Genomic DNA, 57,152 nt, shown 5'->3' on the forward strand with positions numbered 1-57,152 from the left:
TCAACTTCATGAGTGTGAGGCCCAGCCCCTTGCCCTGCAGGTCGGAGCGCACGAAGGCGGCATATTCGGCCAGGTCGTTGTCGGGGTCCGAATGGAGCCTCACCGCGCCGAGCATTTCCTCGCTGTCGGCGGCAAGCGCCACCAGCACCATCGAGCGCGCATAGTCGATCTGGCAGAGCTTGGCGACGAAGGCGTGGCTGAACTCCTTGATCGGCGAGAAGAACCGCTGGCGGATATCGTTGGGATGGACGCGCTCGAGGAACGTGCGGAACATGTCCTCGTCCTCCGGCCGGACCGGGCGCACCTTGAAATGGAAGCCCTGCTCGGTCTCCACCAGCCGCTCCCATTCCTTCGGATAGGGACGGATGGCGAAGCGGGGATGGCCACCGGCAACCAGACCCTTGGCGCGCGGCGCACCGACGGCGATCCGCGCATCCAGCGCCAGCACACCGGATTGATCGGCGAGCAGCGGGTTGATGTCGATCTCCGCGATCTCCGGCAGGTCGGCGGCCAGTTGCGACAGGCGCACCAGCACTTCCGCCACCTTGGCGCCGTCAACCGGCGGCACGTCGCGATAGCCCGCCATCTGCTTGGCGATGCGGGTGCGGGCGATCATGTCGCGGGCAATCCGCATGTCGAGCGGCGGCAGCGCCAGCGCGCGATCCTTGATCAGCTCGACGGCCTTGCCGCCACGGCCGAACAGCATGACCGAGCCGAAGGTCGGATCATCGGCAAGACCCGCGATCAGCTCGATCGCACCGGGCCGGAGGATGGTCGGCTGGATCATGACCCCGTCGATCCGCGCATTCGGGCTGAGCTTCGGGATGCGGGTCAGCATGTCCCGCGTCACCTCTTCCACCTGCGCCTTGCTGGTGAGCCCGAGCCGGACGCCACCGACATCGGACTTGTGGGTGATGTCGGGCGACAGGATCTTCACCGCCACGCCCTTGCCGATGGCGAGGAACGCCTCGGCGGCCGCACCGGCCTCTTCCGGCGTCGTCGCGGCGGCGATCGGCACGGTCGGAATGCCATAGGCGCGCAAGATGCGATCGACCAGGATCGGGTCGAGCCAGCGGCGCTTGGCCTTCACTTCGGCGCTGATCGCGGCGCGCAGCTCCGCGAGATCGTCCGGGGAAACGATATCCGCCGTCTCCGGCGTCTCCATCAGCGCATCCTGGCCGCGCCGGTATTCCACCATATGCATGAAGCCGCGGGTCGCTTCCGCCTCTGTCGGGTAGCTCGGCAGGCCGGCCTTGGCGAAGATGCCGGTCGCTTCCTCCTGGTCGCCCAGCCAGACCGACAGGACCGGCTTGACCCGGTCGCCCCGCTTGCGCCGCTTGGTCACGACCTCGACGACGGCCTCTGCTGCTTCTCGGCTCGGCAGCAGGGCCGTCGGACAGTTCATCACCAGAACCGCATCGATATGGGGATCGTCGAGGGCGGCCTCCATGGCCGACGCATAGCGAGCCGCATCGGCGTCGCCGATGATGTCGATCGGATTGGCCCTGGACCAGGTCGCCGGCATGGTCTTGTCGAGCAGCGAGACGGTGTCGGCCGAGAGCGTCGCAAGCTTGCCGGAGAGATCCATCAGGCTGTCGACGGCGAGCACGCCGAGGCCGCCGCCATTGGTCACGATCCCGAGCCGGTCGCCATGGAACAGGTTGAAGCGCGACAGCGTCTCGGCCGCGGCGATCAGTTCGTCGAGATCGCGGGCCCGCACCAGGCCCGCACGGCGGAAGGCCGCAGCATAGACATCATCGGCGCCGGCGAGCGCACCGGTATGGGATCGCGCGGCGGTGGCGGCGGCGGCATGGCGGCCGGATTTCAGCACCACCACCGGCTTGGAGCGGGCGGCGGCCCTGACCGAGGCCATGAACTTGCGCACATCGGTAACCGCCTCGACATAGAGCAGGATCGCACGCGTGCGGTAATCCGCGGCGAAATAGTCGACGCAGTCGCCGAGATCGACATCGAGCTGGTCGCCAAGCGTCACCACGCCGGAAAAGCCGATCTGCCGGCGCTCAGCCCATTCCAGCAGGGTCGCGGCAATGGCGCCCGACTGGGAGATGAAGGCGAGCGGTCCAGGCCGGGCCCCACGGGAGGCAAAGCTCGCATCCACCTTGCCATGCGGCGCGATCACCCCGAAGCAGTTGGGACCGACGATGCGCATGCCATGGGCGCGCGCGATGGCATTCATCTTCGCGCCGGTCTTGGCGGCGGTTGAGCGCTCCAGCGCCGAGATGACAACGGCGGCGGGAAAGCCCCGCTCGGCGGCTTCGGCGACCAGGCCAGGGATGGTTGCGGCCGGCGTCGCCAGGACCACCAGATCCGGCGTCTCCGGGAGGGCCGCCAGCGAGGGATAGGACTTCAGCCCGGCCAGGACGTCGTGCTTGGGATTGACCGGATAGAGCCGGCCGTCAAATCCGGCGCGCTGCATGTTGGCCAGCAGCGCCTGTCCCATGGACCGCGTTCGGTCCGTCGCGCCGACAATGGCGACGGAGCCGGGCGTGAAATAGCGATCGAGACGATAGAGGCTCAAGGCGCGCACTCCGGCTTTGGCGACGCAGATGCGGATCGATATTGCACTGCAACAAGACAGGCATGTTGCAGGCGATCATCCAGCCCGCCTTGCGCCGGATCAAGGCGCACGGTTTGGCGGCCGCCGCGAGGAGGCCTTACGCCGCACCGGCCTCATGCTTGTCCAGAAAATCGCCGATCGACAGCGTGCGGAAATCCGGCAGCGCACGGCGCAGCCGCTCGTGATCCCAGTCCCACCAGGCCAGTTGCAGCAGCCGCTCGGCCGTCGCCTCGTCGAACCGGCGGCGGATCGGACGCGCCGGATTGCCGCCAACGATCGTGTAGGGCTCGACATCCTTGGTGACGATGGCGCCAGCGGCAACCACCGCCCCCGTTCCGACCGTCCGGCCGGCGAGGATCACGGCGCCATGGCCGACCCAGATGTCGTGGCCAAGCGTCACCCAGTTGGAGCGCCGCCAGTCGAAGAAGCCCGCCTCGTCCGGCTCGCCATCGAAATAACGGGATGCGCGATAGAGAAAGTGGCTCTGGCTTGCCCGTTCCATCGGATGGTTGCCGGGATTGATCCGGACATGGGAGGCGATCGAGCAGAACTTGCCGATGGTCGCCATGTCGATCTGGCCATCCTGCACGATGTAGGAATAGTCGCCCATCGTGGTCTCGGAAATGACCGTCCTTGCGCCGACTTCGGTATAGGCGCCGAACCGGCTGTCGCGGATGATCGCTGCCGGATGGATGGACGGTTCGAGACCGAGATTGCTCATGAAAAGACCTGCTGCCTGGCTTCGCTGCGGAATGAGATGCCCTAGTCTTGGGCATATGACGAATTCACGACAGGCAGACGACAATCCACAGTAAAGGCGCGCGTCCTGGCCGCAGGTTGCACTGTCGTGATTGTCACAAAAGTGTAGCAGCCATCGCCTAGAGCCGAGACGAGAACAGGCAGCCCTTCCCGGCGCCTGATCCCGTGCGTGGTGAGGCCCGATGCTGACCATTGATCGCGTTACTCGACGGTTCGGCGCCAAGGCGGCGGTCGAGGACGTGTCTCTCGAAGTGGCCCCCGGCGCCTTCGTGGGCGTAATCGGGCGCTCTGGCGCCGGCAAGTCGACGCTTCTGCGCATGATCAACCGGCTGCAGGAACCCTCCGAGGGCCGCATCCTGTTCGAAGGCCGCAACGTGACGACGCTCACCGGCGCGGACCTCCGCGACTGGCGTCAGTCCTGCGCCATGATCTTCCAGCAGTTCAACCTCGTCGGCCGGCTCGACGTGATGACCAATGTGCTGATGGGCCGCCTGAACCATGTCGGCACCGCACGCGCCCTGTTCAAACTCTGGTCGATCGACGACCGGGCCATCGCGCTCTCCGCTCTGGAACAGTTCGACATCGCAACCCTTGCTGCCCAGCGGGCCGAAAGCCTCTCCGGCGGCCAGCAGCAGCGCGTGGCAATTGCCCGCGCCCTGGTGCAGGAGCCCAAGATCATCCTCGCCGACGAGCCGATCGCCTCGCTCGACCCGCGCAACACCCGCATCGTCATGGATGCGCTGCAGCGCATCAACAAGCATTACGGCATCACGATCATCTGCAATCTGCACTCGCTCGACATTGCCCGCACCTATTGCGACCGGCTGGTGGGAATGGCGCAGGGCCGCATCGTGTTCGACGGTGCGCCGGAAGCTCTGACCGACGATGCCGCCCGCGACCTCTACGGCATCGAGGCTGGTGACGTGCTGGACGGCCACACACCCGTGCCGGCGCCGGCCGCGCAGATGCCAAGCCCCGCCTTCGCCTGACCCAAGTCCTGCATGAGGCCGGCTGGGACCGGCCTTCGCCTTTTCAACCGGAGATGAAACCCATGTTCGATCGCCGCCAGATTGTCACCGGCCTCGCCGGCCTGCCCTTCGCCGCCTCCGTAGCGGGTGCCCAGGGCGCCTGGCAGAGCCGCTATCCGGAGTTGGTCTTCGCTGTGATCCCGGCCGAGAACGCGTCCGGCACTGTGGAACGCTACACGCCCTTCATCGAATATCTCGGCCGCGAACTCGGCGTGAAGGTCACGCTGCGCGTCGCCAATGACTATGCGGCCGTCATCGAAGGCCAGCGGGCCGGCAACATCCATATCGGCTTCTACGGCCCCTCGTCCTATGTCCGCGCCCACAGTGTGACCCAGGGCGGCGTCGAGCCCTTCGTGGTGGAAGTGCTGCAGGACGGCTCGGTCGGTTATTATTCGGTCGCCTATGTCCGCGCCAACAACCCGGCGACCCGGATCGAGGACCTGCGCGGCAAGAACCTCTGCCTCGTCGATCCCAACTCGACCTCGGGCAACAATGTCCCGCGCTTCGCGATGTCCAAGCTCGGCATTGGAACGCCCGATCAGTTCTTCGGCCGCGTCGTCTATGCCGGCAGCCACGAGAACGCGGTGACCGCCGTGCTTCAGGGCACCTGCGATGTCGCCTTCAACTGGTGGAACTCCGAGACGGATTCCAACCTGGCCCGGATGGCTTCGAAGAACATGGTGAAGTCCGAAGACTTCAAGATGATCTTCAAGTCCGACCTGATCGCCGGTTCGCCGGTTGCCTATCTGACCTCGCTCCCCGCCGACCTGAAGGCTGCCATCACCAAGGCCTTCGTCGAGGCGCCTGTGAAGGCCAAGGCGGCCTTCGACCGCTGGTCCGACGGCAAGAACCAGGGCTTCAGGCCGACGACCCATGCCGACTACAAGGCGATCGTCGACCTCCAGGCCTTCGTCGACCAGCTCCGCCGCCAGCGTTCCTGATCGAGACGGGCGGCATCGGCTTCCCGACGCCGCCCCATCCGGAGGCCATTGGCCATGCTTCGCCGTCTGTTCCTGACATTGGTCTGCCTGTTCGCGGCCGGCACCATGGCCACAGCCCAGGACTGGCGCCAGCGCTATCCAGAGCTCGTCTTCTCGGTCACGCCTTCGGAAAATGCCGGGGGCGTGACCGACCGTTTCGAACCGTTCCTCGCCTATCTCTCGCGCGAGCTCGGCGTCCGCGTGACCCTGCGCATCGCCAATGATTATGCAGCCGTTATCGAGGCTCTGCGCACCGGCCAGGTCCAGTTCGCGCATTTCGGCCCGGCCGCCTATGCCCGCGCTCTCGTCGTCACCAATGGCGGCGTCGAGCCGCTGGTGACGCTCGCCAATTCAGCCGGCGCCGTCGGCTATTTCTCGGTCCTCTATGTCCGCGCCGGCGATCCCGCCCAGTCCATCACCGACCTGCGTGGCCGCAACATCTGCCTCGTCGATCCCAATTCGGCCTCCGGCAACAACGTGCCGCGCTTCACGATGAACAAGCTCGGCATTGACCCCGAACAGTTCTTCGGCCGCGTGGTCTATGCCGGCAGCCACGAGAATGCGGTGATGGGCCTGATCCAGGGCACATGCGACGGTGCCTTCAACTGGTGGAACACCGAGCGGGAATCCAACCTGTTGCGCATGGCCGCCAAGAACATGGTCAAGGCCGAGGATGTCCGCATCATTCTGAAATCGACCCTGATTCCGGGCTCGCCGGTCGCTGTCATGAGCAGCCTGCCCGTGGAGCTTCGCGAACGGATCCGACAGGCCTTCCTCGATGCCGCCGCCAAGGATCCGGCAGCCTTCCAGCGGATCAGCGACGGTCAGGCCACCAGCTATGTCCGCGCCAATGCCGAAGATTACCAGGTGATGCAGGAACTCCTGCAATTCGTCGACCAGATGCGGCGTCGCAGGAGCTGATCCGTCCATGAATGCTGCAACCACCCGCCTGCCCGAAGCACAGCTTGCGCCGCTGATGGCGGCCTATGAGCAGGCGATGGCAGCCAAGCGTCGGCAGGTCTGGATCGGCTTCGCCATTCTGGTCGCCGTCACCCTGCTCGCAGGTTTTGTCGCCGAGGTACGGCCCGGCACCTTCTTCACCAACCTCTACCGCTTCACCGACTACCTCGGCCGCATCTTCACCCTCGACAACGGCCCGGCCTCCGGCCGCTTCGTGCTGGTCGACGTGGTCGAATGGATGTGGGGCTTCGACAAGTGGATGAAGCTCCTCGCCGAGACCCTGCTGATCGCCTATGTCGGCACGATCATGGGGGCGGTCGGCGGCTTCTGCCTGGCTTTCGTCGCCGCGCGCAACCTCGCCCCCACCTCATGGATGCGGTTTGCCGCCAAGCGCGTTCTCGAATTCTGCCGCACCGTGCCGGAGATCGTCTTCGCGCTGATCTTCGTGGTCGCCTTTGGCCTTGGACCCGTGCCGGGCGTGCTGGCTATTGCCATCCATACATTCGGTGCGCTCGGCAAGCAGTTCGCGGAAGTTGCCGAGAATATCGACATGAAGCCGATCGACGGCCTGACCGCCACCGGCGCGACCTGGATCGAGCGCATGCGCTTTGCCGCCCTGCCCCAGGTCACCTCCAACTTCGTCAGCTATGCGCTGCTGCGCTTCGAGATCAATGTGCGCGGTGCCGCCGTCATGGGCTTCGTCGGCGCGGGCGGCATTGGCCAGGACCTCGTGGAGGCGATCCGCAAGTTCTACTATGCCGACGTCTCCGCCATTCTCGTCCTGATCATCGCAACCGTCATGGTCATCGACCTTGCCACCGAGCGTGTGCGCCACGCCCTGATCGGACTGGAGCACCGTCAATGACCACCGCGACCGATCCCAACCATCCCGTGGTCGCCGATGCCCTGGCTGGCCGCGCTGAGATGATCATGCGCTATCCCGCGATCTTCGCGCCCTCCTCCGCGGGCCGCCTGAAGGCCGTGGCCGTCACCCTGGCATTGCTTGGCCTGTTCATCTTCGGCATGATCGAACTCGGCTTTTCGCTGACCAGGATGATCACCGGCCTTGGCCAGCTCGGCGTCACCATCGCGCACATGATGCCGCCCTCCACCGGGACTTGGACGAAGTTCTTCATCTACCTTCATGCCCTGGCCGAGACCGTCGCCATCGCATTTCTCGGCGTGATGGTGGCGGCAATCCTGGCGCTGCCCTTCGGCTTCCTCGCCGCCAAGAACGTCATCCCCAACTGGATCGTCCATGTGCTGGCGCGCCGCTTCCTCGACACGGTCAGGGGCGTGGATGAACTGATCTGGGCGCTGATCTGGGTCGGCGTGGTGGGGCTTGGACCCTTTGCCGGCGTGCTGGCGCTGGTGACCGCCAATTTCGGCGCCTTTGGTAAGCTCTTTTCCGAGGCCATCGAGACGGCCGACCGCAGGGCCGGCGAAGGCATCCTGTCGACAGGGGGAAACAACCTCCACGTTGCGCGCTTCGCGCTCCTGCCGCAGATCCTGCCGGTCATCGGCAGTCAGGTCCTCTACTATTTCGAGAGCAACACCAGGTCTGCCACCATCATCGGCATTGTCGGCGCCGGCGGCATCGGCCTGCATCTCGCCGAGCAGATCCGCGTGCTGGAATTCCAGCACGTCTCGGCCCTGATCCTGATGATCCTCGTCACCGTCGCCGCCATCGACCAGGTGTCGAGCCGCCTGCGGTTTGCGCTGATCGGCGAGGCCGGACAGGCCCGCTGATCAGCTACACGCCATTGGGAGGCCCCACCCCAACCCTCCCCGCAAGCGGGGAGGGGGCCAAATGCGCTCACGGCATGATCACGCCGAATTCCCGGTGAAATCGCTAGCTTCGCTGGCGGGCTGAGCCCCCTCCCCGTTGCGGGGAGGGTTGGGGTGGGGTTCCTGCCAATCTCACAAGGTCGCTTTCAGCGCTTCTGCCCTATCCCCCGACCGTGATCCGCACGCGATCCGCGGAGAAATGCGAGCGCGCCCACTGGATCGGCAGGCCATCGGGATCGACATTGACGCTCTCGATCACCAGAACCGGCCGGCCCGCAGCGATTTCCAGCTGCTCGGCATCGCGCTCATCGGCGATGGCTGCCCCGACATGGGTGCGGGCACGGCGATAATCCGGCACACCGCAAGCCGCCAGCGCGGCCGAGATCGATCCCGTTGCCGCATAGACCTCGGGCACACGAGCGAAGCGCGGAAGTGGAAAAGCCGTCACCGCCCATGAGATCGGCACGCCATCGGCAAAATGGCCGCTTTCGACCAGCACGACCGGATCCTCCGGCGACAATCCCAGCGCCTCCGCGATCTCCTCACTGGCGCCGGTCTCGCGAAAGCCCAGCAGCTTGCCGGCGGGATCTCGCGCTTGGCCCACCACGATCTCGGAGAACCGTGTGCGGACGCCGATCGGATAGGTCAGCGGCTTGGCTTCGACATAGGTGCCGGAGCCCTGCGTCACGCGGACCAGTCCCTTGTCGACCAGCGATTTCACCGCCTGCCTGACGGTGTGGCGATTGACGCCGAAGCGCTCGGTCAATTGCGCTTCCGTCGGCAGTTTCGCGCCCGCCGGCAATCCACCGCCGGCGATCTCGGCCTCCAGCGTCTCCGCGATCTGCCGCCAGACGGTGACCCCGCCCCCTCGTGCCAGCATGGCTGCCCCGTCATTCCCGTGTCACGCGCTTCAGGCTTGATCCCGAAGGCGTGTTGTCATAAAAGTATAGTCATCTAGACGAATAAACAAGCCATGATGACCAGCACGCCAGAATCACCCAGTCTTCAAAGCGCTCGCAAGGCCGCCATGGCGATCATGGCCCGCGCCACGACCGTCGAACTGGCTGCCATGGACGACATTGCGCCCATGTCCGAGCTTCGCACGTTGCGCGCCCCGGAAATAGGTCTCGTCATGGTGCGCGGACGCATCGGCGGCGACGGCGCCCCCTTCAATCTGGGCGAAACAACCGTCAGCCGCGCGGCCGTCGCGCTCACCTCCGGCGAAGTCGGCTTCGGCCATGTGCTGGGGCGCGACACCGAGAAGGCCCGGCTCGCGGCCATCGCCGATGCGCTCTGGCAGAACGCGGCGCATCGCCCGGCCGTGGAGGCGCTGCTCGCACCGATCCGCGCGCGGATCGCCGCCGAGACGACCATGTCCGCCGAGCGCACCGCCGCCACCCGCGTCGACTTCTTTACCCTGGTCCGCGGAGAAGACTGATGGCCATCGCAACCGCCTTCGCCGATCCCGTTCACGAATCGCAGGCCGCCTTTCGCGCGGTGATGAATGCGCTGGCACGCCCAGGCACGATCCAGCCGGTTGCCGGCCTCGCCGAGGCACCCACGCCCCTGTCTCCCGTGGCAGCCGCCGTGGCCCTCGCGCTCGCGGATTACGAAACGCCGGTCTTTCTCGACGCGCCCCTCGCCGCCTCTGCCGAGATCGCGGCCTATCTGACCTTCCACACGGGTGCCCGCACGACGCCCGAGCCCAGTCTCGCGGCCTTCGCGTTGATCGCCGATCCGGCGCGTCTGACCTCGCTGGAGGGCTTCGCGCTCGGCACCGACATCTACCCGGACCGGTCGACGACCTTGATCCTGCAGGTCGAAGGCTTCGGCTCGGGCAAGGCCCTCATCCTCCAGGGCCCCGGCATCAAGGGCGAGAGCAGCCTCTCGGTCAGCGGCCTGCCCGCGGGCATTGTCGCCATGCTGGCTGACAACCGCGCGCTGTTTCCGCGCGGGGTGGATCTGGTGCTGGCCGGCCCCGACGGGGTCGCGGCCCTGCCCCGCACCACCCGCGTCAGGGAGGCTTGAGCCATGTATGTTGCGGTCAAGGGCGGCGAACGCGCCATCGACAATGCCCATGCGCTGATGGCTCATGCCCGGCGCGGCGATCCCTCCGTCCCCGAACTCACAGCCGCACAGATCCGCGAGCAGCTCCAGCTCTCGGTCGACCGCGTGATGACCGAGGGCTCGCTCTACGATCGCGATCTGGCGGCGCTGGCCATCAAGCAGGCGCGCGGCGACCTGGTGGAAGCGGCCTTCCTTGTGAGGGCCTTCCGCACCACCCTGCCCCGTTTCGGCGCGAGCGAACCGCTCGACACGGCCGAGATGGACGTGCGCCGGCGCATTTCGGCGGCCTTCAAGGACCTGCCCGGCGGCCAGGTGCTCGGCCCTACCTTCGACTATACCCACCGCCTCATCGATTTCCTGCTGGAGGCGGGCGCACCAATTCCGGAACCCGCCACCGCTCCGGCAACGCAGGACAATTTCCCGCGCGTTACCGATCTTCTGGGACAGGACGACCTGATCGAGCGCAACCCGCTGCCCGACGCGGATGCACCGGTCGGTGACCTTACCCGCGCGCCCCTCAATCTGCCGGCCGATCGCGATCTGCGGCTTCAGAATCTGGCACGCTCGGACGAAGGCTTCCTGCTGGCGCTCGGCTATTCGACCCAGCGTGGCTTCGGTCGCTCGCACCCGTTCGCCGGCGAGATCCGGCTGGGCGAGGTCGAGATCGAGTTCGTCGCCGAAGATGTCGGCTTCGCCGTGCCGCTTGGCACGATCACCGTCACCGAATGCCAGATGGTCAACCAGTTCAAGGGCTCGGCCACCGAGGCGCCCCGCTTCACCCGCGGCTACGGCCTCGCCTTCGGCCATTGCGAGCGCAAGACCATGGCCATGGCGCTGGTCGACCGGTCGCTCCGCGCCCGCGAACTCGGCGAGGAGATCAAGGCCCCGGCTCAGGACGAGGAATTCGTGCTGATGCATTCCGACAATGTGCAGGCGACCGGCTTCGTCGAGCACCTGAAACTGCCGCACTATGTCGACTTCCAGTCCGAGCTCGAGCTGATCCGCAAGATCCGCCGCGACGTCGAGGCGCGGCAGGCGGAACCTCTGAAGGACGCCGCCGAATGACCCAGCAGTACAATTTCGCCTATCTGGACGAGCAGACCAAGCGGATGATCCGCCGCGCCATCCTGAAGGCCATCGCGATCCCCGGCTATCAGGTCCCCTTCGCCTCGCGGGAAATGCCCATGCCCTATGGCTGGGGGACCGGCGGTGTGCAGGTGACGGCCGCGATCCTCGGCCAACACGACGTGCTCAAGGTGATCGACCAGGGCGCCGACGACACGACCAATGCGGTGTCGATCCGCAAGTTCTTCGAGAAGACCTCGGGCGTCGCGACCACCACCCATACCGCCGATGCGACCGTCATCCAGACGCGCCATCGTATCCCCGAGCGCACGCTGACCGAGGATCAGGTTCTGGTCTATCAGGTGCCGATCCCCGAGCCGCTGCGCTTCCTCGAGCCGCGCGAGACCGAGACGCGGGTGATGCACGCGCTCGAAGATTACGGGCTCATGCATGTGAAGCTCTACGAGGACATCGCCACCCACGGCCATATCGCCACCGCCTATGCCTATCCGGTGAAGGTTGAGGGCCGCTATGTGATGGACCCCTCGCCGACGCCGAAATTCGACAATCCCAAGATGGACGACTGCGCCGCGCTGCAATTGTTCGGCGCCGGCCGCGAGAAGCGCATCTATGCCGTGCCGCCGCATTCAAGCGTCGTCTCGCTCGACTTCGAGGATCATCCCTTCGAAGCCTCCAAGGCCGATCACGCCTGCGATCTCTGCGGCGCGACCCACACCTATCTCGACGAGGTGATCACGGATGATCGCGGCGGGCGGATGTTCGTCTGCTCCGACACCGACCATTGCGAGGAGCGCCGCGCCGAGGGCCATGCGGGGCCGCTTCTGGCGACCGCCCCGAAGGTGATAGCGGGAGAGGCGGCATGACCGAGACCCCGCTCCTCACCGCCGAGAATCTCTCCAAGTTCTACGGATCGCGCGTCGGCTGCCGCGACATCGGCTTCGAGATCCATGCTGGCGAAGTGCTGGCGGTGGTCGGCGAGTCCGGTTCCGGCAAGTCGACACTGCTGAAGCTCCTGTCAGGCCAGTTGGAACCCTCGGCCGGCCGCGTGCTCTATGCCATGCGCGACGGCGTCACCCGGGACATCCTCACGCTTTCCGAAGCCGAGCGGCGTTTCCTGTTCCGCACCGACTGGGGCTTCGTCCACCAGCATGCCGAACTCGGTCTGCGCATGGGCGTGTCCGCTGGCGCCAATGTCGGCGAGCGGCTGATGGCGGTCGGCTGGCGCCACTATGGGAAGATCCGCCACGAGGCCGAGACCTGGCTGGAGCGCGTGGAGATCGATGCGGAACGCATCGACGACAAGCCCACCGCCTATTCCGGCGGCATGCGCCAGCGTCTGCAGATCGCCCGTAACCTCGTCACCTCGCCGCGTCTTGTCTTCATGGACGAACCGACCGGCGGCCTCGATGTCTCGGTGCAGGCCCGCCTGCTCGACCTCATGCGCGGTCTGGTTGCCGATCTGGGACTTGCTGCCATCGTCGTGACCCATGATCTCGCGGTCGCGCGCCTCCTGTCGCATCGCATCCTCGTCATGAAGGACGGCCGGGCCATCGAGACCGGCCTCACCGACCAGGTGCTGGACGATCCCAGAGAGCCCTATACCCAGCTCCTCGTCTCCTCGATCCTGACGCCGTGAGGACCCGATGACCGCCATCCTCAAGCTCCACGACGTCGGCAAGACCTTCACCATGCACCTGCAGGGCGGGCTCACCATTCCCGTCGTCTCCGGCGTCTCGCTGGAGGTCGCGGCCGGCGAATGCGTCGTGCTCGGCGGCCCCTCGGGCGCCGGCAAGTCGTCGATCCTCAAGATGATCTATGGCAATTACCGCACCGACCGGGGTTCTATCCGGGTCGTCGCCGAGACCGACGAGACCGTCGACATTGCCAGCGCCGCCCCGCGCAAGGTGCTGGCGCTGAGGCGCACCACCATCGGCTATGTCTCGCAGTTCCTGCGGGTGATCCCGCGCGTCCCGGCGCTGGCTGTTGTGGCGGAAGCCGCCACCGCCTTCGGCATCGAACCATCCGAAGCCGAGCGCCGCGCGCGCCACCTGCTGACCACGCTCAATGTGCCGGAGCGTCTGTGGTCGCTGCCGCCCGCGACCTTCTCCGGCGGCGAACAGCAGCGCGTGAACATCGCCCGCGGCTTCATCGCCGACCATCCGATCCTGCTGCTCGACGAACCCACCGCCTCGCTGGACGCAAAGAACCGCGCGGCTGTCGTCGATCTCATCGAAACCAAGAAGCGGAACGGCACGGCCATTGTCGGCATCTTCCACGACGACGACGTTCGCGAACGTGTCGCGTCCCGCGTGGTAGACGTCACGGCCTTCGCTGCCCGCGCCGCATGAGGAATGACCCGTCCATGAGCACCAATCCCCCCGCCACCGACGACAAGGGCTCCATCGCGCTGTTCTCCCGCCGCGTCGTGCTGGCAAACCGCGAGGTGGCGGCAACCGTCGTCGTCGAGGATGGCCTGATCGTTGAGATCGACGAAGAGAGCCAGCGCCCGGACGCCATCGACCTCGGCGACGACCTGCTCATCCCCGGCCTGGTTGAACTGCACACCGATCATCTCGAACCGCATTATGCGCCGCGCCCGAAGGTCTATTGGGATCCGCTGTCGGCTGTTTTCGCCTATGACGCCCAGATCGCTGCCTCCGGCATTACCACTGTGTTCGACAGCCTGCGCGTCGGCCGCGACGATGACCGCTTCTCGGTCTCCAATGCGCTTCTGGATCTCTCCGAGGCCATCGAGACCGCCAAGGGCACCGGCCTTCTGCGCGCCGATCACCATACCCATCTGCGCTGCGAGATCCCCTCGACAGGCGTGGTCGAGGAAGCCGCCGACTATCTCGCCCGCTTCGACGTCCGCCTGATGTCGCTGATGGACCACACGCCGGGACAGCGGCAGTTCCGCGACGAGGAGAAGCTCAGGACCTATTACCGCGGCAAGACCGGCCTGTCGGAAAACGATCTCGACAAGCTGTTCGACAACCGTCGCGCCCGCGCCGCCTCCATTGGCGAGCCCAACAAGCGCGGCCTTGTCGCCCTTGCCCACGGCCGCAATATCGCGCTCGCCAGCCACGACGACACGCTGGAGGACCACGTTACCGAGTCGCTCGCCGACCGCGTGTCGATTGCCGAATTCCCCACCACGGTGGAGGCGGCCACCGCGTCGCACGCCGCCGGCATTTCCGTGCTCATGGGCGCCCCCAACGTCGTGCGCGGCGGCTCCCATTCCGGCAATGTCTCGGCGGTGGAACTGGCGGAAGCCGGTGTGCTCGACATCCTCTCGTCCGACTATGTGCCGATCAGCCTGATTCAGGGCGCCTTCGGGATTGCCCATGTCCCCGCCATGGGTGGCCTCGCCGGCGCGATCCAGACGGTCACGCTGAAACCCGCCCGCGCCACCGGCATGACGGATCGTGGCGAGATCGCTGTCGGCAAGCGCGGCGATCTCGTGCGCGTGGCCATGGTCGGCCAGCAGCCGATCGTCCGGCAGGTCTGGCGCACTGGCGCACGGATCTCCTGACGATGGGCGGCGCGGGACCAAGCGAGGGACCTTTGCAGGCGCCGCGCCGGGTCGGACCCGGTCGGCTGGTGCTGGTCGTCGGCCCGAGCGGCGCTGGCAAGGACACGCTCATCGACCGCGCTCGCGACGAACTCGCAGGCGACGCCTCGATCCTGTTTCCCAACCGGCTGGTCACCCGCCCGCCTTCGTCCGCGGAAGCCAATACCGAGATCGACGCCTCGACCTTCCGGATTATCGCGGAAGCCGGCGGCTTCGCCCTGTCCTGGACGGCACACGGCCTCCACTACGGCATTCCCTCGGCCATCGACCATGCGCTCTACGAAGGCCGGACCGTCGTCTGCAACGTCTCCCGCAGCATCGTCGAGGCCGCGCGCGGCCGCTACGACACAGTGACGGTGGTTGAGGTCACAGCACCGCCGGAGGTTCTCGCCGAGCGGGTCGCCGGGCGTGGCCGCGATACCGACGGCGATGTTTCCCTGCGTATCGCCCGCGCCGTTGAGCTGCCCTGTGCACCCGACGTCACCATCGTCAATGACGGTCCGGTGGAGCCGGCGGCGCGACGGTTCATGGCGGTCCTGACCGGTCGGGGCTGAGGCCGAGCGCATCCTTTCGGCATGACCGATACATCGTCATGGCAGGCCCTGTGCCTGCCATCGACGTCCTTGCATGTCCGAGATGATCAAGACGTGCATGCCCGCCACAAGGGCGGACATGACGCGGAAAGACCTGAGCACAGAATGGGCCTGACCTCAGGCGACAAGTGGCCCCAACGAAAAAGGCCCGGGTCGCGCCGGGCCTTTCCGCATTCAGATGCCTCGCCTCACCGCGCGCGGAGGAATTCCGGCACGCGCAGCAACACCATCTCGTTGTCGTCGGCCTTGTTCGGATCGCGGCTCGACGAGAAGGGCAGGTTGTTGTCGTTGCCGACGATGATGTGATCGGCATCCACCACATCGACATTCTCGATGGTGAAGAACGGGAACTGGAAGTTGCCGCCCGACAGCGGAACGCGCGAACGGTTGTTCGGATCGCGGATCTTCAGGAGATCGATGAAGCCGATCTTGCGCACGGCGCCGCCGGCATTCGCATCGGTCATCTCGATCTTCCAGATGCGCTTGATGCGCGGCAAGGCATGGAAGCAGGTCTCGGCCCGCTGTCCGGCCGGGCAGGCCCGCTCGGCCACACCCTCATTGTCGTCGCGCTCGATGATCAGGCCGGTCGTGGCGTCGATCATGTTGAAATCGCCGATCGACAGGCCGTTCTCGTCGAGGACGTACTTCCAGTGGCGGCCGGTATAACGGCCGGCCTGCACATCGAATTCAAGGATGCGCAGGTACTGCTTGCCATCGACCATCTCCAGGCCGGTGCCGGCCGCGTCGACCAGGGCACCTTCCAGCAGCGGATAGAGGAAGCGACCATCGGGCGAAGCCGCCATGCCCTCGAAACCCTTCGAACGGCGCACGCGGAACTGCACCGGCGTCGACGGCAGGGCCGGCGTGGTGACCGCCGGATGGTCGGGCGAGCGCACGACCTGGCCATCGACCATGGTCTCGAACACGGCTTCCACCTTGCCGGTCATGTCGACCCGGATGAGGAAGGGCCCAAGTTCGTCGCCGATCCAGATCTTGCCGCCGATGATCTGGAAGCTCTCGGTGTCGAAATCGGAGCCGGTCAGGTAGCGCCGTTCGGTGCCCTCGTTGGCGATGCGGAACGGCACCTTCTTGTCGGGATCCGACAGGAAGATGGTCTCGAGACGCTCGAACGTGCCCTTGTCGAAATCGATCCGGTAGCGGTTGAGATAGAGCATCGAATCCGGCGAATTGGCCTTGGAACCGAAGCCATTGTCGGTCAGCACCCAATAGGTGCCGTCCGCCATGCGGCGAATGCCGGAATGGCCCTGCACCGGCTGGCCACGGAACGGCGTGGACAGACCGGTCGGGCGACCGGCTGAACGGCCCATCACGGTGCCCACCTGGTCGACGCGGCCCATGGGGGCCAGGAACTTGCCGGAGGTCTGCAGATCGGCAGGCGCATCCGCTGGCGGCGTCAGCATTGTATTGGCCGGCAGCAGCGCATGACCGGCCAATGTCGCCGGGAATTCCTGTTGGGCGAAGGCGGGAGTGGCCGCAAGCAAAGCGGCGGCAAAGATCAACGGGCGCATCGGGAGCTCCGAAATGAAACAACCGGAGTTCCTTGCGGCTTGGACATGACACATGGGTCACGGCTGGGCGACAATCCGGTTAAGCCATCGCGCGCGATGTCGCAGGCTCGCCGCACCGTCGCGCATGAAACGATCTCGACAGGATCGCCCGACCGGTCGACAAAGCATCATGAGTCTCACCGGGATGAAGCTGTGACCGAATCGCTTTCCGTCGACGTCTGCGTCATCGGCGCCGGATCGGGCGGCCTTACCGTCGCTGCCTTCTGCGCCATGCTCGGCGCGCCCGTCGTCCTCATCGAAAAGGGCGAGATGGGCGGCGATTGCCTGAATGTCGGCTGCGTACCGTCGAAGGCCCTGATCGCGGCGGCCCGGCGCGCCGAGGACATCCGCACAGCGCGCGCCTTCGGCATAGGACCAACAGTTCCGCAGATCGATTTCGCCGCCGTCCAGGCCCATGTCCGCGAGACCGTTGCCACCATCGCGCCAACCGATTCGGTTGCGCGATTCACGGCGCTGGGCGTCCGGGTGATCCGGGGAGCGGCTCGCTTTACCGGGCCGAAGACGGTCGAGGTCGGCGGAACGACGGTCACCGCCCGCCGCTTCGTCATCGCCACCGGCTCCAGTCCGGCAGTCCCAGCCATCGACGGCCTCGATACCGTGCCCTTCCTCACCAACGAGACGATTTTCGGCCTGGCCGAATGTCCGGCTCATCTCGCAGTCCTCGGCGGTGGAGCGGTGGGCCTCGAACTCGCCCAGGCGTTCCGCAGGCTTGGCGCCGCGGTGACCGTGTTCGAGCGCGACCGCATCCTGGCGAAGGAGGATGCGGAAATGACCGATGTGATCAGGCGGCGGCTGATTGCCGATGGCGTCACGATCCACGAGGGCAGCGAGGTCAGCCGCGTCGAGCATGACGGCGCCGATATAAGGGTTCATGCCATCAAGGCTGGCGAGGAGGGCGCGATCGGCGTGAGCCATGTGCTGGTGGCGCTCGGACGCAAGGCGAATGTCGACAATCTCGGCCTGGAGGCGGCCGGCATCGCCTTCACTCCGCGTGGCGTCACCGTCGACAAGGCCCTGCGCACCACCAACAAGCGTGTCTATGCCATTGGCGACGTCACTGGCGAGGCAGGCTTCACCCATGTGGCCGGCTGGCAGGGTTCACTGGTGGCCCAGAACATCCTGTTCCGCCGGCCCATCCGCACCGACCGCACGGCCGTGCCCCGCGTCACCTATACCGACCCCGAACTGGCCCATATCGGACTGTCGGAAGCGGAAGCGCGCGCAACCGATCCCAAGGCCCGTGTGCTGCGCTGGCCCTTTGCCGAGAACGACCGCGCTGTCGCGACGCGCCGGCGAGACGGTCATGTGAAACTGGTTGTCGGCCACAAGGGCGCCATCCTCGGCTGCTCCATTGCCGGTCCTGAGGCTGGCGATCTGATCGCGCCCTATGCGGTTGCAATCGCCAAGGGCATGACGGTGAGCGACCTCTCGGGCATCATCCTGCCCTATCCGACCCTTTCCGAGGCTGGTAAACGCGCCGCCGGTACCTATTTCGTGTCCAGCCTGTCCAACCCCTGGATCGGCCGCATTGTCCGCTTCCTCAGGCGTTTCGGCTGAGGCGAGTGCAACCCCGAGCCGTACGGACCTGATGTCGAAGAAGACGCCGCCCGATCAGACCAGGGGTGCCGCCCCAGCCGGCCAGGACGGCGCGTTCGGCACGGGCGTGATCGATCCGCAAGCGCTGGACGAGGCGGCGCCGAAGCCCTCGCGCGGCATCGGCCTCTCCGGCAAGCTCCTGATCCTCACCGTTCTCTTCGTGATGCTGGCGGAAGTCTTCATCTACGTGCCCTCGATCGCCAATTTTCGGCGGAGCTGGCTCGACGACCGTCTGGCGGCCGGCCGCACCGCTGCCCTGGTTCTGGAGGCAGCCCCCAGCGGCATGGTGCCTGAAGCGCTGGTGCGCGAACTGCTCGACAGCGCGGGCGCGCAGGCCGTGGCGCTGAAGACCGGACCGGCCCGCCGCCTGCTGGCCGTCTCCGACCAGCCACCCATGGTCGATGCCACCGTCGACATGCGCGATCAGACCGCCATGGAGGCGATCTCGGAGGCCTTCGCCACCCTGATGGCGCGCGAGGGCCGGACGATCCGGGTCATGGGCAATGCGCGGCGCGCCGGCGATTTCGTCGAGATCGTCATGGACGAGACACCGCTGAAGAAGGCCATGCTTGCCTTCTCGCGCAACATCCTGGTCCTGTCGCTTTTCATTTCCGGCCTGACTGCGGCGCTCGTCTATGTGACGCTCAACCTGATCTTCGTGCGCCCCATGCGGCGGCTGACCGAGACGATGATCGCCTTCCGCGAGAATCCGGAGGACCTGTCGCGCGCCATCGTGCCGACCGGCCGCAAGGACGAGGTGGGCGTTGCCGAGTTCGAGCTGCAGACCATGCAGCACTCCCTGCACGACATGCTCGCGCAGAAATCGCGGCTGGCCGCCCTCGGCCTCGCGGTGTCCAAGATCAACCATGACCTGCGCAATCTGCTGGCCTCCGTGCAGCTGTTCTCGGACCGCCTCGCCAATATTCCGGACCCGACCGTCCAGCGCTTCGCCCCGAAAATGATCCAGGCGCTCGACCGTGCCATCGCCTTCTGCCAGGCGACGCTCTCCTACGGCCGAGCGCAGGAAGCGCCGCCGCAACGCCTCTCGGTGCCGCTGACCGACCTGGTAGACGACGTCCGCGAGACGATGGGCCTTGGGCCGGAGGCACCGATCGGCTTCGTCAACGCGGTCGCAGGTGACATCTTGGTCGATGCCGACCCTGACCACCTGTTCCGCGTGCTGCTCAATCTTGCCCGCAATGCCCAGCAGGCGCTGGAGACCCGCGCACCCAACGATCCCACCCGCGACCAGATCCGAATCACTGGTCGCCGCGAGGGCTCGGTCGCGGTGATCGAGGTCTCGGATACCGGTCCAGGCCTGCCGGAAAAGGCAAGGGCTCACCTGTTCGATGCGTTCCAGGGTTCGACCCGGCCGGGCGGCACGGGTCTTGGCCTCGCCATAGCCTCCGAACTTGTCCGCGCCCATGGCGGCGCCATCACGCTGGCCGACGGCACGCTCGGCGCGACGTTCCGAATCTCGATACCGGACCGTCCGATCGACCTTGCTGATGCCCGCAAGCGCCAGAAGAAGCGCGCCTGAGGTCGCTGACGCAGGGGCCGAGGGGCCGCGCCGCGCCGTCTGTCGGAATGGATGATTTGTCCCCGCAGATGCTCTTGCAATCCTCGGCGAAACAGCTTAATTGACCGCCTCCCGCCCGACGGCCTCACCGGTTTGTCGAGCGCGGCGCGCGCCCGTAGCTCAGCTGGATAGAGCATCAGACTACGAATCTGAGGGTCAGAGGTTCGAATCCTTTCGGGCGCGCCATTCTTCTCGATGCCATAGCCCATCGCGAGACTAGGCGGAGGATGCCCGCGAGCGCCCACTGCCCATGGTGGCAGGGCGCGTTGGCGCAGCCTCAAACCATCTGTTCTGACGACACTGCCGCGAAACTTGACCTCCGGCTCTGCGCCAACAGGTGAAGCCCAGCGCTTTGGGGCACGGCCTCAAACGCGAGCCGGAAACCCATATCCTGCCCTGCGTCAGCCCTGACGCCGCAGGAACCGCGTGATCGTCACCTGCTGCCAGATCCCGGCCAGGTGGAACGGATCGGCCCGATTGAACGCCTCGACATGGGCCCTGTCCGGCGCCTCCACGAGGAACAGGCTGCCGACCATCGCCTCGCCGTCGTCGCTCATCAGCGGCCCCGACATGACGATCGTCACGCCATGGGCCGACGTGTCGGAAAGGAACGCCTTGTGTGCGTCATAGTTGGCGAGCCGCACAGGCAGCGCACCAGCACGGTCGAGAGCATGGATGGCGAAGAGTGCGCTCATGGCTGGGGTCCTTTCGGCACGCCGGGCAGCGCCGCGACGTCAATGGAGAAACCGGCGAGGAAGCGATCGATTGCCCGTTCGATCACCGGCATGACATCATCCGGCGTCGGCAGATGATAGACGTGGCGGCGGATACCGAGATAGACGATGCCGCCATGGAGGTTCCACAGGTCCTCGACCTCGGGCCGGATCGGACCACGGGCATAGTGGCAGATCTCCTCCATCAACGGCGCCAGCAGCACATCGCGAACATGTTCGAGATAGCGGCGGTTGAGCGCCTCGCCTGCAAGGCCGGCGGCCATGAAGATGCGCATCCACTCATAGGTGAAGATCGCAAGCGTGTATTCGCCGTAGAAGGCAATCATCCGCTCGCGCAAGGGACGCGACCGATCCTTAAGCAGGCCCGGCCAATGCGGTGCCATCCGATCGAGGTAGACGCGGGCAAAAACGGCCTCAAGGAGGTCCGTCTTGCTGCGAAAGTACTGATAGAGCAGCGCTTGCGTGATGCCCGCTCGCTTGGCCAGATCGCGTGTCGTTCCGGCCAGACCAACCTCTGCGAAATAGCCGACGGCGGCCTCGACGATCTGCATGCGCCGTTCCTCCGGCGGGAGCCGTCGTCGTTTCATGCCCGCATCGGGACCATCCGTCATTTCCCGGTGCACTCCCTGCCGGACCGATCGGCCAAAAGCTCTTGACTTCCGGTCCCGGCCTCGTTGATCATTTGATCAATTAAAGAATACGGATCGCGTCGTTGCAAGCCAACGGCAGACGGTCCTGACGGGGAGACGTACCATGAAGTGGCCGGCGATGGGCTATGCCCGCGTCGATAGCCTCGACGGGCTCTGGCGCGCGCTCGACGCCGCCGGTCCCGAGGCCCAGATCCTGGCCGGTGGCCAGAGCCTTCTGGCGACGCTGTCGTTCCGGCTCTCGGAGCCGTCGGGTCTCATCGACATCACCCGGATCGCATCGCTGAAGGGCATAGGCGTGACGGAGGCTGCATTGCGCATCGGCGCGCTGACGCGCCATGCCGACCTTGCCCGCGATCCGCTTGTCGCCCGGCATGCCCCCCTGCTGGCGCAGGCCGCCCCGCTGATCGCCCATCCTGCCATCCGCAACCGCGGCACGATCGGCGGCAGCCTGGCACTGGCCGATCCCGCGGCCGAGCTGCCTGCCTGTGTCGTAGCGCTCGGTGCAACAATCGTGCTGGCCTCGCGTTCCGGCGAACGGCGAGTCGCGGCCAGCGACTTTTTCAAGGGCCTTTTCACGACAGATCTCGAACCCGGCGAGATCGTCGTGGCGGTCGAGGTGCCGGTGGCCACGGCCGCGAGCCGTCAGACCATCGTCGAGGTGACCCGCCGGTCCGGCGACTATGCCATGGCCGGTCTCGCCGCCGTCTTGTCGATCCAGGCCGATGGTGGCGTCGCGGATTGCCGCCTCGTCTTCTTTGGCGTCGGCTCTGGCGCCGAGATCGCACAGGCCGCATCCGCCGCACTGATCGGGCAACAGCTCAGCGATGCCTCCATTGCGGCTGCGAAGGCTGCGCTTGCCGACGACCTCGACCCACCGAGCGACCTGCATGGCGGTCCAGAGCTGAAGCGGCACCTCGCCGGCGTGCTCCTGGCTCGCGCCCTCCGCCCCTTCCTTGCCCGTTCGGAGCAGGCCGCATGAACCGCCGCATCGACGTGAGCTTGACGGTGAACGGCGAGAAGGTCTCGCGCAGCGTCGACACGCGAACCCATCTGATAGACTTCCTGCGCAGCGAACTTGGGCTGACCGGTGCCCACACCGCATGCGAGCACGGCGTCTGCGGGGCCTGCACGGTGCGCGTTGACGGCGATGCGGTGCGGGGCTGCCTGGTCATGGCCGCCAGTCTCGATGGCGCGGTGGTCGAGACCATCGAGGGCCTGTCGGACACAGGCGAAATCCGCGACCTCCAGGCGGCCTTCGTTGCCCGCAACGCCTCTCAGTGCGGCTATTGCACGCCCGGCATGCTGGTGAGCGCAGCCGACATCCTCAAACACGCCCCGAACGCTTCGCGCGACGACATCCGTGAGCACATATCGGGCAATTACTGCCGCTGCACCGGCTATCAGGCCATCGTCGACGCGATCGATGACGTGCTGAAAGCCCGACGCGAGAGCGAGGCTGCCTGATGAACGAGATCGTCACGCCCCGCTCTCTGGGTCTGTCCCGCGAGGATCTGCCCAATTCCTATATTGGCCGCGCCGTGCCGCGCCCCAACGCCCGCAAGCTGGTCGAGGGCCGCGCGACCTATACCGACGACGTCAGCCTGCCCCGGCTGGTTCACGCGGCCTTCCTGCGCTCGCCCCATGCGCATGCCCGGATCGTCTCGATCGACACGAGCGCTGCACTGGACGTGCCAGGCGTCGTGCGCGTCTTCACCGGTGCCGAACTCGCGAAGGTCTGCGATCCCTGGGTCGCCGTGCTCGCGCATCTCAAGGGGATGAAATCGGCGCCGCAATATCCGCTGCCGCTCGAACGCGCCACCTGGCAAGGCGAGGCCGTTGTTGCCGTCGTCGCCGATACGCGCGCTGCCGCCGAGGACGGCGTGGCGGCCCTCGCCGTCTTGTTCGATCCCCTCCCCGCACAGGTGGACATGGAGACGGCGCTCCGTCCGGATGCCGTCATCATCCATCCCGAACTCGGCGACAACCTCGTCTTCACGCGCACGGCCGAAACCGGCGACGTCGCGGCCGCTTTCGCCTCCGCTCACAAGATCGTGGAAGCCACGTTCCACACCGGACGCCATACCGGCGTCACGCTGGAGCCTCGCTCCATCATTGCCGACTACAACCGCGCCGATGGGACATTGACCGTCCATCATTCGACGCAGGCGCCGCATATGATGCAAAACGTCTTCGCGACGCAGTTGCGCATGCCGGAGGGCGACGTCCGCGTCATCTGCAAGGATGTCGGCGGCTCCTACGGCATCAAGGTGCACGTCTATCCCGACGAGATGGCGGTGGCCTGCATGTCGCGGATCATGGGACGGCCGGTGAAGTTCATCGCCGACCGGTTCGAGGCCTTCGGCAGCGACATCCATGCGCGCGACCACCGCATCACGGGGCGGCTCGCCGTCGACGCAGAGGGCCGGTTCCTGGCCTTCGACATCGACGACCTCACCGGCATCGGCCCCTATTCGGTCTATCCCCGCACCAGCGCGGTCGAGGGCAACCAGGTCGTCAACCTGTGCGGCGGCCCTTATGCCTTCGGTGCTTACCGCTGCACCACGACCGTCGTCCTGCAGAACAAGTCGCCGACCTGCCAATATCGCGCTGTCGGCCATCCGATCGCGACAGCGGTAACGGAGGGCCTGGTCGACCTCGCGGCAGAAGCCCTCGGCCTGGATCCGGTCGCCATCCGCCGCAAGAACCTGATCCGTGACGACGCCTATCCCTGCACCTCGCCAGCCGGCATGCGGTTCGAGGGCCTGTCGCACCACGCCTCCCTCGACAAGCTCCTGGACATGGTCCCGTTGGAGCGCATCCGCGCCGACCAGGCCGAGCAACGCAGGAAGGGCGTCTATCGCGGCCTCGGCTTCGCGAGCTTCATCGAGCTGACCAACCCCTCGCCCTTCATGTACGGCATCGGCGGCGCCAAGATTTCCGCGCAGGACGGCTGCACGGTCCGGATGGACCCGGACGGCTCGGTCGTTGCCTTGTCGGGGGTCACCGAGCAGGGGCAGGGCACGGAAGCCATCCTCGCGCAGATCGTCGCCCACGGTGTCGGCGTTCCCGTCGCAAAGGTGAAGGTCGTCACAGGCGACACCCAGACCACGCCCTATGGGGGCGGAACCTGGGCCTGTCGCGGCGCCGGTATCGGCGGTGAAGCGGCCCTCCAGTCGGCCATCGCGCTGAAGGAGCAGATCCTCCAGGTCGCCGGCGCCATGCTGCAGGCTCAGCCATCCAGCCTCGACATCATCATGGGCGAGGTCGTCGACCGGGCCACGGGGCAGTCGCGCATGCCGCTCTCCGAGCTCGGCCGCATCGTCTACTACCGGGGCGATACGCTGCCCAAGGACCTCGCGCGCGAACTCGTCCAGACGCGCCACTACATCACCAAGGAATATCCCTTCGCCTTCACCAACGGCATCCAGGCCAGTTGGCTGGAAGTCGATATCGAGACCGGCATCGTCAAACTGCTCGAGCATTGGTGCGTGGAGGATTGTGGCCGCGTCATCAATCCGATGCTTGTGGACGAGCAGGTGCGGGGCGGCATCGTCCAGGGCATTGGCGGCGCGCTCTACGAGCACTGCATCTACAATAAAGATGGCCAGCTCCTGACCACAACGCTTGCCGACTATCTCGTGCCCATGGCGGCCGAGATGCCCGACATGCATGTCGGGCACGTCGAGACCCCGACCCAGGAATCGCTGCTGGGCGCCAAGGGCGCGGGCGAGGCGGGAACGGCTGGTGCACCGGCCGCCATCATGAACGCCATCAACGACGCCCTCGGCCCTCTGAGCGCCAAGGTCTTCGCCCAGCCCTTCACCCCCGAGAGGATCCTCAAGGCACTCGGCACGATTGCATGACGCCGGCAGATGGGTGCTAGCCTGTCTGCCTGCAGAAAAGGCCGGAGAAACCGGCCGACAAGAACAATGGAAACGCCGGCCCTCACGGGCCCGACCCCAAGAGAGGAACGCCCCATGGCAGACACCACGAAACTGACCAAGAGCAGCCGTCGAACCTTCCTGGCCGGTGCCGCCGGCGCCGCCGCCCTGCCCGTCTTTTCGATCCGCGCTTCGGCCCAGCAGACGCTGAACATCACCATTGCCGCAAGCCACCCGGTCCAGAATTTCTGGGTCTCCATGATGAAGAACGTGTTCCAGCCGGAGGTCGACCGCCTGCTGCGCGACGGGGGCAACCAGGTGAAGATCAACTGGCGCGAGGCCTATGGCGGCACGCTTTACAAGTTCCAGGACACGATGGAGGCGGTTCGCGACAACATCACCGACATCGGTTACGTCGGCTCGCTCTGGGAGGGCTCGACCATGCCCTTGCAGAATGTCAGCTACTTCACGCCGTTCGCCACCGGTGACCACGGCCTGATCGCGCGAACCTTCGACACGCTGAACGAGACCGTTCCGGCCATCAAGGCCAACTGGAACGGCCTGAACATGGTGCCGCTGTCGTCGTTCATCACCGACACCTACCATATCTGGTCGAATTTCCCGGTCCGCACGCTCGACGATCTCCGCAACAAGAAGATCTCCGCGCCGGGAACTTCGGCCAACTGGCTGTCGGGCACAGGGGCAACGCCGGTCGATGGCGCGCTGACCACCTATTACACCGACATCCAGACGGGCGTGTCGGAAGGTGCGTTGTCGTTCTTCGTCGGCATCCTGCCGACCCGCGTCTATGAGGTCGCCAAATATGTGACCAAGTGCGATGTCGGCGCGATGTATGTCGGTGGTATCGCCGCCAACAAGCAGCGTTTCGACCGCTGGCCTGCAGCAGTCCAGAAGGTGATGAACGAAGCGGGCAAGATCACCACCCAGAAGCACATCGAGGACGTCTCCTCGCGCATCGACGCGGCCGAGAAGGAGATGGTGTCGAAGGGGTCGATCATCACGACGCTGTCGGATACCGAGCGCAAGCGCTGGATCTCCGGTCTGCCCAACATCGCCAAGACCTGGGCCGATACGTCGGGGCCTGCGTCGCGCGACGTGCTGAAGGCCTATTTCGCGGCGATCCGCGCTGCCGGCAAGACGCCGGGACGTGACTGGGACCGCGAAGCCTCGGCCTGATCGGGCCTGAAATCCTGGGCGCTGGACCTGCTCCAGCGCCCATTTCCGCTTTCAAGACCACTGGATACTCGGAGAGACGCCGGCATGGCCGACGACATTGACATGGCGGCACTGGAGCGAACGGCACCGCCGGCGCCCTTCGATCCGATAAGGCTTCTGCTGGATGCGCTCGCCGCCATCGGCACGATCTGGACCTTTGGACTGATGCTGCTCATCTGCGCCGATGTCATCGGACGCTCGTTCCTCAGCATGCCGATCACCGGCGTCTCCGAGATCGCAGCCCATTCCATCGTCGGCATCGTCTTTCTGCAGATCGGCGCCACCATCTATTCCAAGCGCATGACGCGCGCCGACTTTCTGATCGAGGGCTTGCTGTACCGAAGCCCTGGCATCGGCCGGTTCATCGAGGCGGTGTTCTTGCTGATCGGTGCGGCCGTCATGGCCTTCGTTGCCTGGGCCGCATGGCCGGGCATGTGGACCTCGTTGGCCACACGCGAATTCTTCGGCGTCCAAGGCCTGTTCACCGTGCCGACCTGGCCGTTCCGCGGGCTGATCATCCTCGGCGGGGCGGCAGGCGCCCTTGCCTATCTCATGTTGTTCGTCGCCGAGATTGCCGGCCGGCGCATACCGGCCAGGGGCTGAGCGACGATGGAAGACGTGACACTTGGTTTCCTGCTGATCGGAGCCATGGTCGGGCTCATCCTGCTCGGCCTGCCGATCGGCCTGTCGCTGATCAGCACCGGCGCGATTGGTGTCTGGCTGATCCGTGACAACGTCGATCTCGCATTCCGCTTCACCGCGCTCGCCACCTATTCGGGCATCCAGGATTATCTCTTCGCGACCATTCCGCTCTTCGTGCTGATGGGCCTGCTCGTCAGCATTTCCGATGTCGGCAAGGACACGTTCGCCGTGGCCCAGGCGGCGCTGCACCGGATACGCGGCGGTCTCGGAATGGCGACGGTTGCTGCCAACGCGGTATTTGCCGCCGTCACCGGTGTGTCGATCGCATCGGCCGCTGTCTTCACCAAGGTCGCGGTGCCGGAAATGGTCCGCCATGGCTACACGATGAAATTCGCGTCCGGCACGGTCGCGGGGTCATCGATCCTCGGGATGCTGATCCCGCCGAGCCTGCTGATGATCGTCTATGGCGTTCTGTCCGAGGTATCCATCGGCAAGATGTTTGTCGCCGGCGTCATTCCGGGTGTCATCATCGCCATCGGCTTTGCCGTGATGATCTGGGTCTATGCCACGGTCTGGCCGCACAAGATCTTCGTCGATCCGGGCAAGCCCGAGGACACTGGCGGGCCGGTCATGGGCATCCGCGAGATGCTCGCGAAATCGGTTCCCATCGGCTGTCTGGTCGTCCTCATCCTCGGCGGTCTCTATACCGGCTTCTTCACGCCGACCGAGGCCGGTGCCGTCGGTGCGGCCGGCGCCCTGGTCATCGCCCTCGTCAGGCGACGTCTCGACTGGCCGAAATTCTGGCGCGTGCTGAAGGAATCCGGGCTCGTCTCGGCCTCGATCCTTTTCCTGCTCATCGCGGCGAGCCTTTATTCCCGGATGCTGTCCATGGCTGGCGTACCCAATGCCATTGGTGATTTCGTCCAGCATCTGGGCCTCGGCCCCTACGGCTTTCTGTTCGCCTTCGTCATCGTGATCCTGCTGATGGGCATGATCCTGGATTCCACCTCGATCCTCCTGATCATGGTACCGATCGGCGCCCCGATCGCGTCATCGATGGGGTTCGACCTGATCCATTTCGGCATTGTCACCATCATTGCCGTCGAGATGGGACTGCTGACGCCGCCCTTTGGCATCTCGGTCTTCACGGTCAAAGCCACGCTCGGCGATCCCAGCGTGAAGATCGAGACGATCTTCGCCGGCTCCATGCCCTATGTGACCGTCATGGCGATCGCACTGCTTTTCATCGCGCTGTTCCCACCGCTCTCCACGCTTCTGGTGCGCTAGCCGCCCTCCTGGTCGGCTTCGCCCTGCCCCTCGCCTGACACGCTAGTCCTCGGACTTTGCCGCTTCTGCCTTCAGCGGCGTGAGCCATTTCAGGGTCATCACCGTGAACACCGCGATGACGGTTGCCACGGCATAGGAACCGAGACCGACCGCAGTACCGATGGCGCCAGTCGCCCACAGGCTGGCCGCTGTCGCCGTGCCCTTGACCGAATCCTTGAGCTTGAGGATCGCGCCGCCGCCGATGAAGCCGACACCGGTGATCAGGCCCTCGACGATCTTGGCCATGGCGTCCGGATGCTCGCCATAGCGCGCCTCCGCGGCCTGGATGAATCCGCAGCACGCGATGGCAACCAGCGGAAAGGTCCGCAGACCGGCGCTGCGTTCCTCCTGCTCCCGGTCCCAGCCGATCGGCAGCGCCAGGATATAGGCGCCGAGCAAGGCCGCCAGATGCGGCAGGAAGGCTTGAAGGTCGAAGTAGTTTGTCATGATGCCGCCTGTGACGATGCGGGCTGCAACGCGTCAGGGCCCGACCGGGTTCCCCCATGCGGCATCGTGTCGGCCGCGGTGCGGCCCAAGCCAGCGGCCGAAAACACGGGGAGCAGACGAGTGCCTCCTCTCAGCATCGGCCCAATAGCCTATCGGGCGCCCTTCGATCATTGTGTATCACGGGCGCCTCGGCGGTAACGCGCCGACGGCATGCGAGGGAATGCGAGACATGGGGCCACTCGAAGGGATCAGGATCGTCGACCTGACATCCGTGCTCATGGGGCCGTCCGCCAGCCAGATGCTCGGCGACATGGGCGCCGAGATCATCAAGGTGGAGGCCCCCGACGGCGACGTGATCCGCCAGATCGGCCCGATGAAGAACCCCGGAATGGGGCCGATCTTCCTCAATGCCAACCGGTCCAAGCGCAGCATCTGCCTCGACCTGAAGAGCCCGGCGGGGCTGGAGGCCCTCAAGCTGCTGATCGCACGCGCCGACGTGCTGATGTACAATATCCGGCCCAAGGCCATGGAACGCCTGGGGCTTGGCTATGAGGCGGTCGCGGCGATCAATCCCCGGATAATCTATGCCGGCCTGTTCGGCTTCGCCCAGAACGGCCCCTATGCCGCTGATCCCGCCTATGACGACCTGATCCAGGGCGGATCGACGCTGTCGTCGCTTATCGCCAAGGCCGGCGACGGCACGCCGCGCTATGTGCCGACCGCCGTCGCCGACCGGATGGTTGGCCTCACCGCCGCAGGCGTGATCTGCGCCACCCTGGTCAACCAGCAACGCACCGGCATTGGCCAGCGCGTCGATATCCCGATGTTCGAGACCATGGTGTCGACCGTGCTCGGCGACCATCTCGGCGGTCTGACCTTCGATCCCCCCCTCGACCGGGGCGGCTATTCCCGGCAATTGTCACCGCAGCGCCGGCCCTACCGCACCCGCGACGGCTATGTCTGCGCGCTCGTCTACACAGACAAGCACTGGACCAACTTCCTCGGCGCCATCGGCATGCCGGACCTGCCAATCCAGGATCCGCGCTTCGCCGGTTTCGCCAACCGGATCGCCAATATCGACTTCGTCTATGGCGAGCTCTCGTCCTGGTTCGAGGCCCGCACCACAGACGAATGGCTGGCGCTGCTGCGCAAGGCGGACGTGCCGGTCATGCCGATGCACGATTTCGACAGCGTGCTCGCCGACCCGCACCTCGTCGCGACCGATTTCTTCCAGATGATGGATCATCCGACCGAAGGCCGGTTGCGCTCCATGCGCATGGGCGCGACCTGGTCCGGCACACCGACCGAGACCGCCCGCCTCGCTCCCCGTCTCGGCGAACACGGACGCGACGTGCTGGCCGAGGCCGGCATGGCGGGCGACGAGATCGAGCGCCTTGTTGCGGCGGGCGTGCTGGTCATTCCCGACGGTTCCCGCAACGATCCCCTGTGACGGAGCACCCGGATGGACTTTGCCCTCACCAAGGACCAGCAAGCCATTCGCGAGGCCGTGGCTGGCATCTGCTCGCGCTTTGGCGATGAGTACTGGCTGGAGCGTGACCGCAAGGGCGGCTTTCCCGAGGACTTCTTCCAGGCCCTTGCGGCTGCTGGCTGGCTCGGCATCTGTATCCCCGAGGAATATGGCGGCTCCGGCCTCGGCATCACCGACGCGGCGGTCATGATGCAGGCGATCTCCCAGTCGGGAGCCGGCATGTCGGGGGCATCCGCCGTCCATATCAATGTCTTCGGTCTGCATCCCGTCGTCGTCTTCGGCAATGACGAGCAGAAGCAGCGCATCCTGCCGCCCATGGTGCAGGGCCGCGAAAAGACCTGCTTCGCGGTCACCGAGCCCAATACCGGCCTCAACACCACGCAGCTGAAGACCCGCGCGGTCCGCAAGGGCGATCGCTATGTCGTCGATGGCCAGAAGGTCTGGATCTCGACCGCGCAGGTCGCCGACCGCATGCTGCTCCTGGCGCGCACCACGCCCCTGGACGAGGTCACCAAGCCGACGCTCGGGCTGTCGCTGTTCTGCACGCCGTTCGACCGGACGAAGATCAAGGTCCACGAGATCGAGAAGATGGGCCGCAAGGCCGTCGATTCAAACGAGCTGTTCATCGAGGGGCTGGAGGTGCCCGTCGAAGACCGCATCGGCGAGGAAGGGCGCGGCTTCGAATACATCCTCCATGGCATGAATCCGGAGCGGATCCTGATCGCCGCCGAAGCCGTCGGCCTCGGCAAGCTGGCGCTTTCCCGCGCCACCGCCTATGCGCGGGACCGGATCGTGTTCAACCGCCCGATCGGCCAGAATCAGGCCATCCAGCATCCGCTTGCCAAGAACTGGATGGAGCTCGAAGCCGCCGAACTGATGATCATGAAGGCGGCCTGGGAATATGATTCCGGCCTGCCCTGCGGCGCCTCCGCCAATGCCGCCAAATATCTGGCGGGCGAGGCCGGTTTCGATGCCTGCCAGCAGGCGATCATGACCCATGGCGGCTTCGGCTATGCCAAGGAATATCACGTGGAGCGCTACCTGCGCGAGGCGCTGATCCCGCGCATCGCCCCCATCAGCCCGCAGCTCATCCTGAGCTTCATTGCCGAGCGCGTGCTGGGACTGCCGAAGTCCTACTGAGCCGGCTCAGATGGTTGCCGCATACCAGCACTGCCCTTGCATGGCATGGCCGTTGCTGGTCCCGTGGGGTCGAAACGCAGTCCCCTGAGAGCCCCCATGCCCAAGCTTCCCTCCCTTCGTTCAGCCCTCGTGGCTCTCTCCATCGCCTGTGCCGGGGCGGTGCCCGGCGCCCAGGCCGCCGGCACTCTGGTTGCGGTTCTGGAAGCCGAAATCGTCACGCTCGATCCGCATTTCACGCCCGCCTACATCACGCGCACCTTCGGCTACATGGTGTTCGACACGCTGTTCGCCATGGATTCCAAGGGCGAGATCAAGCCGCAGATGGTCCAGTCCTGGCAGGTGTCCGAGGACCGGCTGACCTACACGTTCACGCTGCGCGACGGCCTGAAGTTCCATGACGGCCAGCCAGTGACCGCCGCCGACTGCGTGGCCTCGCTGAAGCGCTGGGGCCAGCGCAATGCGCTGGGACGCCGGTTGTTCGCCGCGACCGCATCCATCCAGGCAACCGATTCCAAGACCTTCGTCATCAAGCTCAAGGAACCCTTCGGCCTCGTCATCGACGCGCTCGGCCATCCGGTCAGCCCCGGCGCCTTCATGATGCCGGAGCGGCTTGCCAACACGCCGCCCGAGCAGCGCATCACCGAGATCATCGGCTCGGGCCCCTTCGTCTATCGCCGCGAGGATCATCGCTCCGGCGACCGGATGGTGCTCCGCCGCAATGCGGACTACGTGCCGCGCTCCGAGCCCGCCGACTTCCTCGCCGGCGGCAAGCGCGTCACGCTCGACGCCTTGGAGATCCGCGTGATTCCCGATGGCAGCACCGCGGCCTCCGCGCTGCAGGTCGGCGAGATCGACTTCATGCAATATGCCCCCTTCGATCTTCTGGGCGTGCTGGAGAAGAACAACCGCGTCCGCGTGCAGAATTTCACCGGCCCGCACATGTTCGCCGGCGCCTACCGGCTGAACGCCACGCAGAAGCCCTTCGATGATCCGGCGATCCGCCGCGTGCTGTGGAAGCTGGTCGACCAGCGCGAGGTCATCGCGGGCCTCGGCCTCTCGTCGAACTATGGCGGCCCTTGCGCCAGCTATTTCATGTGCGGCAGCGCCTATGAGAGCACCGCCGGAACGGAGGCTGCCGCCAATCCGTCCGTCGAAGCGGCACGTGCCGCCCTTCGCGCCACCCGCTATGCTGGCGAACCCGTGGTCGTCCTGCAGGCAAGCGATCTCGAGGCGCCGCGCGTCTCGGCGCAGGTGCTCGCCGAGAAGCTCAAGGCCGCCGGCTTCAATGTCGATCTGCAGGTTATGGATTGGGCCTCGGTGCTGGCCCGGCGCGCCAAGCGCGAGGGCTGGAGCGTCTATGGCGTCCATGCCGGCGGCTTCGACCTTGCTTCGCCCCTGACCAATGTGATGGTCGCGTTCAACTGCGCCGACTACACCGGCTGGCAGTGCGACGAGCGGATTTCCCCGCTGCTCGAGGCCTTCACCAAGGCCGCGACGGACGCCGAGCGCAAGACCATCGCGTCCCAGATCCAGACCATCATGTACGATCAGGCCCCGGGCATCCCGTGGGGACAATTTGCCCAGCCTGCTGCCTATCGCGCCAATCTGCGCAATCTGATCCCGTCCGCCATTCCCGTGTTCTGGAACGTCGAGAAGTAAGCGCATGTATGATGTCATCGTGGTCGGCGGCGGCTCTGCCGGCGCCGCCGTTGCCGCCCGTCTGTCCGAGGACAAGGGCCGCCGTGTGCTGCTGCTGGAGGCGGGTCTCGACTGGCGCGCCGACGAGGCCCCCTGGGAGATCCGGACGCCGAACCCGATCCCGATCATTCATCGGCGCGAGTTCCAGGAAAAATGGCAATGGCCTGATCTTCACACCCGCCGGGTCGCCGGCCAGCCCCAGCGCTTCTACTGGCGCGGCAAGGGCTTGGGCGGCTCTTCCATGATGAACGGCCAGATCGCCATTCGCGGCGTGGCCGATGCCTTTGACGAATGGGCCTCGCTTGGCTGCACCGGCTGGTCGGCCAGCGAGATCATGCCGCTCTTCTCGGTGATCGAGGACGATCTCGCCTTCGGCGATCGTCCGGGCCACGGCAAGGGCGGTCCCCTGCCCGTCTATCGCGCGCCACTGGAGACCTGGGGCCCGGTCGACAAGGGACTGCGGGGCGCGGCCCTCGGCAGCGGCTATGCCTGGTGTGACGACCTCAACGGCCCGGATGGCGAGGGTGTCGCCTGCTATCCGATCAACAGCCGGGACCTTCGGCGCATCACCACCAACGAGGGCTATCTGGAGCCGGCGCGCAGCCGGGCCAATCTGGAGATCCGGGGCCACGCGCTGGTCGAGCGGGTGGTCATCCGCGACGGCAAGGCGGCCGGCGTCATCGTCCGCACCGAAGGCCTGGGTATCTCGGAACTATCGGCGCGCGAGATCGTGCTCTGCGGCGGCGCCATCCACAGCCCGGCCATCCTTCTCCGCTCCGGCATCGGGCCTGCGGCGGAACTCGCAGCCATGGGCATCGCCGTTGAACGGGACCTGCCGGTCGGCCGGCACTATTTCGACCATCCGTTGTTCCGCGCAACCGTCGAACTGCGCGAGGACCTGCGGCCAACCGATCCCGACACCCGCCACACCAACAGCTGCGTGACCTATTCGTCCGGCCTCGCCAATGGCGGCAAGCGCGACATGATCCTGATCGGCTTCAACCATCGCGGCGTCGAAAATCCGGCGCGCTCCGGCGCCATTGGCGCCGGCCTGTTCAATGCCTTCTCGCGCGGCACGCTGAAACTCGCTTCGCCGGACGCCGCGATCGATCCGGTAGTCGAGGAGAACATGCTGGCCGACCCACTGGACATGGAGCGCATGGTCGATGCAGTGAAGCGACTGGCCGTGCTCGCCGTTCATCCGGCGCTCGCCGGCATCGCGACATCGATCCGGATGGGTGACACCGACCTCACCATGCCGCAAGCAGCAGCCCTGCCGGTGGCGGAGCTTGAGGCCGTTCTCCGTCAGGAAACTGGCGATATCCAGCACGCCGCAGGTTCGTGCCGCATGTCCGGCTTCGGCGATGCCGACGGCGTGGTCAATCCGGATGGGACGGTGAAAGGCATCGGCGCGCTGCGCGTGGCGGATGCCTCCATCATGCCGTCCGATTGCCGCGCCAACACGCATCTCACCACGGTGGTGATCGGCGAGAAGATCGCTGGCCTGATGCGGGCCGCAAGCTGACCCTGCGCAGCGGCGGCTCAGGAGGCCGCCGCGCGCACACCGCAGAAGCGGACGATGCTCTGGGCGACGACCTGCGCTGTCTCGATCACCGACGAGATCAGTACATATTCGTCGGGGCCGTGCTGGGCGGCGCCGGTCGGCCCATAGACTACGCCGGGGATCCCCTCGGCCGCGTAGTGCGCAGCATCGGTGACACCGAGGCTGCCGACGATCTCCGGCGCCCGGCCCCGTGCCTCGACACTCGCCTTCACCGCCTGCACCAGGCCGTGCTCCAGCGGCGTGTTCACCGGCGGGAAATGGAGATCGGCCAATTCCCAGCGGATTTCCGGCGGATGGTCGCGGAGCCAAGGGTCAGCTGCAGCGAACCGCGCCACCCATTCCTCGAACTCGCGGCGGATGTCGGCCGAGGTCTCGTTCGGCAGGAACTTCATGTCGAAGTCGATGACGCAGAGATCCGGCACCATGGCGGGATTGGACAGGATGGTCGGCAGGCCATCAGGCCCCATGCCGCATCCGGACACCATCACGCCGGGGCTGATCGTGTTCATGCCGGCCGGCATGCCGGGGAAGCTCTTGGCGATGCCCCACTGGGTCTCGAGCTCGCGCAGCGAGGCGAGCAGCCGCGCGCCGAGTTCGATGGCGTTGACGCTCTTCACCGGCACGCTGGCGGCGGCTTCCGAGGGATAGATCGACGCAAAGCGTCGCGCCGAATGACCGCTCAAGCCGCGCAATGTCACCCGCACCCATTCGAGGCCGCCCGCCCAGGGACGGATCGCACCGGCGCTGGGCTCGCAGATCAGCACACCTGCCGGCGCGGGTCTGAGCGCTGCCGCCGCCATCGCGCCGAAGCCGCCGGCCTCCTCGTCGACGACAGCGTGGAACTCCAGCCGCCCGTCGAGTGTCAGCCCCAGCCTGGAGATCGCCCGGCAGGCGACGAGGGCCGCCGCAAGACCCGCTTTCATGTCGCAGGAACCGCGCCCATACAGCTTGTCGCCGCGCACTTCGGCGCCAAAGGGATCGACGGTCCAGCCGGCAAGATCGCCCTGCGGCACCACGTCGACATGGCCGCAGACGGCGAGGCTCCGCGCGTCCGATCCCGCCCACCGGCCGATCAGGTTGGGACGGTCGGGCAGCGGGAAGCTGCGCTCCGTCATGAAGCCCAGGCCCTGCAGCTCGGCCTCGATGATGTCCTGCACCTCGGGCTCCCGATTCCACTGGGGATCGCGCAGGAACTTCGGATTGACCGACGGCATCTGCACCAGCCGGCTGAGCAGGTCGACGAGGTGGTCCCGGTCGGCGGCAATGGCCTTGTCCAGGGCGTCCAGAAGGGCGGGCGAAGGCGCAGCGGGGGCGTTGGTCACGGGCAGGTCCGGTATGTTTCTTTCATTACATTATTGCAAATTCTGAAGTCCCTGCAATAAATATGACATCGAGACCGAGGGCTTTCGTGCTCATGATCGGTCAGGATCGACCAGTCATTTGCGGGATGGACACGATGGATCGCAGGCGCTTCGTTATTTCCTCATCGGCGGGCCTCGCAGCCCTCTCGGCCCCCCGCCTGTCGCTCGCCGCAGGCGGCGGCACGTTGAAATTCGTGCCCCATGCCGACCTGACGGTCATCGACCCGACCTGGAGCAATGCCTACGTCACTCGGAACCATGGCTACATGGTCTTCGACACACTGTTCGGTCAGGATTCCAAGTTCGGCTACCAGCCGCAGATGCTGGAAAGCGCGGTCACCGACCAGGACGGCAAGCGCTGGACGCTGAAACTGCGCGACGGCCTGAAGTTCCATGACGGCTCGCCGGTACTCGCGCGCGATTGCGTGGCGAGCCTTCGCCGCTGGGCCGGCCGCGACGACCTGGGCAAGGCCCTGTTCGCCGTGACCGACGAGCTCTCGGCATCCGATGACGCAACCATCGTGTTCCGGTTGAAGCGCCCCTACCCGCTCCTGCCCATGGCACTCGGCAAGACCGGCTTGATGATGGCCGCCATCATGCCCGAGCGGATCGCCAAGGCCGACCCCGACAAGCAGATCACCGAGATGGTCGGCAGCGGCCCCTACCGCTTCAAGGCCGACGAACGCATTGCTGGCGACCGCGCCGTCTACGAGCGCTTCGCCGACTACAAGCCGCGCAGCTCGGGCAATCCGGATGGCACGGCCGGTCCGAAGGTCGCCCATTTCGACCGCGTCGAATGGCGGATCATCCCCGATGCCTCGACGGCTGGCGGCGCGCTGCGTACCGGCGAGATCGACTGGTGGGAGCTGCCGAGCGCCGACATGCTGCCGCTGCTGCGCAATGCCCGCGGCGTGAAGGTCGAGGAGCTCGATCCGACCGGCTACATGGTGTCGCTGCGCGTCAACCACCTGCAGGGACCGACCGCCAATCCGGCGATCCGCCGCCTCATGCTCCAGGCCATTGTCCAGCGCGACATCGCCATGGGCATGGCGGGTACAGACCCCAAGCTGTGGCGCGACAAGGTCGGCTATTTCTGTCCCGAGACCGAATTTGCCAACGATGCCGGGATGGCTGCGCTCACCAGCCCCCGCGATCCCGCCGCCATCAAGCGCCAGCTCGCCGAGGCCGGCTATAAGGGCGAGAAGATCGTTCTGATGGACCCGGGCGATCTCCAGGTGAATTCGGTCGGCACTGCGGTCGTGGCCGATACGCTGAAGCGCTCCGGCTTCAATATCGAGAGCATCACCATGGACTGGGGCACGCTGCTGCAGCGCCGGAACAAGAAGGACCCGATCGCCGACGGCGGCTGGAGCATCTATCTCGTGCAGAATTCCGGCGCCGACCTGCTGAACCCCGCCGTTCACGGCCAGCTTCGCGGCAATGGCAGCCTGATCAACGGCTGGTGCACCAGCCCCGGCATCGAGGCCCAGCGCGACGCCTGGATGAATGCCACGACCGCGGCTGATCAGATCGCGGCTGCCCGCAAGCTGCAGGAACAGGCCTTCGTCGACGTGCCCTATATCCCGCTCGGCCAGGTCGCGCAGTTGACCGCGCTGCGTGCCGATCTCGGCGGCATGGTCAAGGGCATGCCGGTGTTCTGGAACATGAAGCGCGGTTGACAGCCGGAATCGGATTCCGATGACGATCCGCGACACGCTGACCGACCCGGCGCTCAGGCTCACGCCTGCCGAGCGCCGGCTGGCGCGCGCCATCCTTGCCAATTATCCGGTCGCCGGCCTCGGCACGGTCGCGGCGCTGGCATCGCGGGCGGAGGTCAGCGATCCCACCGTGGTGCGCTTCGCGGCGAAGCTCGGCTTCCCGAGTTTCGTCGCCTTCCAGGAAACGCTGCTCGGCGAGGTCGAGCAGCGGCTTCACTCGCCCCTGATGATGATGGAGGTCCGGCGCGGTGTGCCCGAGGGCAGCCATCCCCTCGTCGCCTATGCCCGCGCCGTCGCCGACCGGCTTGCCGCCGACAATGATGGCCTCACCCCCGGCGAATTCGACCGCGCCATCGAGATGCTGGCCACAGCCCGCGGCCGCATCCTGCTGCTTGGCGGCCGGTTCAGCGGCTTTCTTGCCGGCATCCTGGAGGCGCATCTCCACCAGCTGCGCCCCTCGACGATCCTGCTTGCCGGTCCCGGAGCCGATCTGGTCGACCGCCTCGCCGACATTTCCAGCCGCGACACGCTGATCGTCTTCGACTATCGCCGCTACCAGACCGATATCGTGGCCTTCGCGGCCCAGGCCAAGGCCCGCGGCGCCCAGATGATCCTGTTCACCGACCACTGGGGATCACCGATCGCCGACCAGGCGGACGTCGTGCTGGGAGCGGCGGTCGAGGCGCCCTCGCTGTTCGACACGATGGTGCCGGCGCTCGCCCAGGTCGAGGCGCTGGCCACCCGGCTGGCCGAACGGCTGGGGAAACCGGCCCTCCAGCGCATCGAGACCATCGAGCGCATCCGATCCGAGAATTCCATTACCGTCGGCCCCCAGCGGACGACAGGACGAGGGCCTCATGCAGCCGATGACACGTGACGCAGCCTTCGTGCGCGACGAGACGGCCATCCTCTTCGTTGATGTCCAGAAGGCCTTCGCGCTGCCGGGCCGCGATCCCGCTCATCCCGAGCGCGACGCCGACCATCCCTTCTACCGGCGGCTGTCATCAACCGTGATCCCGAACCAGATGAGGCTGCTGGAGGCCGCGCGCGCCTCGGGGCTGAACGTCGTCCATACCGTGATCCGGGCGCTGACCCATGATGGCCGCGACCGCTCGCTCGACCACAAGCTCTCCGACATCCTGATCGCGAAGGATGATCCGGGTGGCGACGTGATCGATGAACTGGCTCCCCGCGGCAATGAGATCGTCCTGCCGAAATCCTCGTCCGGCGTCTTCAACTCCACCAATATCGACTACATCCTGCGCAATCTCGGCGTCCGCTTTCTCATTGTCGCCGGCATCGTCACCGACCAGTGCGTCGACATGGCGGTGCGCGACGCGGCCGACCGCGGCTATTTCGTCTCGCTGCCGCATGATGCTTGCGCCGCCTACACCGACGAGCGCCACCAGGCCGCACTGGCCGTGCTCAAGGGCTATAGCTGGCTGACCGATACGGACACGCTGGTCGCCCGCATCGAAGCTCTCGCGGAGGCATGATCGTGATGCCTGTTCAGCCAACACCCATGACCACCCTGGTCACAACCGACTATTCCGGCATCACCCGCGGGCGGTCGATCCTGACCTCGGACTTCGAGGCCGATTCCGGCTGCTCCGTTGGCTGGGTTCCCGCCAACCAGTCGCTGACGCCCTTCGACACGATCGATCCGAACAGCATCTGGGGCTCCGGCGGCGACCTGCGCCTCAAGCCCGACCGGGACGCCCGCTACACGACCCTCATGCCCGGCGCCACGACGCCGCTGGACATGGTGATGAGCGATATCGTCGAACTCGACGGCACGCCATGGCTTGCCTGCCCGAGGTCATTCCTCAAGCAGGCGCTGTCTGACCTGCACAAGGAGACCGGCCTGACGCTGGCCGGCGCCTTCGAGCACGAATTCACCGTTCTGGGCGAGCCGTTCACGCCAGCACCTGCCTTCTCGGTCCAGGCCTTCCGGCGGGCCGATCCGCTGGGGCCAGTCGTGATGGCGGCACTGGCCGAGGCGGGGCTGAAGGCGGACACGTTCATCGCGGAATATGGCCGCGACCAGTTCGAGGTGACGGTCGGGCCGGCGCGCGGCGTTGCCATCGCCGATCAGGCGGTGGCGCTGCGCGAGATCATCCGCGAAGCCGCCAGGCTCCGCGGCATCCGCACGAGCTTCGCGCCGAAGATCGAGCCGGACACGGTCGGCAATGGCGTCCATGTCCACATGAGCTTCGTCGATCAGACCGGCGCCAATGCGCTGTTCGATTCCGCAGCTCCCGGAAGGCTCTCCAAGGTCGGCGCGGCCTTCGCTGCCGGCATCGTCCGTCACATGCCGGCGCTGGTCGCTGTCACCGCGCCAAGCGTCTCGTCCTATATGCGCCTCAAGCCGCACAATTGGAGTGCCAGCTACACCTGGCTGGGCGACCAGGACCGCGAGGCGAGCCTGCGCATCTGCCCGACGCCAACACTCGGCGGAAAGTCGCCGGCGAAGAGCTTCAACATCGAGTTCCGCGCCTGCGACGCCACCGCCTCGCCGCATCTGGCGCTGGGCATGCTGGTGAGAGCCGGCCTTGAGGGCATTCGTGCGCGACTGCCACTGCCGCCGATCTTCTCGGGCGATCCCGAAGCGCTTGAAGCCGCCGAACGCGAGAAGCTCGGCCTTCGGCGTCTGCCGCAAAGCCTGCCGGCCGCCCTCGATTGCCTGGAGGCCGACCCGCTCGCCCGCACATTCCTTGCGCCCAAGGCGCTGACCACCTATTGCGGCATGAAGCGCACCGAGATCGACGTCGTCGCTGGCCTGAGCCCAGCCGAGCTCTGCGCGCGCTATGCGGGGATCTATTGATGGCAGCGAACACGGCCATGGCGCTTCCCCCGGCCGATCCGCCTGTGCTGACCGTGCTGCGCCCGCAGGGGCGATCCCCGATCGTGCTGGTCTGCGAACACGCCTCAAACCATATCCCTGCCGAATATGGCGACCTCGGCCTGCCCGAAGCCGAGCTGCAACGGCACATCGCCTGGGATATCGGCGCCGAGGGCCTGACCCGCAGGCTGTCCGAACTGCTCGACGCACCGGCTTTCATCGCGGGATGGTCGCGCCTGCTGATCGACGGCAATAGGCCGCCGGGGGCGCCGAGCAGCATCCCCGAAATCAGCGAGGCGACCGTTGTTCCCGGCAATGCCGGACTGTCGGCAGCCGAGGCCGCGGCACGCGCCGAGCGCTTCTTCAGACCGTTCCACGACGGCCTCGCCCGTCATCTTGATCAGCGGATGGCAGCCGGCCGCGAGACGCGTGTCGTCGGCGTCCACTCGTTCACACCGGTCTTCCTCGGTGTCCCGCGCCGCTGGCACGCGGGCATCCTGTTCCAGCACGCGACCGAATGGGGCCACCGCGCCGTCGCGGCGCTCGATCGGCCCGGCCGCCCGGTCGTCGCGAACGAACCGTACCGGATCGAGGAAGACACCGACTATCTCGTGCCGATCCAGGCGGAGAAGCGCGGGCTTCAGGCGATCCTTCTGGAGATCCGCCAGGATCTGCTGGCAACGCCAAAGCACCAGGACGAATGGGCGCGCGAGCTCGCGCCGATCCTGTAGCAGCCGATCCGGCCGATCAGTCGAGAATCCACGGCGGGCTGCGGAAGCGCTGGCTCAGCATGTCGATGAAACAGCGCACCTTTGGCGAAATGTGCTTGGCATGCGTGAAGGCCACATAGATGCCCGCCTCCGGAATGCTGCTCCAGTCGGTCAGCAGCGGGATCAGTTCCCCGCGCCGGATGCTGTCATGGCAGAGATAGGCGGCGATCACCGATATGCCGGCGCCCCGCCGCGTCGCCTCCAGCACGGCTTCGGAATTGTCGGATCGGAAATCACCGCTGACCTTGACGACCTCCACGTCGTCGCCGCGCTGGAAGCGCCAGACATTTCCGCCCGCCGAATAATGGGTGAAGCTCATGCAGCTGTGGGTCGCGAGATCGGCCGGCACGAGGGGTGTTCCGCAGCGCGCGAGATAACCTGGCGACGCCACGACCCAGCGCTTGTTGGCGGCGATCTTGCGGACGATCAGGTTGGAATCCGGGAGATGGCCGATCCGCACCACAAGGTCATAGGCCTCCTCGATGAGGTTGACGAAGCGATCGGAATAATTCGCCTCGACCCTGACATCCGGGTACTGCTCCATGAAGTCGAGGATGGCCGAGGACAGGTGCAGCCGGCCGAACGCGACGGGAATGCTGATCCGCAAAAGGCCGCGCGGCTCGGTGCTGAGTGACTCCACCAACGCCTCGGCCTGGGCAAGACCGCCGAGCACCGTCACGCATTGATCGTAATAGAGGCGGCCTGCCTCCGTCATCGCCACACGTCGCGTGGTGCGCTCCAGAAGCCTTGTGCCAAGTGAATCCTCCAGCCGTGTCACCTTGCGGCTGATGGTGGAGGGTGTCTGTCCCAGCGCATTGGCGGCTTCGACGAAGCTCAGATGCTCCGCAACCGCGACAAACGAGGTGATCAGGCCGAGCCGCTCGACATCGATCGCGGCTTTCTGCTTCGCGTGGATGAAGTTCATTGCGGCTCCCGTCGGATCGCCAACCCCAGCACAGGGTGCTCAGCAATTCGGGGACCAACCGGCGCGATGCCGCCGCAGGGCAGCCTCGCGCCAGTCGCTTGTCATGGTATCGGCAGACGCCGACTCACTCCGCCATGTAGGCCTTGGAGAAGGTGCCCTCGAAACCTTCGGCATTCACTGTGTGGCCCTGGGCCACCACATTGTGGATGGTTTGCCAGGTTGCCATGGCCAGCGGCAGGTTCGGCACCTCGATCTTGACGATCTCCTGGACCCGCATCCAGGCCGCAATGCGCTTGTCCTTGTCGGGCTCGACACTGGCCTGTTCAAGCAGCCCATCCACCTCGGCATTGGCATAATGGGTGCCGTTGGAGAACGGCACGCCGCGCAGGTAGTTCTTCGACCAGTAGAGGCGCTGCACGCCAACATTGGGGTCGAACAGATTGCTGATCGAGGCGAGATGGATGCCGAATTCGCGGTCGGTATAGACGCGCTTCACCAGCGTTCCCATGTCCTGGCTGCGCAGATCGATGCCGATGCCGGCGCGCGCCAGCGACGAGCGCAGGAATTCCGCCACCGGCCGCTGATCCTCGCCGGTATAGTCGAGGTTGATGGTGAAGCGCATGGCATTGCCGCGGCGCGCATGGCCGGCTTCGTCGAGCAGCTTCTGCGCGGCGCCGACATTGAACGGATAGGGCGTCGGCCGGGCGTCGTGGAACTCCTTGTGATAGGGCACGACCGGGCTCGCCGAGGGTACGGCATTCCCATAGAAGACGATCCGGCAGAGCGCCGCCCGGTCCACGCAATGGGCAATCGCCTGGCGGATCTTCAGATCCTTGAGGTAGGGATTGTCGAGGTTGAACTCGGCGATGATGATGTTCGGCGGATCATAGGCATAGCCCTTGGGCTCAAACCGGATCTGCGGCAGCGCCTTCAGCCGCTCCACGTCGCGATAGGGCACCGGCGTGCGATAGCCGACATGGACGCTGCCGGTCTCGAAGGCGATCGTGCGCGCCGCCGGATCGAGGATGAAGCGGACGATCAGCTTGTCGAGATAGGCCGCGTCCTTGTCCCAATAGTTTGGATTGCGCTCCCAGATGGCATGGCTGCCGCGCACCCATTCCTTGAAGACATAGGGGCCGGTACCGATCGGCGCGGTATTGTTCGGATGGGAAAGAGGATCGGCCTCGCCATAGACGTGCTTCGGCACGATCGCCGTCTCCATGGCCGCGAGCGCGGTCAACAGGAACGGCGTCGGCTTCGACAGTTTCAGGACGACCGTGTGAGGATCGATCGCCTCCGCCGAGGTCATGAACTGGAAGGTCGAGCGGCCGCGCGGATGCAGCCGCTTCACCGTCTGCAACGAAAACACCACGTCGTCGGCGGTGAAATCCTTGCCATCATGCCACTTCACGCCCTGGCGCAGCTTGAACGTGTAGGTCAACCCGTCCGGCGCGACACTCCATTCGGTCGCAAGCGACGGCAGCGGTTTCAGGTTGTCGTCATATTGCAGCAGCCCTTCTGTCGAGCGCGCGGTGAGCGCGATGCTGCTCGAATTGACGAAGGAGAGCAGCGCGGGCGGCTCCGACTGCATGACCATGATCATGGTCCCGCCCTTCTTCGGCGCTGCGGCCTGGGCGGCGGCATCGAAGGAGCGTCCGGCCAAGCCCACGGCGGGAAGGGATGCGAGTGCGCCGACGACCGCACGGCGCGTCAGGTTCGGATTGTGCTTCGGCAAGGTCCTGCTCCTGTTCGATGGGTCCGGCTTTGGCCTGACGGTCAGGCCGATGGGTCAAATCGATAGATGTCGCGCGCCGCCTCAGGCGAAATGCGTCCCTCGGCAAGGTCGGCCTCGACCAGCGACCGCAAACGCTGCGCCGGATCGCCCAGCCCGCCGCCGCCCGGCGTCATGACGATCAACCGGTCGCCGGGCACGATGTCGTAGCGCGGCAGCGGCGGAATATCCGGGTTGGAGCGAAGACCGACGCGGCCGAGCGCACCATCGTGGCCACCGGCATAGCCGCGCGCGGGAAAGGTCTGCCGCCCCAGCCGGGCCTGGTACATGAAGGGCTGGTCGATGCTGTTTTCGACTTCGATGACCTGGCCAAGGCCGCCACGCGTCGCACCCGCGCCGCCGCTGTCGGGCCGCAGTTCCTTGCGCCAGACGATCACCGTCGACATGCCCTCGAAGATCTCGATCGGGCCGCCGCGCACGCCGCTCGGGTAGCCCGTGGCCGACAAGCCGTCGCGACCGGGCAACGCGCCCATGCCGCCATTGGTCAGCACGTTGACCGCATAGGTCTGGTCAATCTTCGCCGGGCTGGTGCGCGGTCCCCGCGCATTGATGCGCCAGAGGACCGAGGTGTTCTCGGCCGGCACGCGATCCGGCACGGCCTGGCGCAGGCAGCCGAAGACAAGGTCCGGCATCATCATGCCGATGGTGGCGCGGGCAAAGACGGCCGCGGGCTTCAGCGCGTTGACGATGCAGCCGGGCGGCGCCGAAATTGTCAGCGGTTCCAGCGAGCCCGCATTGTTGGGAATACCGTGCGAGACGATGCAGCCGAGCCCGAAGCTCGTATAGGCATGGGTGTAGCAGAGCGGCACGTTGACATTGTACTTCACCATCTCGGCCGAGCCGGTGAAGTCGACATGGATGCCGCTGTCCGACACCGTCAGCGCGGCCGCCAGCCTGATCGGCTCGCTCGCCGCATCCACCAGCATGGAATGGTGCCAGGTGCCGCGCGGCAGCTTGCGGATCTCCGCCAGCACAGCCTCGCGCGAAGTGTCGATGATGTAGTCCGCCAGCTGGTCGAGCTCGTCGATCGCGAACTCGTCCATCATCTCGAGCAGGCGCTCGCAGCCGACATCGTTGCAGGAGACCAGCGAATAGACGTCGCCGACCGTCTCCACCGGCTCGCGCGTGTTGGCGCGGATCATCTCGAACAGCGTCTCGTTGACAACGCCCTGATCCACGATCTTGAGGATCGGGATATAGAGCCCCTCCATGAACACGTCGGTCGTGTCCATGAACGGCACCGCGCCGCCAATGTCGAAGACGTGGCAATTGCAGGCGACGATGCCGATCAGCCGGCCATCGCGGAAGCAGGGCGTGGTCAGCGAGATGTCGTTGGTGTGCCCCGTGCCCATCCACGGGTCGTTGTGCACGAACACATCGCCCGGCTTCATCACGTCCGCCGGATAGCGATCCAGCACATGGCCGACCGCCAGCGCCATGGAATTGATATGGCCCGGCGTGCCGGTGACCGCCCGCGCCAGCATCCGCCCCTGCGCATCGAAGACGCCTGCGGCGAGATCGCCGGATTCGCGCACGATGGTGGAAAAGGCCGTCCGCTGCAGCGACTGGGCCTGTTCCTCGACCACCGCGATCAGGCGGTTCCACATGATCTGCAGATCGATCAGGCCGACGGTTCCGGTCATGACAGGCCTCTCGGACGGATTGCGGGGAAAAGCACGGTCATTCGGCCGCCTGGGCAACGTTCAGGCCGTAGAGGCTTCGCGCCGCGTCCTGCGAGATCAGCTCATTGGCGAGATCAGCCTCGACCGCCGCGCGATCGCGGGCTGTGGGATCACCTAGCCCGCCGCCGCCCGGCGACTGGATGATGAGGCGCTCGCCCGGCTGTACCGGGAACCGCCCCTTGCCGGAGAGCGCCCTGCCCGTCGACAGCGCGACGACGCCCCTGGCGCCTTCCAGGCCACCGTCGAAACCCTTGGCCGGATGGATGATCCGCTCGTAGGACGATGCCAGCTCGAACATTTCGGGAATGCCGTTCTCGATCTCGATGTCCTGGCCGAGACCGCCGCGCTGACGGCCGGCACCGCCGCTGTCCTGCCGGTACTGCTTGCGCCAGACGATGACGGTGGACATGGACTCGAAGATCTCGACCGGGCCGCCGCGCACACCGCTCGGAAAGCCAGTGGCCGACAGGCCGTCGCGGACGGGGAGCGCACCCATGCCGCCGGTGGTGACGATGCCGACGACGAAACTGTCATTGTGGCGGGCCGGGCTGACACGCGGGCCGCTGACATTGATGCCCCACAGAACGCCGGCGCCCTCCGCCGGCACGCGGTCCGGGATTGCCTGGCGCAGGCAGCCGAAGACGAGGTCCGGCAGCATCAGGCCGACCAGATGGCGGGCAACGACCGCTGCGGGCTTCAGCGCATTGACCACGGTGCCGGGCGGCGCGGACACCGTGCGCGGCTCCAGCGAGCCCGCATTGTTCGGGATGTCGCGGGCGACGATGCAGCCGAGCGCATAGGACGTGTAGGCGATCGTGTAGCAGAACGGCACGTTGAAGTTCTGCTTCACCATGCCCGCCGATCCCGCATAGTCGACATGGATGCCGTCGTCGGAAATGGTCAGCTTTGCCTTCAACTCCAGCGGGCTATCGAAACCGTCGAGTGTCAGACTGCTCGACCAGGAGCCGCGCGGCAGCGCCCGGATATTGGCGAGCACCGCCGCTCGCGAGGCGTCGATGATGTGATCGGCGACGGGCGCAAGATCGTCGATGCCGAACTCGCCCATCGTTTCGACCAGGCGCTCGCAGCCGACATCGTTGCAGGCGATGAGCGAATAGACGTCGCCCTCGGTCTCGATCGGCAGGCGGGTGTTGGCGCGGATCAGTTCCATCAGCGTGTCGTTGACGACGCCACCCTCGACGATCTTCAGGATCGGCAGGTAGAGCCCCTCCATGAACACATCGATGGAGCCGGACATGCGCGGCACGCCGCCGATATCCATCAGATGGCTGTTGCAGGCGAAGATCGCGACGAGCTTGCCATCGCGGAAACAGGGCGTGGTGACGGAGAAGTCGTTGGTGTGGCCGGTACCCATCCAGGGATCGTTGTGGATGAACACATCGCCGGGTTTCATCACATCGGCCGGATAGCGGTCCAGCACATGGCCCACCGCCAGCGCCATGGAATTGATGTGGCCGGGCGTGCCTGTCACCGCCTGGGCGAGCATGCGGCCCCGGACATCGAAGACACCGGCGGCGAGATCGCCGGATTCACGCACGATGGTGGAGAAGGCCGTGCGCTGCAGGGTCTGCGCCTGCTCTTCCACCACGGCGATCAGCCGGTTCCAGAGGATCTGCTTGTCGATCAGTCCAAGGGGGGCCTGCTGGATCATGCCGGCACTCCCTCACGGGCGAGTGTAGCGACCGGCACAATCGCTTCCTTGCGCTCCATCACGATGGAACCGGCGCCGTCGATGAAGACGTCGAAACTGTCGGTGATGAAGGTCGAGGTCTCGGCTTCGGCAATCACCGCCGGGCCGGCGATCCGGGCGCCAGGCTCCAACGTGAAGCGGTTGTAGCGCGGAATGCTGATGACCTTGCCCGACCGGCCGTCGAAGAACGCAGTGGAACCTTCAGCTGCCGGAGCTCCCTTCCGCGCCACCGGGCTGATCGTCTCCGGCAGCACCTGACGGGTCGAGACCGCGACCGACCAGGCCATGATCTCGATCGAGGCATTCGGGATGATGCGTTTGAAGAGAACCTTGTAGGCCGCCTCATATTCGGCGCGGAACACCGCCTCGTCGGCCATGGTCAGCGGCCGGTTCGGCAGTTCGACCGGGATTTCGTGGCCCTGGCCGACATAGCGCATGAAGGCGACGCGCTTCTCGTCGAGCGGCGCGCCATTGGCGGCGCTCTCGACCCAGGCATGGATGTCGCGCGACGTCTCGGTCAGCAGAGCGGTCGCGGCATCGGCATCGAACTCGGCGCCGAGCCGCATGTAGTTGGTCCGCACCAGTTCAAACGAGATCGGTGCCGCCAGGAAGCCGACGGCCGAGCCGACACCCGCATTCGGCGGCACGACGACGCGGGCAGCGCCGATCTTCTCGGCAACCCGCGCGACATGAAGGGGAGCGGCTCCTCCAAACGCGATGACGGTGTGCTGGCTTGCGACGGCCCCGCGCTCGACCGCATGGACGCGGGCAGCACTCGCCATGTTCTCGCAGACCATCTCATAGACGCCATAGGCGGCCATGTTGGCATTCAGCCCGAGCGGCGCGCCGACATGGGTCTCCAGCGCCTTGGCCGCGAGATCGGGATAGAGCGTGATCGTGCCGCCGGCGAAGGTCTTCGGGTCGATCAGGCCGAGTACGACATTGGCATCGGTGACCGCCGGGCGTTCGCCGCCAAGGCCGTAGCAGGCCGGCCCCGGATCGGACGAGGCGCTTTCCGGTCCGACCGTCACGCGGTTCAGCCGGTCGACGCGGGCGATCGAGCCGCCGCCGGCGCCGATCTCCACCATCTCGATCACCGGAATGCGCACCGGCAGGCCACTGCCCTTCAGGAAGCGGGCGGCCCGGTCGACCTCGAACATCCGGACCGTCTCCGACTTGAAGTCGTTGATCAGGCTGATCTTGGCGGTCGTCCCGCCCATGTCGAAGGCGATGACCTTCGGCTCGCCGAGCCTTGCGGCGATCTGGGCGGCGAAGATCGAGCCGCCGGCCGGGCCGGATTCCACCAGTCGTACGGGGAAGCGCTTGGCGAGATCGACCGAGGTCAGGCCACCGCCCGACGTCATCAGGCAGAGGAAACCGCGGAAGCCGCCCTCGGCCAGCTTCTTCTCCATGCGGGTGAGGTAGCCGTCCATCATCGGCTGGACATAGGCATTGGCGACAGCGGTGGAGGTGCGCTCGTACTCGCGGATTTCGGGGCAGACCTCGCTCGACAGGGTGATCGAGATCGCCGGCAGGACGGAGCGCAGCAGTTCGGCGGCACGGCGCTCGTGGACCGGATTGACGTAGGAATGCATGAAGGCGATCGCGACGCTGGCGATGCCCTTGGCCTTCAGCGTCTCGGCCAGCGCCAACACATCGGCTTCGACCAGCGGCAGGCGCACCACACCGCGCGCATCGATCCGCTCGCGCACCGTGAAGCGCAGCGGCCGGGCGACCAGGGGCTTCGGTCGCTCCAGCGCCAGTTCATACTGGTCGTAGCGGCTCTCGGTGCCGATCTCGAGCACGTCGCGAAAACCGTCCGTCGCAATCAGCGCGGTGACCGCGCCGCGCCGCTCGATGATGGCATTGGTCGCAAGCGTCGTGCCGTGAACAAAGGCATCGACCGCCGACAGCGGCTTGCCGGCCTCCGCCAGGATGTCCGTCACCCCGCGCAAAACGCCTTCCTCAGGTGAGGACGGCGTCGTCAGCACCTTGGTTGTCCAGCGGCGGGCTCCCAGCTCCAGGACGACATCGGTGAAGGTCCCGCCGACATCCACCGACAGTTTCAGCTGCTCTGCATCGCTCACGATTGGGATCCCTCAGCCGTTGACACTGGCACCAGGCCGCAAGGCTGCCGACAACCCGTCGGACGCCCGATCGACCACTCAGAGAACCGAAAGTATTCCACGCGGGATCAGCGACCGATATGGCGAGAATGCGCAGGGACTATTGCATTCATCACTGTAATCAAACGGCGGGATCAGGGCCTATCTGCCAATCTTCTGATCAATCGGCATGGAATGCATCACATCCTGCTTATTTTTGAAGCGGGCAGCCGGTTGACCTGCACGGGAGCCCGCCTTGATGATGCCCAAGGACTGCAATCCGACCCCCTGAATACTTATCAATCATCAGGGATCGGATCAAGTTTTCTGACAGACGACACGACACGACCCAAGGCTTCGGACTGCAACGGCCAGGGAAGCGAAACATGATCAGGCGAATATCCTTGCGCTATACGGTCGGCCGCCGGGCAACACCAGCGCCGGTCCAGCCGCTGAATTCTGCTGCAACGCAGCATGACTGTCGCCGCAGCGGCTCCACCAGCGCCAAGACGCAAGCATGCTGCCGCTCCGCCGCGGACAGCTTGCTCGTCTGGCCAAGAGGAGCTTGCGCATGAGCGCACTCGGGCGGACTGCCAAGACCCTGAAGCGCACGGCGATCCAGGCGGTGCCGACCATTGCCGGCATCATCATCCTGAACTTCCTGTTCCTGAACCTGATGCCGGGCGATGCCGCCGACGCCATTGCGGGGCGCGCCGGATCGGCCACCACCGAGACGATGGAGGCGCTGCGCAAGTCGCTCGGCCTCGACCAGTCGCTGCTGACCCGGCTTCTGGTCTATCTCGGCAATCTCGCGACCTTCAATCTCGGCCAGTCCGCCAATTACAATGTCGCCGTCTCGACGCTGATCGCCGAGCGCCTGCCCAACACCATGCTGCTGATGCTGACGGCGCTGACACTGGCGCTCACCTTCGGCATCGGCTTCGGCTGGATCATGGCGGTCTTTGCCGGCAAGTGGCCCGACCGGCTGCTGACCGCCTTCGTGCTGCTGTTCTATTCGGCGCCGGCCTTCTGGCTCGGCCTCATGACTATTGTGATGTTCTCGGCCTGGCTCGGCTGGCTGCCGAGCAGCGGCAACATGACGCTCGGCCGCAATCTCCAGGGTTTCGCCGGCTTCAAGGATCGCCTGGTTCACCTCATCCTGCCGGCGACGGCCATGGCAATCAATTTCGTCGCGATCTATGCCCGCCTGACCCGCGCCGCCATGCTCGACGTGCTGCGCCAGGATTTCATGCGCACCGCCGCCGCCAAGGGGCTGCATCCCCTGGTGCTGCAGTTCCGCCATGCCATGCGCAATGCGCTGATCCCGGTGACGACGGTTGCCGGCATGCATCTGGCCAATCTGCTAGGCGGGGCCGTGGTGATCGAGACTGTGTTCGGCTGGCCGGGCATCGGGCGCCTCACGCTCGATGCGGTGATGGCGCGCGACTACAACGTCCTGCTCGGCATCATGCTGCTCTCATCGATCATCGTGATCCTCGTCAACATGGCGATCGAGATCCTGCTGTCCTGGCTCGATCCGCGCATCCAGGCGAGGTGACAGCATGGATGGACCGACGCTTCAGGAGATCAAGGCAGGCGCGGTGACCGCGGCCGTGCCCCCTATATCGACGGCCGCCGCCATCGCAGCACATCCAGCCCTTGCCGGTTCGGCGAGACCCTCGTCGCGGCCCTCCGGCTTCCGCTCGCGCTTCGTCGCCTATCTGCGCGATCCGTTCTTCGCCGCCGCCTGCGCCATCCTGCTGACCATGGCGCTGCTGGCCCTGTCTGCCGGTTGGCTGTTTCCCAACGACCCCATGGACATGGTGGCCACGCCGCTGCTCTGGCCGGGCCAGGACATGGACTATCCGCTTGGAACTGACGCGCTCGGACGCGATCTCCTGTCGGGCGTCATCCACGGCTCGCGGGCGTCCCTGATGGTCGGCCTGTCGGCTGCCTCCATCGGCCTGCTGATCGGCGCGACCATCGGCGCGCTCGCCGGCTATTTCGGCGGCTTTGTCGACAACGCGCTGATGCGCCTTGCCGAACTGTTCCAGACCGTGCCGTCCATCCTGCTGGTCATCGCCATCCTGTCGATCGGCGACCCCTCCCTGCCGCTGATCGCCTTCGCCATCGGGCTGTCGTCCTGGCCGATGGTGGCGCGGCTCGTCCGCTCGCAATTCCTGACATTGCGCGAGTCCGATTTCGTGCTGGCGGCCCGCAGCCTCGGCTATGGCACCGGCCGCATCATCATCAGCGAAATCCTGCCCAATGCGCTGCCGACCGTCATCGTCGCCACCTCGGTGATGGTCGCCAACGGCATCCTGGCCGAGGCCGGCCTGTCGTTCCTCGGACTTGGCGACAACAATCTGGTGAGCTGGGGCAGCATGGTCGGCAATGGCCGCCAGGTGCTGCGCTCGGAATGGTTCGTCTCCGCCATCCCCGGCATCGCCATCATCCTCACCGTCCTGTCGTTCAACATCATGGGCGACCGGTTGAACGACATCCTCAATCCCAGGGCGGAACCGGCATGAGCGTCCACAAGCCCCATCCGGTTCTGGAAATCCTCGATCTGTCGGTCGGCTTCGGCGACAAGCCGGTGGTGCGCGGCATCAGCCTGGCCATCCGCAACGGCGAGACGCTGGCGCTCGTCGGCGAGAGCGGCTGCGGCAAGTCGATGACCGCCTTCTCGATCTTGCGGCTCCTGCCGGCCAATGCCGCGATCCTTGGGGGACAGGTGGTGTTTGACGGCATCGATCTCGCCTCCGTCGAGCCTCGGCGACTGCGCGACATTCGCGGCAAGGGCATATCGCTGATCCTTCAGGAGCCGATGACCTCGCTCAATCCGGTCCTGTCGATCGGCACGCAGATCCGCGAAGTGATCGTCCGCCACGAGAACCTGTCGAAGGCGGCTGCCAAGCAGCGCGTGATCGACCTGCTGGATCTCGTCGGCATCGCCGAGCCCCAGCGGCGCTATGACGAATATCCGCACAATTTCTCCGGCGGCATGCGCCAGCGGGTGATGATCGCCATGGCGGTGGCCTGCAATCCGCAATTGCTGATCGCAGACGAACCCACCACGGCGCTCGACGTGACGATCCAGGCGCAGGTGATGGATCTGCTCGATCGGCTGCGCAAGCAGCTCTCCATGGCCATGCTGCTGATCACCCACGATCTCGGCGCAGTCGCCCAATGGGCCGATCGTGTCGCGGTAATGTATGCCGGGCGCATCGTCGAACAGGCACCCGTCACCGAGTTCTTTGCAGGCCCCCGCCACCCCTATTCGGTCGGCCTGCTCGCCTCCTCGATCTCGGAAGAGGAGGAATGGCACTATACCAACCATCGCCTGGCTGAAATTCCCGGCTCGATCGCGTCCTCCGCCAATGTGACCGGCTGTGCCTTCGCGCCGCGCTGCCCCAGGCGCATTGCCGCCTGCGACACGGTTCCGGCCTTGACCGGGGTCGCGCCGCAATGGTCGGCAGCCTGCGTCCACGTGGCGGCATGAGGAACCGGTCATGACCTTGCTCAGCGTCGAGGACCTGCACACCACCTACAAGACCGGCAGCCGGACCGTTCACGCGGTCGATGGCGTCTCACTCGAGGTCGGCCCGCGCGAAACGGTCGGCTTGGTCGGTGAATCCGGCTGCGGCAAGTCGACGCTCGGCAAGACCATCATGCGCCTGCTCGATCCGAGCGAGGGCAGCATCACGCTCGACGGCACCGATATCGGCCGCCTCGACGACCGCAGCATGTTGCCGCACCGGCGCAAGATGCAGATGGTGTTCCAGGACCCCTTCGCATCGCTCAATCCGCGCCAGACCGTGTTCAGGCTCCTGGACACGCCGCTCAAGGTCCACGGCATGGCGGACCCCGCCGAGCGTCGTCGCCGCGTCGTCGACATTGCCGGCCGGGTCGGCCTCGCCCCCGATGCGCTGGAGCGTTATCCTCACGAATTCTCGGGCGGCCAGCGTCAGCGTATCGGCATTGCCCGCGCGCTCATCCTCAATCCGCAACTGGTCGTCTGCGACGAACCGGTCTCGGCGCTCGACCTGTCGATCCAGGCGCAGATCCTCAACCTGCTGGTCGATCTGAAGCGCGATTTCGGCCTCGCCTACCTGTTCATCTCCCACGACCTTTCGGTGGTGCGCTATTTCGTCGATCGGGTGCTCGTCATGTATCTCGGCCGGATCGTCGAAAGTGCCGATCACGTTTCGCTCTGGCGCGATCCGAAGCATCCCTATACCCGCGCCTTGCTGGCGGCTGTGCCCTCACGCGATCCGACCAGGCGCGCCTCGGCCGCGCTGAAGGGCGAGATTTCGATGGCGGTCCAGCCCGGCGGCTGCCGCTTCCGTGCCCGCTGCCCGCTCGCCATGGACCGATGCGCCAGCGAGGACCCACCCCTGCGGCGACTTTCCGACAAACAGATGGTGGCCTGTCATCTGGCCTGACAGACTTCGTGCAAAGCCATTCCGGTGGCCGACAAGAATGACATTCGAGGAGACCGCCCACATGGCGCTCGCAAGCCTGAAAACCAATTCCGTGACGACTCCGGCCGCCAACCGCTTCGATCTCTCCGAGGCAAGCCTGCGCACCCTGACCAACGCCAAGTGGAATCAGTACGGCCCCGACGTCCTGCCGGCCTTCGTCGCCGAGATGGATTTCGCCGTGGCCGACCCGATCCAGGACGCTGTGCAGGCCGTAGTCGCCAAGCGCGACTATGGCTATCCCCGGCGCGATGGCGGCAAGGCGGGTGCGGCGGTCGCCAATGCCTTCGCCCATCGGATGAAGGAGCGCTTCGACTGGGAGATCGACCCGGCCCTCGTTGTGCCGGTTGCTGATCTCGTCCAGGGAACCTATGCGCCCGTACTCGCCTTCACCGATCCGGGCGACGGCATCATCCTGCAGGTGCCGAACTATCCTCCGTTCCGCGATGTCATCCGCACCACCGAGCGCAATCTCATCTCCCTGCCCATGCTCGATGATGGCACACGCCACATCTGCAACACCGAGCAGATCATCGACCAGATCGATGCCCGCACCCGCATGTTCGTGCTGTGCAATCCGCACAATCCGACGGGGCGCGTGTTCAGCCGCCAGGAACTGCTCGACATCGGGCAATTCTGCATCGAACACGACCTGATCGTGCTGTCGGACGAGATCCATTCGGATCTCATCTATCCCGGCCGGAAGCACATTCCCTTCGCCTCGCTGTCGCCGGAGCTCGCCGCGCGCACCGTGACGCTCAATTCCCCGACCAAGAGCTTCAACATTCCGGGCCTGCGCTGCGCCGTGCTGCATTTCGGCACGCCCGAACTGCGCGAGCGCTTCGGCAAGCGCATCCCGCAGCGGCTGCTTGGCGATCCCAACGCGATCGGCGTCGATGCCACGATCGCCGCCTGGACCCAGAGCCAGCCCTGGCTGGACGAGGTGATGGCGCACCTGACCGCGACCCGCGACCATGTGGTCAAGCGGCTGGAATCCGAATTGCCGGAAATCCGGTTCCGCGTGCCGGAGGGTACCTATCTCGCCTGGCTCGATTGCTCGGCCCTGATGCTCAACACCAGCGCCTTCGACTTCTTCCACGACAATGCGCGCGTGGCCTTCTCGCCCGGCGAGAATTTCGAGCCGACCTGCAAGGCTTTCGTCCGCTTCAATTTCGCGACGTCGCGGGTCATCGTCTACCAGATCATCGACCGCATGGTCGAGGCCGTTCGCGCACGGAAGCCCTGATTAGCCCGCGCGCGCCAGCGCCTGTTCGATGGCGCGTGCGCAAGCCTTGAGGTCGTCGGCCACCGCTTCCATGCGCGCCTGCGACATGCGCCGGACAACACCGGCAGAGGTCACCGCGGCGATCACCTGCCCGCCGCGGTCGCTGATGGCGACCGACAAGGCGCGCGTCCCCGGCACGAGGCCGCGATCCCTGATCGCATAGCCGAGGCGCTTGGCCCCTGCGACCCAGGATTGGGCCTGCCGGATACCCACGCCGACGGCCGCGAGCCTCGGTGCATTGGCGCCGAGGATCGAACGCACCTCGTCCTCCCCCATCCGGGCCAGCACCGCGAGCCCGGCGCTGCTGATGCCGAGCGGGCGCCGGTCGCCGACGCTCAGCGAGAGGACCTGGATCGGATAATCGCCAAGCCGGCGCGCCACGCAGATCGTATCGAGGCCGGTCCGCTGCGTCAGGAAGATCGTGTCGCCGATCGCCCGCGCCGTCTCTGTCAGTGCGGTCTCGGCCGCCGCGATCAGGGCCGACGGGCGGGGCCGCGACAGGGCCAGGAACTGGATCTGCTCGCCAACCGCATAGCGGCGCGTCGCCGGCTTCTGCTCGACCAGTCCCTCGGCGATCAGCGCAGTCAGGATGCGATGCACCGTCGGCCGGGTCAGGCCGGTCAGCCGCACGATCTCGGTCAGGCCGAAGCCTGCTTCCCGCGCCATGGCCAGCGTCCTCAGCACGCCGATGGCCCGGTGGATGCTCTGGGCGCCATCCTCGCCGCGCACCAGTGGTGCTGTGAGGCCCGCCTCTCCGGACCAGACTGGACTGTCCGTAGAACTCTGATTGCGACGCTGCGGCAAGGGTGACGACACGTTCCAGACGATGGGGAATGTCCATTATGTGGACATGGGGCCCGTCTTTCAATTGCGCCTCGCGCAGGTCCGCTCCCTAATGCTCCAACATGATGGCCCGCCACGTTGAAGCGGGCCCGAGGGAGACGTGACCATGAGGCTTGCAAGTTACCGCGCCGGCGGCGCCGAGCGCTTTGGCGCCGTTGTCGATGGCGGCATCATCGATCTCTCGCGCCGGCTGCCGCAGTTTCCGACGCTGCGCGATGCGGTCGCGGCCCACGCGCTCGATGTCTTGCGGGCCGCCGCTGCCGGCCAGGCACCCGATGTCGCCCTGGACGCGGTCGAGCTGATGATCCCGATCGTCGCGCCGGAGAAGATCTGGTGCATCGGCGTCAACTATGCCGACCGGAATGCGGAGTACAAGGACGCGTCAGCCCTGCCGAAATATCCGAGCCTCTTCTGCCGCACGCCGTCGTCCTTCGTCGGCCATGGCGTGCCGCTGGAGCGTCCGAAGGTCTCGACCCAGCTCGACTATGAGGGCGAGATCGTCATGGTCATCGGCAAGGGTGGCCGCCACATCCCGCGCGACAAGGCCTGGGAGCACATTTTCGGCCTGACGCTCTGCAATGAGGGCAGCGTCCGCGACTGGCTGCACCACGGCAAGTTCAACGTCACCCAGGGCAAGAATTTCGATCGCTCGGGCT

At 66.0% G+C, this 57,152-nt stretch carries 50 protein-coding genes and 1 tRNA gene (2 of these 51 running past the window's edge); 37 read left to right on the top strand and 14 right to left on the bottom strand.

Features of this window, described 5'->3' with window-relative positions:
* Both E8L99_RS00955 and E8L99_RS00960 read right to left on the bottom strand, forming a co-directional pair.
* Positions 1–2,548, bottom strand: the 5' portion of a protein-coding gene (locus E8L99_RS00955) for a bifunctional acetate--CoA ligase family protein/GNAT family N-acetyltransferase (RefSeq protein WP_315862564.1). 155 nt of this gene lie to the left of the window's left edge; 2,548 of the gene's 2,703 nt are visible here — the first part of the coding sequence; the start codon lies at positions 2,546–2,548; its stop codon lies beyond the left edge, outside the window.
* A gap of 127 nt (positions 2,549–2,675) precedes the next feature.
* Positions 2,676–3,299, bottom strand: coding sequence for an LbetaH domain-containing protein (locus E8L99_RS00960; protein ID WP_137097796.1), 624 nt, complete (start codon positions 3,297–3,299; stop codon positions 2,676–2,678).
* 220 nt (positions 3,300–3,519) lie between these two features.
* Here E8L99_RS00960 and phnC point away from each other — a divergent pair, with 220 nt between their 5' ends.
* The 5 genes from phnC (at position 3,520) to phnE (E8L99_RS00985) (ending at position 8,054) form a co-directional block, all read left to right on the top strand.
* A complete protein-coding gene (gene phnC / locus E8L99_RS00965; RefSeq protein WP_137097797.1) occupies positions 3,520–4,326 on the top strand; it encodes a phosphonate ABC transporter ATP-binding protein in 807 nt (268 codons plus the stop codon).
* Positions 4,327–4,388: 62 nt separating this feature from the next.
* Positions 4,389–5,306, top strand: coding sequence for a phosphonate ABC transporter substrate-binding protein (phnD, locus tag E8L99_RS00970; RefSeq protein WP_137097798.1), 918 nt, complete (start codon positions 4,389–4,391; stop codon positions 5,304–5,306).
* 54 nt (positions 5,307–5,360) lie between these two features.
* A complete protein-coding gene (phnD, locus tag E8L99_RS00975) occupies positions 5,361–6,266 on the top strand; it encodes a phosphonate ABC transporter substrate-binding protein (RefSeq protein WP_137097799.1) in 906 nt (301 codons plus the stop codon).
* Between the two features lie 7 nt (positions 6,267–6,273).
* Entirely contained in the window at positions 6,274–7,170 is an 897-nt protein-coding gene (phnE, locus tag E8L99_RS00980; protein ID WP_137097800.1) for a phosphonate ABC transporter, permease protein PhnE, read from the top strand.
* Positions 7,167–8,054 (top strand): phosphonate ABC transporter, permease protein PhnE, encoded by an 888-nt coding sequence (phnE, locus tag E8L99_RS00985; protein WP_391527463.1) that lies wholly within the window; start codon positions 7,167–7,169, stop codon positions 8,052–8,054. Before phnE (E8L99_RS00980) ends, phnE (E8L99_RS00985) begins: the two co-directional genes overlap by 4 nt.
* A gap of 199 nt (positions 8,055–8,253) precedes the next feature.
* On the opposite strand, the gene phnF is transcribed toward phnE (E8L99_RS00985), so the two are convergent.
* On the bottom strand, positions 8,254–8,973 hold the full coding sequence (phnF, locus tag E8L99_RS00990; RefSeq protein ID WP_137097801.1) for a phosphonate metabolism transcriptional regulator PhnF: 720 nt from the start codon (positions 8,971–8,973) through the stop codon (positions 8,254–8,256).
* A 96-nt stretch (positions 8,974–9,069) separates the two neighbouring features.
* Here phnF and phnG point away from each other — a divergent pair, with 96 nt between their 5' ends.
* The 8 genes from phnG to phnN are packed head-to-tail and all read left to right on the top strand — an operon-like array spanning position 9,070 to position 15,371.
* Positions 9,070–9,531 (top strand): phosphonate C-P lyase system protein PhnG, encoded by a 462-nt coding sequence (gene phnG / locus E8L99_RS00995; RefSeq protein WP_137101886.1) that lies wholly within the window; start codon positions 9,070–9,072, stop codon positions 9,529–9,531.
* Positions 9,531–10,121 carry a phosphonate C-P lyase system protein PhnH gene (phnH, locus tag E8L99_RS01000; protein ID WP_137097802.1) on the top strand — a complete coding sequence of 197 codons (591 nt, stop codon included), beginning with the start codon at positions 9,531–9,533 and terminating at the stop codon, positions 10,119–10,121. The genes phnG and phnH overlap by 1 nt, the downstream gene beginning before the upstream one ends.
* A gap of 3 nt (positions 10,122–10,124) precedes the next feature.
* Positions 10,125–11,225 (top strand): carbon-phosphorus lyase complex subunit PhnI, encoded by a 1,101-nt coding sequence (locus E8L99_RS01005; RefSeq protein ID WP_137097803.1) that lies wholly within the window; start codon positions 10,125–10,127, stop codon positions 11,223–11,225.
* Entirely contained in the window at positions 11,222–12,109 is an 888-nt protein-coding gene (locus E8L99_RS01010) for an alpha-D-ribose 1-methylphosphonate 5-phosphate C-P-lyase PhnJ (RefSeq protein WP_137097804.1), read from the top strand. Before E8L99_RS01005 ends, E8L99_RS01010 begins: the two co-directional genes overlap by 4 nt.
* Complete coding sequence (gene phnK / locus E8L99_RS01015) at positions 12,106–12,882, top strand: phosphonate C-P lyase system protein PhnK (protein ID WP_137097805.1); 777 nt, start codon at positions 12,106–12,108, stop codon at positions 12,880–12,882. The genes E8L99_RS01010 and phnK overlap by 4 nt, the downstream gene beginning before the upstream one ends.
* Positions 12,883–12,889: 7 nt before the next feature.
* Positions 12,890–13,594: a phosphonate C-P lyase system protein PhnL gene (gene phnL / locus E8L99_RS01020; RefSeq protein WP_137097806.1), complete on the top strand. Its 705-nt coding sequence runs from the start codon at positions 12,890–12,892 to the stop codon at positions 13,592–13,594.
* 14 nt (positions 13,595–13,608) lie between these two features.
* On the top strand, positions 13,609–14,778 hold the full coding sequence (locus tag E8L99_RS01025) for an alpha-D-ribose 1-methylphosphonate 5-triphosphate diphosphatase (protein ID WP_137097807.1): 1,170 nt from the start codon (positions 13,609–13,611) through the stop codon (positions 14,776–14,778).
* 32 nt (positions 14,779–14,810) lie between these two features.
* The gene (gene phnN, locus E8L99_RS01030) at positions 14,811–15,371 is read left to right on the top strand and encodes a phosphonate metabolism protein/1,5-bisphosphokinase (PRPP-forming) PhnN (protein WP_252511217.1); all 561 of its coding nucleotides are present in this window, start codon (positions 14,811–14,813) and stop codon (positions 15,369–15,371) included.
* A 227-nt stretch (positions 15,372–15,598) separates the two neighbouring features.
* On the opposite strand, the gene E8L99_RS01035 is transcribed toward phnN, so the two are convergent.
* On the bottom strand, positions 15,599–16,939 hold the full coding sequence (locus tag E8L99_RS01035; RefSeq protein WP_210421788.1) for an esterase-like activity of phytase family protein: 1,341 nt from the start codon (positions 16,937–16,939) through the stop codon (positions 15,599–15,601).
* 192 nt (positions 16,940–17,131) lie between these two features.
* On the opposite strand from E8L99_RS01035, the gene E8L99_RS01040 reads away from it, so the two are divergent.
* The 3 genes from E8L99_RS01040 (at position 17,132) to E8L99_RS01050 (ending at position 20,360) form a co-directional block, all read left to right on the top strand.
* Positions 17,132–18,556: a dihydrolipoyl dehydrogenase family protein gene (locus E8L99_RS01040; protein WP_252511218.1), complete on the top strand. Its 1,425-nt coding sequence runs from the start codon at positions 17,132–17,134 to the stop codon at positions 18,554–18,556.
* A 31-nt stretch (positions 18,557–18,587) separates the two neighbouring features.
* The gene (locus tag E8L99_RS01045; protein ID WP_137097810.1) at positions 18,588–20,135 is read left to right on the top strand and encodes a sensor histidine kinase; all 1,548 of its coding nucleotides are present in this window, start codon (positions 18,588–18,590) and stop codon (positions 20,133–20,135) included.
* Positions 20,136–20,283: 148 nt separating this feature from the next.
* A tRNA-Arg gene (locus tag E8L99_RS01050) sits at positions 20,284–20,360 on the top strand.
* Positions 20,361–20,575: 215 nt separating this feature from the next.
* On the opposite strand, the gene E8L99_RS01055 is transcribed toward E8L99_RS01050, so the two are convergent.
* On the bottom strand, positions 20,576–20,869 hold the full coding sequence (locus E8L99_RS01055) for a YciI family protein (RefSeq protein ID WP_137097811.1): 294 nt from the start codon (positions 20,867–20,869) through the stop codon (positions 20,576–20,578).
* Entirely contained in the window at positions 20,866–21,459 is a 594-nt protein-coding gene (locus E8L99_RS01060; protein ID WP_215907038.1) for a TetR/AcrR family transcriptional regulator, read from the bottom strand. Before E8L99_RS01060 ends, E8L99_RS01055 begins: the two co-directional genes overlap by 4 nt.
* Positions 21,460–21,661: 202 nt before the next feature.
* Here E8L99_RS01060 and E8L99_RS01065 point away from each other — a divergent pair, with 202 nt between their 5' ends.
* The 6 genes from E8L99_RS01065 (at position 21,662) to E8L99_RS01090 (ending at position 28,604) form a co-directional block, all read left to right on the top strand.
* On the top strand, positions 21,662–22,537 hold the full coding sequence (locus E8L99_RS01065; RefSeq protein ID WP_137097813.1) for an FAD binding domain-containing protein: 876 nt from the start codon (positions 21,662–21,664) through the stop codon (positions 22,535–22,537).
* On the top strand, positions 22,534–23,022 hold the full coding sequence (locus E8L99_RS01070) for a (2Fe-2S)-binding protein (protein ID WP_137097814.1): 489 nt from the start codon (positions 22,534–22,536) through the stop codon (positions 23,020–23,022). The genes E8L99_RS01065 and E8L99_RS01070 overlap by 4 nt, the downstream gene beginning before the upstream one ends.
* Complete coding sequence (locus E8L99_RS01075) at positions 23,022–25,421, top strand: xanthine dehydrogenase family protein molybdopterin-binding subunit (RefSeq protein ID WP_137097815.1); 2,400 nt, start codon at positions 23,022–23,024, stop codon at positions 25,419–25,421. The genes E8L99_RS01070 and E8L99_RS01075 overlap by 1 nt, the downstream gene beginning before the upstream one ends.
* A gap of 114 nt (positions 25,422–25,535) precedes the next feature.
* Entirely contained in the window at positions 25,536–26,636 is a 1,101-nt protein-coding gene (locus tag E8L99_RS01080; RefSeq protein WP_137097816.1) for a C4-dicarboxylate TRAP transporter substrate-binding protein, read from the top strand.
* Positions 26,637–26,720: 84 nt separating this feature from the next.
* Positions 26,721–27,278 (top strand): TRAP transporter small permease subunit, encoded by a 558-nt coding sequence (locus E8L99_RS01085; protein WP_137097817.1) that lies wholly within the window; start codon positions 26,721–26,723, stop codon positions 27,276–27,278.
* A 6-nt stretch (positions 27,279–27,284) separates the two neighbouring features.
* Positions 27,285–28,604, top strand: a complete 1,320-nt coding sequence (locus tag E8L99_RS01090; protein ID WP_137097818.1) for a TRAP transporter large permease — start codon at positions 27,285–27,287, stop codon at positions 28,602–28,604.
* 42 nt (positions 28,605–28,646) lie between these two features.
* Here E8L99_RS01090 and E8L99_RS01095 read toward each other — a convergent pair whose 3' ends face one another.
* Positions 28,647–29,090, bottom strand: a complete 444-nt coding sequence (locus tag E8L99_RS01095; protein WP_137097819.1) for an MgtC/SapB family protein — start codon at positions 29,088–29,090, stop codon at positions 28,647–28,649.
* A gap of 229 nt (positions 29,091–29,319) precedes the next feature.
* Between E8L99_RS01095 and E8L99_RS01100 the strand changes: the two genes are divergently transcribed.
* The 4 genes from E8L99_RS01100 (at position 29,320) to E8L99_RS01115 (ending at position 34,942) form a co-directional block, all read left to right on the top strand.
* A complete protein-coding gene (locus E8L99_RS01100; RefSeq protein WP_137097820.1) occupies positions 29,320–30,540 on the top strand; it encodes a CaiB/BaiF CoA transferase family protein in 1,221 nt (406 codons plus the stop codon).
* Between the two features lie 12 nt (positions 30,541–30,552).
* A complete protein-coding gene (locus tag E8L99_RS01105) occupies positions 30,553–31,719 on the top strand; it encodes an acyl-CoA dehydrogenase family protein (protein ID WP_137097821.1) in 1,167 nt (388 codons plus the stop codon).
* Positions 31,720–31,815: 96 nt separating this feature from the next.
* Entirely contained in the window at positions 31,816–33,378 is a 1,563-nt protein-coding gene (locus tag E8L99_RS01110; protein WP_137097822.1) for an ABC transporter substrate-binding protein, read from the top strand.
* A gap of 4 nt (positions 33,379–33,382) precedes the next feature.
* Positions 33,383–34,942: a GMC family oxidoreductase gene (locus tag E8L99_RS01115; protein ID WP_137097823.1), complete on the top strand. Its 1,560-nt coding sequence runs from the start codon at positions 33,383–33,385 to the stop codon at positions 34,940–34,942.
* 17 nt (positions 34,943–34,959) lie between these two features.
* On the opposite strand, the gene E8L99_RS01120 is transcribed toward E8L99_RS01115, so the two are convergent.
* Positions 34,960–36,303 carry a M20 family metallopeptidase gene (locus tag E8L99_RS01120; protein ID WP_252511219.1) on the bottom strand — a complete coding sequence of 448 codons (1,344 nt, stop codon included), beginning with the start codon at positions 36,301–36,303 and terminating at the stop codon, positions 34,960–34,962.
* A gap of 134 nt (positions 36,304–36,437) precedes the next feature.
* Between E8L99_RS01120 and E8L99_RS01125 the strand changes: the two genes are divergently transcribed.
* From E8L99_RS01125 to E8L99_RS01145, 5 genes are read left to right on the top strand one after another with little or no spacing between them, the layout of a single operon-like run.
* On the top strand, positions 36,438–38,021 hold the full coding sequence (locus tag E8L99_RS01125) for an ABC transporter substrate-binding protein (RefSeq protein WP_137097824.1): 1,584 nt from the start codon (positions 36,438–36,440) through the stop codon (positions 38,019–38,021).
* 19 nt (positions 38,022–38,040) lie between these two features.
* Positions 38,041–38,937, top strand: coding sequence for a MurR/RpiR family transcriptional regulator (locus tag E8L99_RS01130; RefSeq protein ID WP_137097825.1), 897 nt, complete (start codon positions 38,041–38,043; stop codon positions 38,935–38,937).
* Complete coding sequence (locus E8L99_RS01135) at positions 38,918–39,556, top strand: cysteine hydrolase family protein (RefSeq protein WP_137097826.1); 639 nt, start codon at positions 38,918–38,920, stop codon at positions 39,554–39,556. The genes E8L99_RS01130 and E8L99_RS01135 overlap by 20 nt, the downstream gene beginning before the upstream one ends.
* 26 nt (positions 39,557–39,582) lie before the next feature.
* Positions 39,583–40,884: a type I glutamate--ammonia ligase gene (locus E8L99_RS01140; protein ID WP_252511220.1), complete on the top strand. Its 1,302-nt coding sequence runs from the start codon at positions 39,583–39,585 to the stop codon at positions 40,882–40,884.
* A complete protein-coding gene (locus E8L99_RS01145) occupies positions 40,884–41,633 on the top strand; it encodes an N-formylglutamate amidohydrolase (protein ID WP_252511221.1) in 750 nt (249 codons plus the stop codon). The genes E8L99_RS01140 and E8L99_RS01145 overlap by 1 nt, the downstream gene beginning before the upstream one ends.
* A 16-nt stretch (positions 41,634–41,649) precedes the next feature.
* Here E8L99_RS01145 and E8L99_RS01150 read toward each other — a convergent pair whose 3' ends face one another.
* The 5 genes from E8L99_RS01150 to E8L99_RS01170 form a co-directional block, all read right to left on the bottom strand.
* A complete protein-coding gene (locus E8L99_RS01150) occupies positions 41,650–42,597 on the bottom strand; it encodes a LysR family transcriptional regulator (RefSeq protein WP_137097828.1) in 948 nt (315 codons plus the stop codon).
* Positions 42,598–42,721: 124 nt separating this feature from the next.
* The gene (locus E8L99_RS01155; protein WP_137097829.1) at positions 42,722–44,332 is read right to left on the bottom strand and encodes an ABC transporter substrate-binding protein; all 1,611 of its coding nucleotides are present in this window, start codon (positions 44,330–44,332) and stop codon (positions 42,722–42,724) included.
* A gap of 41 nt (positions 44,333–44,373) precedes the next feature.
* Entirely contained in the window at positions 44,374–46,032 is a 1,659-nt protein-coding gene (locus E8L99_RS01160) for a hydantoinase B/oxoprolinase family protein (protein ID WP_137097830.1), read from the bottom strand.
* A gap of 37 nt (positions 46,033–46,069) precedes the next feature.
* On the bottom strand, positions 46,070–47,743 hold the full coding sequence (locus E8L99_RS01165) for a hydantoinase B/oxoprolinase family protein (protein ID WP_137097831.1): 1,674 nt from the start codon (positions 47,741–47,743) through the stop codon (positions 46,070–46,072).
* A complete protein-coding gene (locus tag E8L99_RS01170; protein WP_137097832.1) occupies positions 47,740–49,869 on the bottom strand; it encodes a hydantoinase/oxoprolinase family protein in 2,130 nt (709 codons plus the stop codon). The genes E8L99_RS01165 and E8L99_RS01170 overlap by 4 nt, the downstream gene beginning before the upstream one ends.
* Positions 49,870–50,458: 589 nt before the next feature.
* Here E8L99_RS01170 and E8L99_RS01175 point away from each other — a divergent pair.
* The 5 genes from E8L99_RS01175 to E8L99_RS01195 all read left to right on the top strand — a co-directional run bounded on the left by E8L99_RS01175 (position 50,459) and on the right by E8L99_RS01195 (position 55,614).
* The gene (locus E8L99_RS01175; RefSeq protein ID WP_137097833.1) at positions 50,459–51,445 is read left to right on the top strand and encodes an ABC transporter permease; all 987 of its coding nucleotides are present in this window, start codon (positions 50,459–50,461) and stop codon (positions 51,443–51,445) included.
* Between the two features lie 4 nt (positions 51,446–51,449).
* Entirely contained in the window at positions 51,450–52,418 is a 969-nt protein-coding gene (locus E8L99_RS01180) for an ABC transporter permease (protein WP_137097834.1), read from the top strand.
* Positions 52,415–53,389, top strand: a complete 975-nt coding sequence (locus tag E8L99_RS01185; protein ID WP_137097835.1) for an ABC transporter ATP-binding protein — start codon at positions 52,415–52,417, stop codon at positions 53,387–53,389. The genes E8L99_RS01180 and E8L99_RS01185 overlap by 4 nt, the downstream gene beginning before the upstream one ends.
* Before the next feature lie 10 nt (positions 53,390–53,399).
* Entirely contained in the window at positions 53,400–54,332 is a 933-nt protein-coding gene (locus tag E8L99_RS01190) for an ABC transporter ATP-binding protein (protein WP_137097836.1), read from the top strand.
* Between the two features lie 61 nt (positions 54,333–54,393).
* Positions 54,394–55,614 (top strand): MalY/PatB family protein, encoded by a 1,221-nt coding sequence (locus tag E8L99_RS01195; protein ID WP_137097837.1) that lies wholly within the window; start codon positions 54,394–54,396, stop codon positions 55,612–55,614.
* Here E8L99_RS01195 and E8L99_RS01200 read toward each other — a convergent pair whose 3' ends face one another.
* Entirely contained in the window at positions 55,615–56,382 is a 768-nt protein-coding gene (locus E8L99_RS01200; protein WP_252511222.1) for an IclR family transcriptional regulator, read from the bottom strand.
* 220 nt (positions 56,383–56,602) lie between these two features.
* Between E8L99_RS01200 and E8L99_RS01205 the strand changes: the two genes are divergently transcribed.
* Positions 56,603–57,152: the 5' portion of a fumarylacetoacetate hydrolase family protein gene (locus E8L99_RS01205; protein WP_137097838.1), read on the top strand. The gene runs 308 nt beyond the window's last position; the window shows 550 of its 858 coding nt (coding positions 1–550); the start codon lies at positions 56,603–56,605; the stop codon falls past the right edge of the window.

This window comes from Phreatobacter aquaticus (genome assembly GCF_005160265.1).
In the GTDB taxonomy this organism is placed as follows: Bacteria; Pseudomonadota; Alphaproteobacteria; order Rhizobiales; family Phreatobacteraceae; genus Phreatobacter; species Phreatobacter aquaticus.

What these genes read in the sequence shown, in the direction of transcription:
- E8L99_RS00960 (WP_137097796.1), bottom strand. Translation starts at nt 3,299, where the DNA reads ATGAGCAATCTCGGTCTCGAACCGTCCATCCATCCGGCAGCGATCATC.
- phnC (WP_137097797.1), top strand. Translation starts at nt 3,520, where the DNA reads ATGCTGACCATTGATCGCGTTACTCGACGGTTCGGCGCCAAGGCGGCG.
- phnD (WP_137097798.1), top strand. Translation starts at nt 4,389, where the DNA reads ATGTTCGATCGCCGCCAGATTGTCACCGGCCTCGCCGGCCTGCCCTTC.
- phnD (WP_137097799.1), top strand. Translation starts at nt 5,361, where the DNA reads ATGCTTCGCCGTCTGTTCCTGACATTGGTCTGCCTGTTCGCGGCCGGC.
- phnE (WP_137097800.1), top strand. Translation starts at nt 6,274, where the DNA reads ATGAATGCTGCAACCACCCGCCTGCCCGAAGCACAGCTTGCGCCGCTG.
- phnE (WP_391527463.1), top strand. Translation starts at nt 7,167, where the DNA reads ATGACCACCGCGACCGATCCCAACCATCCCGTGGTCGCCGATGCCCTG.
- phnF (WP_137097801.1), bottom strand. Translation starts at nt 8,973, where the DNA reads ATGCTGGCACGAGGGGGCGGGGTCACCGTCTGGCGGCAGATCGCGGAG.
- phnG (WP_137101886.1), top strand. Translation starts at nt 9,070, where the DNA reads ATGACCAGCACGCCAGAATCACCCAGTCTTCAAAGCGCTCGCAAGGCC.
- phnH (WP_137097802.1), top strand. Translation starts at nt 9,531, where the DNA reads ATGGCCATCGCAACCGCCTTCGCCGATCCCGTTCACGAATCGCAGGCC.
- E8L99_RS01005 (WP_137097803.1), top strand. Translation starts at nt 10,125, where the DNA reads ATGTATGTTGCGGTCAAGGGCGGCGAACGCGCCATCGACAATGCCCAT.
- E8L99_RS01010 (WP_137097804.1), top strand. Translation starts at nt 11,222, where the DNA reads ATGACCCAGCAGTACAATTTCGCCTATCTGGACGAGCAGACCAAGCGG.
- phnK (WP_137097805.1), top strand. Translation starts at nt 12,106, where the DNA reads ATGACCGAGACCCCGCTCCTCACCGCCGAGAATCTCTCCAAGTTCTAC.
- phnL (WP_137097806.1), top strand. Translation starts at nt 12,890, where the DNA reads ATGACCGCCATCCTCAAGCTCCACGACGTCGGCAAGACCTTCACCATG.
- E8L99_RS01025 (WP_137097807.1), top strand. Translation starts at nt 13,609, where the DNA reads ATGAGCACCAATCCCCCCGCCACCGACGACAAGGGCTCCATCGCGCTG.
- E8L99_RS01035 (WP_210421788.1), bottom strand. Translation starts at nt 16,939, where the DNA reads ATGCGCCCGTTGATCTTTGCCGCCGCTTTGCTTGCGGCCACTCCCGCC.
- E8L99_RS01045 (WP_137097810.1), top strand. Translation starts at nt 18,588, where the DNA reads ATGTCGAAGAAGACGCCGCCCGATCAGACCAGGGGTGCCGCCCCAGCC.
- E8L99_RS01055 (WP_137097811.1), bottom strand. Translation starts at nt 20,869, where the DNA reads ATGAGCGCACTCTTCGCCATCCATGCTCTCGACCGTGCTGGTGCGCTG.
- E8L99_RS01060 (WP_215907038.1), bottom strand. Translation starts at nt 21,459, where the DNA reads ATGCAGATCGTCGAGGCCGCCGTCGGCTATTTCGCAGAGGTTGGTCTG.
- E8L99_RS01065 (WP_137097813.1), top strand. Translation starts at nt 21,662, where the DNA reads ATGAAGTGGCCGGCGATGGGCTATGCCCGCGTCGATAGCCTCGACGGG.
- E8L99_RS01070 (WP_137097814.1), top strand. Translation starts at nt 22,534, where the DNA reads ATGAACCGCCGCATCGACGTGAGCTTGACGGTGAACGGCGAGAAGGTC.
- E8L99_RS01075 (WP_137097815.1), top strand. Translation starts at nt 23,022, where the DNA reads ATGAACGAGATCGTCACGCCCCGCTCTCTGGGTCTGTCCCGCGAGGAT.
- E8L99_RS01080 (WP_137097816.1), top strand. Translation starts at nt 25,536, where the DNA reads ATGGCAGACACCACGAAACTGACCAAGAGCAGCCGTCGAACCTTCCTG.
- E8L99_RS01085 (WP_137097817.1), top strand. Translation starts at nt 26,721, where the DNA reads ATGGCCGACGACATTGACATGGCGGCACTGGAGCGAACGGCACCGCCG.
- E8L99_RS01090 (WP_137097818.1), top strand. Translation starts at nt 27,285, where the DNA reads ATGGAAGACGTGACACTTGGTTTCCTGCTGATCGGAGCCATGGTCGGG.
- E8L99_RS01095 (WP_137097819.1), bottom strand. Translation starts at nt 29,090, where the DNA reads ATGACAAACTACTTCGACCTTCAAGCCTTCCTGCCGCATCTGGCGGCC.
- E8L99_RS01100 (WP_137097820.1), top strand. Translation starts at nt 29,320, where the DNA reads ATGGGGCCACTCGAAGGGATCAGGATCGTCGACCTGACATCCGTGCTC.
- E8L99_RS01105 (WP_137097821.1), top strand. Translation starts at nt 30,553, where the DNA reads ATGGACTTTGCCCTCACCAAGGACCAGCAAGCCATTCGCGAGGCCGTG.
- E8L99_RS01110 (WP_137097822.1), top strand. Translation starts at nt 31,816, where the DNA reads ATGCCCAAGCTTCCCTCCCTTCGTTCAGCCCTCGTGGCTCTCTCCATC.
- E8L99_RS01115 (WP_137097823.1), top strand. Translation starts at nt 33,383, where the DNA reads ATGTATGATGTCATCGTGGTCGGCGGCGGCTCTGCCGGCGCCGCCGTT.
- E8L99_RS01125 (WP_137097824.1), top strand. Translation starts at nt 36,438, where the DNA reads ATGGATCGCAGGCGCTTCGTTATTTCCTCATCGGCGGGCCTCGCAGCC.
- E8L99_RS01130 (WP_137097825.1), top strand. Translation starts at nt 38,041, where the DNA reads ATGACGATCCGCGACACGCTGACCGACCCGGCGCTCAGGCTCACGCCT.
- E8L99_RS01135 (WP_137097826.1), top strand. Translation starts at nt 38,918, where the DNA reads ATGCAGCCGATGACACGTGACGCAGCCTTCGTGCGCGACGAGACGGCC.
- E8L99_RS01140 (WP_252511220.1), top strand. Translation starts at nt 39,583, where the DNA reads ATGACCACCCTGGTCACAACCGACTATTCCGGCATCACCCGCGGGCGG.
- E8L99_RS01145 (WP_252511221.1), top strand. Translation starts at nt 40,884, where the DNA reads ATGGCAGCGAACACGGCCATGGCGCTTCCCCCGGCCGATCCGCCTGTG.
- E8L99_RS01150 (WP_137097828.1), bottom strand. Translation starts at nt 42,597, where the DNA reads ATGAACTTCATCCACGCGAAGCAGAAAGCCGCGATCGATGTCGAGCGG.
- E8L99_RS01160 (WP_137097830.1), bottom strand. Translation starts at nt 46,032, where the DNA reads ATGACCGGAACCGTCGGCCTGATCGATCTGCAGATCATGTGGAACCGC.
- E8L99_RS01165 (WP_137097831.1), bottom strand. Translation starts at nt 47,743, where the DNA reads ATGATCCAGCAGGCCCCCCTTGGACTGATCGACAAGCAGATCCTCTGG.
- E8L99_RS01175 (WP_137097833.1), top strand. Translation starts at nt 50,459, where the DNA reads ATGAGCGCACTCGGGCGGACTGCCAAGACCCTGAAGCGCACGGCGATC.
- E8L99_RS01180 (WP_137097834.1), top strand. Translation starts at nt 51,450, where the DNA reads ATGGATGGACCGACGCTTCAGGAGATCAAGGCAGGCGCGGTGACCGCG.
- E8L99_RS01185 (WP_137097835.1), top strand. Translation starts at nt 52,415, where the DNA reads ATGAGCGTCCACAAGCCCCATCCGGTTCTGGAAATCCTCGATCTGTCG.
- E8L99_RS01190 (WP_137097836.1), top strand. Translation starts at nt 53,400, where the DNA reads ATGACCTTGCTCAGCGTCGAGGACCTGCACACCACCTACAAGACCGGC.
- E8L99_RS01195 (WP_137097837.1), top strand. Translation starts at nt 54,394, where the DNA reads ATGGCGCTCGCAAGCCTGAAAACCAATTCCGTGACGACTCCGGCCGCC.